This window comes from Streptomyces sp. NPDC007929 (assembly GCF_042959065.1).
In the GTDB taxonomy this organism is placed as follows: Bacteria; Actinomycetota; Actinomycetes; order Streptomycetales; family Streptomycetaceae; genus Streptomyces.
Genome location: NZ_JBIBKD010000003.1, coordinates 111197 through 165807, shown reverse-complemented (window position 1 = coordinate 165807; position 54611 = coordinate 111197). Strand labels below are relative to the sequence as shown.

At 69.5% G+C, this 54611-nt stretch carries 57 protein-coding genes (2 of these 57 running past the window's edge); 20 read left to right on the top strand and 37 right to left on the bottom strand.

The features are described from left to right. The 10 genes from ACFZDE_RS10355 to ACFZDE_RS10310 form a co-directional block, all read right to left on the bottom strand. Window positions 1-34: the 5' portion of a hypothetical protein gene (locus ACFZDE_RS10355; protein WP_390992821.1), read on the bottom strand. The gene continues 197 nt to the left of window position 1, outside the view; the window shows 34 of its 231 coding nt (coding positions 1-34); its start codon is at window positions 32-34; its stop codon lies off the left edge, out of view. Window positions 35-341: 307 nt separating this feature from the next. Next, window positions 342-812, bottom strand: coding sequence for a pilus assembly protein TadG-related protein (locus ACFZDE_RS10350; RefSeq protein ID WP_390992818.1), 471 nt, complete (start codon window positions 810-812; stop codon window positions 342-344). After that, a complete protein-coding gene (locus ACFZDE_RS10345; protein ID WP_391199243.1) occupies window positions 809-1237 on the bottom strand; it encodes a TadE/TadG family type IV pilus assembly protein in 429 nt (142 codons plus the stop codon). The genes ACFZDE_RS10350 and ACFZDE_RS10345 overlap by 4 nt, the downstream gene beginning before the upstream one ends. Then, a complete protein-coding gene (locus tag ACFZDE_RS10340; RefSeq protein WP_391199242.1) occupies window positions 1238-1699 on the bottom strand; it encodes a TadE/TadG family type IV pilus assembly protein in 462 nt (153 codons plus the stop codon). Window positions 1700-1742: 43 nt separating this feature from the next. Beyond that, on the bottom strand, window positions 1743-1994 hold the full coding sequence (locus ACFZDE_RS10335; protein WP_352098929.1) for a hypothetical protein: 252 nt from the start codon (window positions 1992-1994) through the stop codon (window positions 1743-1745). A 67-nt stretch (window positions 1995-2061) separates the two neighbouring features. Continuing rightward, window positions 2062-2985: a type II secretion system F family protein gene (locus tag ACFZDE_RS10330; protein WP_390992809.1), complete on the bottom strand. Its 924-nt coding sequence runs from the start codon at window positions 2983-2985 to the stop codon at window positions 2062-2064. After that, the gene (locus tag ACFZDE_RS10325) at window positions 2985-3935 is read right to left on the bottom strand and encodes a type II secretion system F family protein (protein WP_391199888.1); all 951 of its coding nucleotides are present in this window, start codon (window positions 3933-3935) and stop codon (window positions 2985-2987) included. Before ACFZDE_RS10325 ends, ACFZDE_RS10330 begins: the two co-directional genes overlap by 1 nt. A gap of 46 nt (window positions 3936-3981) precedes the next feature. Continuing rightward, entirely contained in the window at window positions 3982-5289 is a 1308-nt protein-coding gene (locus tag ACFZDE_RS10320) for an ATPase, T2SS/T4P/T4SS family (RefSeq protein ID WP_391199238.1), read from the bottom strand. Continuing rightward, window positions 5286-6176 (bottom strand): hypothetical protein, encoded by an 891-nt coding sequence (locus ACFZDE_RS10315; protein WP_391199236.1) that lies wholly within the window; start codon window positions 6174-6176, stop codon window positions 5286-5288. Before ACFZDE_RS10315 ends, ACFZDE_RS10320 begins: the two co-directional genes overlap by 4 nt. Window positions 6177-6193: 17 nt before the next feature. Then, the gene (locus ACFZDE_RS10310) at window positions 6194-6919 is read right to left on the bottom strand and encodes a hypothetical protein (RefSeq protein ID WP_391199234.1); all 726 of its coding nucleotides are present in this window, start codon (window positions 6917-6919) and stop codon (window positions 6194-6196) included. A 557-nt stretch (window positions 6920-7476) separates the two neighbouring features. On the opposite strand from ACFZDE_RS10310, the gene ACFZDE_RS10305 reads away from it, so the two are divergent. Continuing rightward, on the top strand, window positions 7477-8187 hold the full coding sequence (locus tag ACFZDE_RS10305; RefSeq protein ID WP_391199232.1) for a hypothetical protein: 711 nt from the start codon (window positions 7477-7479) through the stop codon (window positions 8185-8187). 26 nt (window positions 8188-8213) lie between these two features. On the opposite strand, the gene ACFZDE_RS10300 is transcribed toward ACFZDE_RS10305, so the two are convergent. From ACFZDE_RS10300 to ACFZDE_RS10290, 3 genes are all read right to left on the bottom strand, one after another. Beyond that, window positions 8214-8387, bottom strand: a complete 174-nt coding sequence (locus ACFZDE_RS10300) for a hypothetical protein (protein ID WP_391199229.1) — start codon at window positions 8385-8387, stop codon at window positions 8214-8216. Window positions 8388-8519: 132 nt separating this feature from the next. Beyond that, entirely contained in the window at window positions 8520-9275 is a 756-nt protein-coding gene (locus ACFZDE_RS10295) for an LCP family protein (protein WP_391199227.1), read from the bottom strand. 333 nt (window positions 9276-9608) lie between these two features. Further along, on the bottom strand, window positions 9609-11549 hold the full coding sequence (locus tag ACFZDE_RS10290; RefSeq protein ID WP_391199887.1) for a glycosyltransferase: 1941 nt from the start codon (window positions 11547-11549) through the stop codon (window positions 9609-9611). A 610-nt stretch (window positions 11550-12159) separates the two neighbouring features. On the opposite strand from ACFZDE_RS10290, the gene ACFZDE_RS10285 reads away from it, so the two are divergent. The 3 genes from ACFZDE_RS10285 (at window position 12160) to ACFZDE_RS10275 (ending at window position 14702) form a co-directional block, all read left to right on the top strand. After that, a complete protein-coding gene (locus ACFZDE_RS10285) occupies window positions 12160-12831 on the top strand; it encodes a hypothetical protein (protein WP_391199225.1) in 672 nt (223 codons plus the stop codon). A 239-nt stretch (window positions 12832-13070) separates the two neighbouring features. After that, on the top strand, window positions 13071-13340 hold the full coding sequence (locus ACFZDE_RS10280) for a hypothetical protein (RefSeq protein WP_391199222.1): 270 nt from the start codon (window positions 13071-13073) through the stop codon (window positions 13338-13340). Window positions 13341-13742: 402 nt separating this feature from the next. After that, window positions 13743-14702, top strand: a complete 960-nt coding sequence (locus tag ACFZDE_RS10275) for a hypothetical protein (protein WP_391199220.1) — start codon at window positions 13743-13745, stop codon at window positions 14700-14702. 322 nt (window positions 14703-15024) lie between these two features. Here the strand turns inward: ACFZDE_RS10275 and ACFZDE_RS10270 are convergent, their stop codons facing one another. Beyond that, window positions 15025-15156: a hypothetical protein gene (locus tag ACFZDE_RS10270; RefSeq protein WP_391199218.1), complete on the bottom strand. Its 132-nt coding sequence runs from the start codon at window positions 15154-15156 to the stop codon at window positions 15025-15027. Between the two features lie 364 nt (window positions 15157-15520). Between ACFZDE_RS10270 and ACFZDE_RS10265 the strand changes: the two genes are divergently transcribed. Both ACFZDE_RS10265 and ACFZDE_RS10260 read left to right on the top strand, forming a co-directional pair. Continuing rightward, window positions 15521-16192 carry a hypothetical protein gene (locus ACFZDE_RS10265; RefSeq protein WP_391199216.1) on the top strand — a complete coding sequence of 224 codons (672 nt, stop codon included), beginning with the start codon at window positions 15521-15523 and terminating at the stop codon, window positions 16190-16192. Next, window positions 16183-17274, top strand: coding sequence for a hypothetical protein (locus ACFZDE_RS10260; protein WP_391199214.1), 1092 nt, complete (start codon window positions 16183-16185; stop codon window positions 17272-17274). Before ACFZDE_RS10265 ends, ACFZDE_RS10260 begins: the two co-directional genes overlap by 10 nt. Before the next feature lie 70 nt (window positions 17275-17344). Here the strand turns inward: ACFZDE_RS10260 and ACFZDE_RS10255 are convergent, their stop codons facing one another. From ACFZDE_RS10255 to ACFZDE_RS10245, 3 genes are all read right to left on the bottom strand, one after another. Next, window positions 17345-17923 carry a hypothetical protein gene (locus tag ACFZDE_RS10255; protein WP_391199212.1) on the bottom strand — a complete coding sequence of 193 codons (579 nt, stop codon included), beginning with the start codon at window positions 17921-17923 and terminating at the stop codon, window positions 17345-17347. Window positions 17924-17993: 70 nt separating this feature from the next. Then, a complete protein-coding gene (locus ACFZDE_RS10250) occupies window positions 17994-19019 on the bottom strand; it encodes a hypothetical protein (protein ID WP_391199209.1) in 1026 nt (341 codons plus the stop codon). Between the two features lie 41 nt (window positions 19020-19060). Further along, a complete protein-coding gene (locus tag ACFZDE_RS10245) occupies window positions 19061-19723 on the bottom strand; it encodes a hypothetical protein (protein ID WP_391199206.1) in 663 nt (220 codons plus the stop codon). Between the two features lie 615 nt (window positions 19724-20338). Between ACFZDE_RS10245 and ACFZDE_RS10240 the strand changes: the two genes are divergently transcribed. The 7 genes from ACFZDE_RS10240 to ACFZDE_RS10210 all read left to right on the top strand — a co-directional run bounded on the left by ACFZDE_RS10240 (window position 20339) and on the right by ACFZDE_RS10210 (window position 25421). Continuing rightward, complete coding sequence (locus ACFZDE_RS10240) at window positions 20339-20992, top strand: hypothetical protein (RefSeq protein WP_391199203.1); 654 nt, start codon at window positions 20339-20341, stop codon at window positions 20990-20992. 137 nt (window positions 20993-21129) lie between these two features. Continuing rightward, window positions 21130-22011 (top strand): hypothetical protein, encoded by an 882-nt coding sequence (locus ACFZDE_RS10235; RefSeq protein ID WP_391199200.1) that lies wholly within the window; start codon window positions 21130-21132, stop codon window positions 22009-22011. A gap of 40 nt (window positions 22012-22051) precedes the next feature. Further along, on the top strand, window positions 22052-22351 hold the full coding sequence (locus ACFZDE_RS10230; protein WP_391199197.1) for a hypothetical protein: 300 nt from the start codon (window positions 22052-22054) through the stop codon (window positions 22349-22351). After that, complete coding sequence (locus tag ACFZDE_RS10225; protein ID WP_391199195.1) at window positions 22348-23697, top strand: hypothetical protein; 1350 nt, start codon at window positions 22348-22350, stop codon at window positions 23695-23697. Before ACFZDE_RS10230 ends, ACFZDE_RS10225 begins: the two co-directional genes overlap by 4 nt. Window positions 23698-23706: 9 nt before the next feature. After that, window positions 23707-24120 carry a hypothetical protein gene (locus ACFZDE_RS10220; RefSeq protein ID WP_391199194.1) on the top strand — a complete coding sequence of 138 codons (414 nt, stop codon included), beginning with the start codon at window positions 23707-23709 and terminating at the stop codon, window positions 24118-24120. Next, window positions 24107-24736, top strand: a complete 630-nt coding sequence (locus ACFZDE_RS10215; protein WP_391199192.1) for a hypothetical protein — start codon at window positions 24107-24109, stop codon at window positions 24734-24736. The genes ACFZDE_RS10220 and ACFZDE_RS10215 overlap by 14 nt, the downstream gene beginning before the upstream one ends. Window positions 24737-24779: 43 nt before the next feature. Beyond that, window positions 24780-25421 (top strand): hypothetical protein, encoded by a 642-nt coding sequence (locus tag ACFZDE_RS10210; RefSeq protein ID WP_391199190.1) that lies wholly within the window; start codon window positions 24780-24782, stop codon window positions 25419-25421. Between the two features lie 210 nt (window positions 25422-25631). On the opposite strand, the gene ACFZDE_RS10205 is transcribed toward ACFZDE_RS10210, so the two are convergent. Genes ACFZDE_RS10205 through ACFZDE_RS10180 form a run of 6 tightly spaced genes read right to left on the bottom strand, consistent with a single transcriptional unit; the run spans window position 25632 to window position 29614 of the window. Beyond that, complete coding sequence (locus ACFZDE_RS10205) at window positions 25632-26201, bottom strand: hypothetical protein (RefSeq protein WP_391199187.1); 570 nt, start codon at window positions 26199-26201, stop codon at window positions 25632-25634. Window positions 26202-26216: 15 nt separating this feature from the next. Next, window positions 26217-26795: a hypothetical protein gene (locus ACFZDE_RS10200; protein WP_329327363.1), complete on the bottom strand. Its 579-nt coding sequence runs from the start codon at window positions 26793-26795 to the stop codon at window positions 26217-26219. Then, window positions 26792-27460, bottom strand: coding sequence for a hypothetical protein (locus ACFZDE_RS10195; protein WP_391199183.1), 669 nt, complete (start codon window positions 27458-27460; stop codon window positions 26792-26794). The genes ACFZDE_RS10200 and ACFZDE_RS10195 overlap by 4 nt, the downstream gene beginning before the upstream one ends. Next, the gene (locus tag ACFZDE_RS10190; RefSeq protein ID WP_391199180.1) at window positions 27441-28037 is read right to left on the bottom strand and encodes a hypothetical protein; all 597 of its coding nucleotides are present in this window, start codon (window positions 28035-28037) and stop codon (window positions 27441-27443) included. Before ACFZDE_RS10190 ends, ACFZDE_RS10195 begins: the two co-directional genes overlap by 20 nt. 33 nt (window positions 28038-28070) lie before the next feature. Next, window positions 28071-29306, bottom strand: a complete 1236-nt coding sequence (locus ACFZDE_RS10185; RefSeq protein ID WP_329327366.1) for a putative T7SS-secreted protein — start codon at window positions 29304-29306, stop codon at window positions 28071-28073. Next, window positions 29303-29614, bottom strand: a complete 312-nt coding sequence (locus ACFZDE_RS10180; RefSeq protein WP_298561302.1) for a WXG100 family type VII secretion target — start codon at window positions 29612-29614, stop codon at window positions 29303-29305. The genes ACFZDE_RS10185 and ACFZDE_RS10180 overlap by 4 nt, the downstream gene beginning before the upstream one ends. Before the next feature lie 151 nt (window positions 29615-29765). Here ACFZDE_RS10180 and ACFZDE_RS10175 point away from each other — a divergent pair, with 151 nt between their 5' ends. Further along, entirely contained in the window at window positions 29766-30446 is a 681-nt protein-coding gene (locus ACFZDE_RS10175) for a hypothetical protein (RefSeq protein WP_391199177.1), read from the top strand. A gap of 74 nt (window positions 30447-30520) precedes the next feature. Here the strand turns inward: ACFZDE_RS10175 and ACFZDE_RS10170 are convergent, their stop codons facing one another. After that, complete coding sequence (locus tag ACFZDE_RS10170) at window positions 30521-30823, bottom strand: WXG100 family type VII secretion target (RefSeq protein WP_030840100.1); 303 nt, start codon at window positions 30821-30823, stop codon at window positions 30521-30523. Between the two features lie 378 nt (window positions 30824-31201). Here ACFZDE_RS10170 and ACFZDE_RS10165 point away from each other — a divergent pair, with 378 nt between their 5' ends. Next, window positions 31202-35845 (top strand): FtsK/SpoIIIE domain-containing protein, encoded by a 4644-nt coding sequence (locus ACFZDE_RS10165; RefSeq protein WP_391199174.1) that lies wholly within the window; start codon window positions 31202-31204, stop codon window positions 35843-35845. Between the two features lie 47 nt (window positions 35846-35892). Here ACFZDE_RS10165 and ACFZDE_RS10160 read toward each other — a convergent pair whose 3' ends face one another. Beyond that, window positions 35893-37671: a protein kinase gene (locus ACFZDE_RS10160; protein WP_391199171.1), complete on the bottom strand. Its 1779-nt coding sequence runs from the start codon at window positions 37669-37671 to the stop codon at window positions 35893-35895. Between the two features lie 93 nt (window positions 37672-37764). Next, a complete protein-coding gene (locus ACFZDE_RS10155) occupies window positions 37765-38613 on the bottom strand; it encodes a menaquinone biosynthetic enzyme MqnA/MqnD family protein (protein ID WP_190901826.1) in 849 nt (282 codons plus the stop codon). A 321-nt stretch (window positions 38614-38934) separates the two neighbouring features. Between ACFZDE_RS10155 and ACFZDE_RS10150 the strand changes: the two genes are divergently transcribed. The 3 genes from ACFZDE_RS10150 (at window position 38935) to ACFZDE_RS10140 (ending at window position 40449) form a co-directional block, all read left to right on the top strand. Then, window positions 38935-39138, top strand: coding sequence for a cold-shock protein (locus ACFZDE_RS10150; RefSeq protein WP_004984723.1), 204 nt, complete (start codon window positions 38935-38937; stop codon window positions 39136-39138). A 111-nt stretch (window positions 39139-39249) separates the two neighbouring features. Beyond that, window positions 39250-39729 carry a hypothetical protein gene (locus tag ACFZDE_RS10145; protein WP_391199169.1) on the top strand — a complete coding sequence of 160 codons (480 nt, stop codon included), beginning with the start codon at window positions 39250-39252 and terminating at the stop codon, window positions 39727-39729. Window positions 39730-39753: 24 nt separating this feature from the next. Further along, window positions 39754-40449: a methyltransferase domain-containing protein gene (locus ACFZDE_RS10140; protein ID WP_391199168.1), complete on the top strand. Its 696-nt coding sequence runs from the start codon at window positions 39754-39756 to the stop codon at window positions 40447-40449. Window positions 40450-40569: 120 nt separating this feature from the next. Here the strand turns inward: ACFZDE_RS10140 and kstD are convergent, their stop codons facing one another. From kstD to ACFZDE_RS10120, 4 genes are all read right to left on the bottom strand, one after another. Next, window positions 40570-42342, bottom strand: coding sequence for a 3-oxosteroid 1-dehydrogenase (kstD, locus tag ACFZDE_RS10135; RefSeq protein ID WP_391199166.1), 1773 nt, complete (start codon window positions 42340-42342; stop codon window positions 40570-40572). A gap of 202 nt (window positions 42343-42544) precedes the next feature. Further along, the gene (locus ACFZDE_RS10130) at window positions 42545-43666 is read right to left on the bottom strand and encodes a substrate-binding domain-containing protein (protein WP_391199162.1); all 1122 of its coding nucleotides are present in this window, start codon (window positions 43664-43666) and stop codon (window positions 42545-42547) included. Window positions 43667-43831: 165 nt separating this feature from the next. After that, a complete protein-coding gene (locus ACFZDE_RS10125; protein ID WP_391199160.1) occupies window positions 43832-45757 on the bottom strand; it encodes an AMP-binding protein in 1926 nt (641 codons plus the stop codon). A 256-nt stretch (window positions 45758-46013) separates the two neighbouring features. Continuing rightward, window positions 46014-47303, bottom strand: a complete 1290-nt coding sequence (locus ACFZDE_RS10120; RefSeq protein WP_391199157.1) for an acetyl-CoA C-acetyltransferase — start codon at window positions 47301-47303, stop codon at window positions 46014-46016. A 167-nt stretch (window positions 47304-47470) separates the two neighbouring features. On the opposite strand from ACFZDE_RS10120, the gene ACFZDE_RS10115 reads away from it, so the two are divergent. Next, window positions 47471-48811, top strand: coding sequence for a 3-oxoacyl-ACP reductase (locus ACFZDE_RS10115; protein WP_391199155.1), 1341 nt, complete (start codon window positions 47471-47473; stop codon window positions 48809-48811). Continuing rightward, window positions 48811-49665 carry a MaoC/PaaZ C-terminal domain-containing protein gene (locus tag ACFZDE_RS10110; protein WP_391199152.1) on the top strand — a complete coding sequence of 285 codons (855 nt, stop codon included), beginning with the start codon at window positions 48811-48813 and terminating at the stop codon, window positions 49663-49665. Before ACFZDE_RS10115 ends, ACFZDE_RS10110 begins: the two co-directional genes overlap by 1 nt. A gap of 19 nt (window positions 49666-49684) precedes the next feature. Here ACFZDE_RS10110 and ACFZDE_RS10105 read toward each other — a convergent pair whose 3' ends face one another. The 7 genes from ACFZDE_RS10105 to mqnE all read right to left on the bottom strand — a co-directional run. Further along, a complete protein-coding gene (locus ACFZDE_RS10105; RefSeq protein ID WP_391199150.1) occupies window positions 49685-50350 on the bottom strand; it encodes a TetR family transcriptional regulator in 666 nt (221 codons plus the stop codon). A gap of 594 nt (window positions 50351-50944) precedes the next feature. After that, window positions 50945-52258, bottom strand: a complete 1314-nt coding sequence (locus tag ACFZDE_RS10100) for a cation:dicarboxylate symporter family transporter (protein WP_390992685.1) — start codon at window positions 52256-52258, stop codon at window positions 50945-50947. Between the two features lie 66 nt (window positions 52259-52324). Further along, entirely contained in the window at window positions 52325-52426 is a 102-nt protein-coding gene (locus ACFZDE_RS10095; protein WP_311241034.1) for a putative leader peptide, read from the bottom strand. Between the two features lie 141 nt (window positions 52427-52567). Further along, a complete protein-coding gene (locus ACFZDE_RS10090; RefSeq protein ID WP_266455966.1) occupies window positions 52568-52867 on the bottom strand; it encodes a DUF4229 domain-containing protein in 300 nt (99 codons plus the stop codon). Between the two features lie 101 nt (window positions 52868-52968). Beyond that, complete coding sequence (locus ACFZDE_RS10085; RefSeq protein ID WP_390992681.1) at window positions 52969-53493, bottom strand: GNAT family N-acetyltransferase; 525 nt, start codon at window positions 53491-53493, stop codon at window positions 52969-52971. Window positions 53494-53509: 16 nt separating this feature from the next. After that, window positions 53510-54160: a UdgX family uracil-DNA binding protein gene (locus ACFZDE_RS10080; protein ID WP_391199148.1), complete on the bottom strand. Its 651-nt coding sequence runs from the start codon at window positions 54158-54160 to the stop codon at window positions 53510-53512. 94 nt (window positions 54161-54254) lie between these two features. Then, on the bottom strand, window positions 54255-54611 hold the final stretch of the coding sequence (mqnE, locus tag ACFZDE_RS10075; protein WP_390992675.1) for an aminofutalosine synthase MqnE. 807 nt of this gene lie beyond the right edge of the window; the window shows 357 of its 1164 coding nt (coding positions 808-1164); the start codon falls outside the window, past its right edge; the stop codon is at window positions 54255-54257.

Below are 54611 nucleotides of genomic sequence, written 5' to 3'. Positions count from 1 at the left end.
TCTGGGCGGTCTGGATCTGCGGGGTGAAGGCCATGGGGGGCGGTTCCCTTCGTTCAACAATTCGATGTGCTCGAGCGTGACCGATCAAAGCACGCCGGGAGAAGGGGCGGCCAGCCAGTGACCGGTCCGTGGATGGGGATGCGCGTGGATATCCGGGCGCGCATTCATGGGTGTGACCATGCGGGCACCCGATACCCCGCGGTCTTCACACCTTCTGCCACTTCACGGTGCGGAAATGCGTTCCGCAGTGCTGGAAATGAGCGGACTCGCTTTCCGCCCCACTTCTTCCCGACCTCACCGTGAACCGTGTGCAGATTCGCCGAATATTCCGGACGGACGGCTCAGCCGACCTCGTTCTGCGCCACCGCTTCACCGTGGACCACCACGTCGCCGCCGTAGAACATGCCCGTGAAGACCGGCGAGTACGTGAGCTGGACCTCGACCTGTACCTGGTCGGCGTCGGCCGCCACGCAGTGGGTGGCGCCGATGTCCGCGCCCGACATGTCCATCTCGCGGGCGAAGGCCTTCACACGGGCATCGCAGTTCTCGAAGTTGATCGGCGCCGGGCCGCCCTCGTTCTCGTAGAGGGCGTCGCGGTCGATGTCCTGAGCCGCGTAACGAGCCGCCTGTTCGGCGATGTCCGCGGCGCGTTCCCGCTTGGAGATGGACAGGCCGCCGTCGATGACGAACGCCGAGAGGGAGAGGAAGACGATCGTGAAGATGATGACCGCGCCCGCGCCGGAACCCCGGTCGTCCAGACGTACGCGACGGGCCGCCCACCACGAAAGGCCGTAGGACCGCAGGTGTCTCACGCCGACCTCCGGAACGGGTCGAGCGGGGAGCTGAAGCTCGCCGACAGGGTGGTGGGGATGTCGAGGCCGAGCATCGCGAGCCCCCGCACCTGGCAGCTCACCTCGACCGTGAAGATGGTGTCCGGCTCGAAGCCCTGGCTGGTCTGTGTGACGCTCACCGGGCCCGAGCAGACGTCCGCCAGGTTCGCCTCGGCGGCCTTCTTCGCCTCGGCCATGGCCGTCGCGTGGTCCTTCTGGATCGACCCCGCGCGGGCCGCGTCCCGGGCCGCTCCGTCGAGCGCCCCACGGCCGTCCACAAGCTGTCCGAAGGCCACCAGGACCAGGATGAACAGGATCATCACCGGTGCCAGGATCACGACTTCGACGGTGGACAGGCCACTGTCGTCCGTGGCCCGGCGGCCCCGGGCGGGGGAAGGGACGGACATTCAGTTGCCCTCTTCCTGTACGAACCGCTCCACCGGCCCCGCCGACCGCGCGTGCACCGTCAGATCCAGCCCGGGGAACACCGTCGGGACCTTCGCGGCGATCTCCACGCCCACCGTGTTCTGCTCCGGCTGCACCATCGTCACGTCCGGCGACAGGACCAGCTGCGGGCCGAGCTGCTGGATGTAGCTGTCCACCACGTCCCGCGCCTCGCCCCGCCACGCGCCCGGCTGTTCGTCGGCCGTGGCGCGGGCCTTGCGGGCTCCGGCCTGGGCCGCCGCCTGGGCCACGTGGTCCGCGAAGAAGTACAGGGCGAACTGCACCGTCGCGAAGATCATGAAGAACAGGACCGGGGTGAGCAGCACGAACTCGATCGCGGTCATGCCCGAGTCGCCGCGGTTGGCCGCCCGTTCCCGCACGGCCCGTACCCAGCGGCGTACCCGTCTGCTGACGTCTGCCGGCATCCCCGTGAACCCCGTTGCTCCGACGCTCCTCGTGATCCGGCGGTCAGCAGGTCTTGCCCGCGTCCGCACCCTTGATGCAGTCGCCGACCTTGTTGGCGCCCTCGCTGAGCGCGGCGTTGATGATGGCGGCCACGACACCGACGATCGCCACGACGACCGCGGAGATGATGACCCACTCGACCGCGGAGGCACCGCGGTCCAGCTCGCCGGAGCGGGCCCGCTCGGTGCGTGCCTGGAGGAAGGCGACGAGGAAGTCCACGGCGGGGATGCCGGTGTGGAAGTTGCGTCCGTTCATGACGTCTTGTCCTTTCGAAATCGGTTCACGGAGGTTCTGGAGTTGTGAAGGTCGCTGCAAGGCTGGCTCACTGCACCTGGAACACCCGCATCGCCGCCGGAAAGATCAGGAACACCAGGAACCCGGCGCACAGCAGCAGCTGCGCCACGAGCATCGACTGGGACTTCTCGCCCGCGCTGCCCTCGATCTCGGCCAGCTCGCGGTGGCGCATGGTCTCGGCGCGGGAGGCGAGGGACTCACGGACCTTGGCACCGTCGTCCGCGACCAGGGCCAGCGAGGCGGAGAGGTCCTTGAGTTCCTCCACGCCGATCTCCTCGCCGAGCGCGCCGAGCGCCTGCCACTGGCTGACGCCGGTGATGCGGGCGTCGGACAGGGCGTTGCGGATGCGCTGGTTGGCCCAGCCGTCGGACACCTCGGCCGCCGCCATCAGGGCCTCCGGCAGACCGCGTCCGCCGGCGAGGCTCATCGACACCAGGTCGAGGTAGGCGCCGATCACCCGCCGCAGGTCGCGCCGCTTGTCGGCGGCGTCGCGCCGCACTTCGAGGTCGGGCAGGAAGAAGAAGACGACCGCGAAGAGCAGCGCCAGCCAGACCGGGATGATCGGGCTGCGGCCGAAACCCAGCGTGTAAACGATGGCGAACAGCAGCGGGCCGAAGAACAGCCCGGCCACGCCCAGCAGCACCTTCGTCGCCAGGAACTTCTCCCAGCTGCGGTCCAGCACCGCCAGGTCCGCGCGCAGCGAGCGCTGCTCCCAGCCCTGCTGGAGGTAGAACTCCGAGACGCGCAGGCCGACTTCGGCCCGCAACCCGCCCAGGCGGCCCTTCTCCCGCTCGACCCGGGCCGACTCGTAGGCCGAACCGCGGGCGCGCATCGCGTCGATCCGCGCGACCTGTGAGATCGCGCTGCGCTTGCCGGGCATGAGGGCGCGGACGAGGGCGTAGATGCCCAGGCCGATGACGGCGCCGACGACGAGCGGCATCGTGAGGTCCATCAGCGTGCCCCTTCTTCCTGCGGCATCCGCTGCGGGGACTGCGGGTGCGACGGCGTCCTGGGCCGGACGAACTGGACGGAGGCCTCGTCACGGACCAGGAAGCGCTCCGGCGTCTCGATGGTGGACAGCTTGCGCAGCCACCAGAAGCCGAGCGCGAACAGGCCGCAGACACAGGCCAGGACGAGCTGCCCGACGGCCGTTCCGTACGGCTCCACGAAGTCGCGGTTGAAGATCGACAGGCCGAGGACGAAGGCGACGGAGACCGCGACGACGATCTGCACGGACCGGCGGGTCGAGGCGCGCTGGGCCATCACCCGCTGCCGCATGTCGACCTCCTCGCGGGCCGACTTGGCCAGGGCGCCGAGGACCTGGCGCAGACCCGGGCCGCGCAGCCGGGCGTTGAGCATGAGGGCCGCGACGATGATGTCGGCGGAGGCGTCGTCGATCTCGTCGGCGAGCTGCTGGAGCGCCTCGGGCAGCGGGGTGCGGGCGCGCAGCCGGTCGACGAGGGCGTCGAGGTGGGGCCGCAGGACGGGGGCCGCGGCACGGGCGGAGGCCGGGATGGCCTGCTCCAGGCCCACGGCGCCGGCGATGGTGTCGCGCAGGGACTCCGTCCAGGAGGCCAGGGCCTCCACGCGGCGCATGGCGGCCCGTTCCTCACCGGCGCCGCCGAAGAGGCGGTCCCAGAAGAAGACGAGGACACCGGCCGCGATGCCCGCGACCGCCCAGCGGGTGGCGACGAGGACGACCAGGCCGACGATCGCGGCGAGGGAGCCGCGCCGGCCGGCGAAGCGGATCAGTTCGCTCGCCCGCTCGGCGGCCTTCTGCTTCTCGTGGTCGGGCTTGGCGGGCAGCCCGCGTACGGCGATGAGGAGGAGGGCGAGGCCGCCGCCGACGGCGACGCCGCTTCCTATCGAGTACAGGACGGTGGTGGAGAACAGGCCGCCCATGGAGCCGAGCGAGCCGAGTGCCGCGAGGTTCGTGGTCATGCCCGGCTCACCCCCAGGTCCCGGTCGGCCGGTAGCCGTGTGCCATCAGTTCCTCCAGGCAGGCTATGGGGGCGTGCGGCACGATCCGGCCGTCGGGGGCCTCGGCGAACACCTCGCTGGACAGCACGCGTCCGTCGACGCCGTTGACCTCGCGCACGGAGGTGACCATGCGCTGGAGGCGGCCGCCGCTGCCGTAGTTGTTGCGCCGCTGGATGAACACGACGAAGTTGACCGCGCCCGCGATCAGCATCTGGCTGGCCTCGATGGGCAGCCGTTCCGTGGCCTGCAGCGCGTAGGTGGAAATACGGTTGAAGACCTCGTGCGAGCTGTTGGCGTGGATCGTGGACAGCGAGCCGTCGTTGCCCTGCGACATGGCGTTGAGCATGGTGACGATCTCGTCGCCGAGGACCTCACCGACGATGACGCGGGAGGGGTTCATACGCAGCGAGCGCCGCACCAGTTCCGCCATCGAAATGGTGCCCTGACCCTCGGAGTTGGGCAGGCGCTCCTCGAAGGCGACGACGTTGGGGTGCAGGTCGGGGAAGGTGTCGAGGCCGAGCTCCAGGGCCCGTTCGACGGTGATGAGTCGCTCGGCCGGCGGGATCTCGTTGGCGAGGGCGCGCAGCAGCGTGGTCTTACCGGCGTTGGTGGCACCCGCGATCATGATGTTCTTGCGGGCGCGGACCGCGCAGGCCAGGAAATGGGCGACCTCGGGCGACAGCGTGCCGTTGCCGACGAGGTCGGAGATGAACACCTTGCCCATGCGCGCGCGGCGGATGGACAGGGCGGGGCGCCGGGTGACGTCCATGACGGCCGACAGACGCGAGCCGTCGGGCAGCCGCAGGTCGAGCTGCGGGTTGGCCGAGTCGAAGGGACGCGAGGACAGACCGGAGTACGCGCCGAGCACCTGGATGAGCTCGATGAGTTCCTCGTCGGTCTCGGCGACCGGGTCGCCCTGCACCTCACGGCCGTCGGCGTACCCGATGAACACCTGGTCGCAGCCGTTGATGTCGATGTTCTCGACCTCGGGGTTGTCCAGCAGCGGCTGGAGCCGGCCGACGCCGAACAGCGCGGCGTGCACGGCTGCCGCGTACTGCTCCTCGGTCTCGGCGTCCAGCGGCGTACGGCCCGCGTTGATCTCGGCGCGGGCGTACTCCTCCAATATCTGGGCTATGACGGCCCGGGCGTACTGCCGCTCGTCCTCCGTGGACATCGGGGTGACGCCCGCGGCCTGGTCCTGCCGGCGCTGCTCGGCGATGCGGTCGCCGGCGTCCTGGCGGAACCGCTTGACCAACTGGTGGTCGACAGCGGTCATGCGCCGGCCCCCGCGTGGCCCTGCGTCCGGCCCGGGGCGTGCGGGGCGTGGTGGGCCTGGGGCGCCTGGTCGGCCTGCGCGAAGGCGGCCCAGGCGGCGCCGTACTGCTGGTAGATGTCGGCGGCGACCTTGCGTGCCGAACGGATCAGCAGCGACTTGTCGAGGCGGCCGCGCTTGCGGCCGGCCAGCTGGTCGGCGCCGGCCGGGTCGTCGGCGATGGTGCCGACCACGCGTGCGCCGGTCTGGGCGTGCACCAGCATGTCGTTGACCTGGGAGGCGAGCTTGCCGGCCGTGCCGGTGTCGGCGATCAGGACGACGCCGATCATCGGGGTGCCGAGGCTCGCGGCGCCCCGCGAGCCGCCGTGCAGCTTGCCCGCAAGGGCGGCGGCGCGGTCACGGACCCGGGCGATGGCCTCCGGCTCGGTGCGCGAGATCAACAGCACGAGCGCGGCGTGCGGGAACATCTCCACGGCCGGGGTATCGCCGCTGATGCGGCCGCAGTCGGCTATGACGTCGGCGGCGGCGTGCGGGGAGTCGGCGAGGGAGTTGAAGGCGTGCCCGAGGGTGGGCCACAACCCCGCGAGTCCGGCGGCCTGTTCCGCGATCCCGAGCCCGACGAGGACTTCGAGCCCGCCGCTCAGCGGCTGGACGTGGTCCCAGAGCTGGTCGGGGACGAGGCCGCGGCGGGCGGTGGCGGCGATGGAGAGCATGCCGGTGTTGGGGTTGAGCGGTCCGCCGTGCGCGGCGGCGCTGCGGTAGACGAGGTCACCGCCCGCCGGGTCCGCCTCGGCGAGCAGGACACGCCGCGGCCAGACCGCCGCGAGGGCGACGGCCGCGGTGGTGACGCCGGGGGAACCCTTGTCGGCGGCGAGAGCGATGAGCGCCATGGGGTGGGTGCCGCCTTCTAGTTGCCGGGGACGCGCACGATGGCGACCTGGTTCGCCGCCGCGGCCGAGGCGAGCGCTGCCGCGTCGGCCTGGTCGACGAGGACGGTGATCGAGAGGTTGCCCGTGCTCACGGTGGCGTCGTCGTCCGCGTCGACCTTGCTCACGCGCGCGTCGTCGACGAGGGCGCCGCCGGAGGAGGAGGTGCCGCCCGAACCGCCGTTGCTCTCGGAGTCGTTCGAGGAACCGGAGCCGGTGGAGCTGACGCGGTAGACGGAGACGACGTCGCCGGACTTGATGTCCGCGGGGTACGAGCCCTCCTTGAGGGCGAGACCGACGGAGGCCTTGCCCGCGGGCAGGCTGGCCTTCTTGGCGAACATCTGGCCCATCACGACCGTGTCCTTGTAGATCGTGGACTTGGCCTTGAGGGTCTTCAGCGTGGCCAGCTGGTCCCACGTGACGTAGTTGATGCTGTCGTCGGCGGCGACCATCACCGAGGTCACGTTGTCGCCGACGGACTCCCCGGCCTGGATCTCCTTCGTCACCTTGACGACCTCGACCCGGTTGCCGACCTGGAGCACGAGCATGGTGACACCCAGCGCGCCCACCAGGATCAGCAGCACCGCGAGCGCGGCCAGAGCCGGTTTGCGCTCGCGAGGAGGGGTGGGAAGCCGGTCACCGACCGACGGCTGAGCCGGAGCCGCGGAACGGCCTGCGCCCGCCCCCGTACGCTCTTGGATCTTCACGCAACCGCTCCCCGTACACCCAAGAAGATGTCTGTCATGTGCCTTCAAATTTGGACACTTCACCCGCGACGACCCGCACGAAAAGGTACGGGACGGGCCGGACTTACCCGCCCGACCTGGGCGAATAGCCAGCACTGGGGGTGAGTGTCAAGCCATCGCACCGTATCAGCCGCACATAAGCCCCTCAAGGCGCGTCCGGCGCCCTGGGCCGCAGGGCACGGCCCGTTACCCATCTGCAACGTCGACGCCGTTCAACCCGGCCGGGACCAGCACCGGATGACAGCACCACATGTGCGCCGGCGAATCGCCACGCTTTCCAAAGGCCGGTGCGAATCAGCGGGTTCGTCACTTCTCGGCCATCATGCCTGCACGATTCACTCACGAGCGGGGGCAGAACTCCGCATGCTCTCGCCCACGCGGGGCCGAGGGCCGGAAGAGGGGGTCGGACCGGGCCCGTGCGCCGGCCGAGCGACGGCTGGTCAACAGCCCTGCCCGAACGGCCGGTCCGTCCGCCATGCCATGATCTCCGCTCGAATCAGCGACCGAGGAGCCCCCCATTGAAGCGCGCCGCCCTGGCCGTCGTCTCCGTCCTGACCCTGACCTCCGCGCTGACCGCCTGCTCGGGCGGTGCTGACACGCCCTCCGGCGGGACGGCGACGACGACACCGAAGGCCAAGCAGATCACTCCGGAACAGCGGCTGGCGAAGGCCGTCGTGACGAAGGACGACCTGCCCGGATACAACGTGGACGAGCCGGACACCGAGTACGCCTTCGCCACGTCCTCCGACCAGGTCAAGGTCGACAAGCCCGGCTGCGCCCCGCTGGCCCTCGCGATGAATCAACTCCCGCTCGGGAAGCCCCAGGCCGACCTCACGCGCAGTGCCGGCGCGGGACTCGGCAAGGAGAGCACGTACATCACGCTCGCCTCGTACGAGCCCGCGACCGAGGCCGGGTCGTTGCTGGCCGGGCTGGCGAAGGCCGTGTCGGAGTGCGGCGGCGGGTTCACCGCGAAGGCGGGCAGGAACAGCACGGTCTACGACTCGGTCACCGCCGAGAAGGGCACGGCGCCCGGTGCCGTTGCCTTCCGCGCGACGACGCCGTTCCGGGGTATCACCCACACGGTGCGCACCCAGGTCGTCCGCGACGGTGACGTGCTCGCCCTCTACTTCTCGGTGAACGGCTTCGCCATCGCCGACAGCAGGAGGCCCAGCGACGCCAGGATTCCCGCGGAGGTGGTGAAGGCGCAGGAGGCCAAGCTCGCGAAGTGAGCCACCCCTACCCCATCGGCCACCGGTCAGCCGCCCGGGGGCCGGCCCTCGCGCAGGGCGTCGAACAGGGCGCGGGCCCGCCGGTCGTCCCACTTCACCGCGCTGCCCTTGGAGGTGCGCAGATCCGGGTCGGCGACGGGCACGTTGAGCTGTCGGCCCCCGCCGCCCGAGGCCTTCCGCAGGGCCTCGAACAGCCGCATGAGGTCCGGCAGTTCCGTGCCCTCGTCGACGATGAGCGTGTCGAGCCCCGCGTCCAGCGTCGGGAACGACTTCGACGGGTCGGCGAGGGTGGCCGGGGTCGCGGCCTTACGGGCGAGGGCGGCGAGGAACTTCTACTGGTTGCGGGTGCGGCCCAGGTCCCCGCGGGCCTCTTGCTTGCGCTGCCGTACGAAGGCCAGCGCCTCGGCGCCGTCGAGGGTCTGGCATCCGGCGGGCAGGTCGGCCCCGGAGTCCTCGTCCCGGACGGCCTTGTCCAGGCACAGGTCCACCCCGCCGACGGCGTCGACCACCCCCACGAAACCGGCGAAGCCGATCTCCGCGTAGTGGTCGACGCGCACGCCGGTGTTGCGTTCCACGGTCCGCACCAGCAGGTCGGGACCGCCCAGCGAGAACGCGGCGTTGAGCTTGTCCGGCGCGGCCCGGTAGCTGCGGCCGGTGCCGGGATCGAGGTAGGGCGGGAGGGTCACCCAGGAGTCGCGCGGCAGGCTGAGCATCGTGGCGCCCCTCGCGCCGGTGTGCAGCAGGATCACCGAGTCGGTGCGGCGGCCCTCGGCCGAACCGGTGTTGAGGTCCTCGCGGTCCTGCTCCGACAGTCCCTCACGACTGTCGGAGCCGACGACGAGGTAGGTGGTGCCCTCTCCGTCCGGCACCCGGGCGCCGAGCCCGCCGAGATCGACCTGCCGGTTGAGCCGGGTGTCGGCCCAGACGTACGTGCCGGCGCCGCCGAGCAGCAGCAGGGACGACAGGACGGCCGCCGTCCGCAGATACCGGCGGCCCCGGCCGGCCCGGCGCCGCGGCTCCCTGGTGCCACGACCGCCGCGGGGGCCGGGGCCACCGTCGTAGCGCCCGGGCGCGGCGGGCGAGGGCATGCCGGGGAGCGGGGCGGTGCGGGTGGAGGGCGGGGGCACCCGGGGGGACGTACGCGGGACGGGTGAACGGGGGACCGGTGAATGGGGGACCGGTGAACGCGGGACCGGTGGTCTCGGGTCCCGACCCGCCCAGTGGTGCACCCGGTCAGCCGGGTCTCCCTGGTCCACCGGGTCTCCCTGGTCCACCGGGTCTACTGAATCCACCGGGGGCACCGGGTGCACCGGGTCTACGGAATCCACCGGGTCCACCGGGTGCGCCGGGTGCACCGGGTGCACCGGGTGGTCGGTCCAGTCGCTCATGACGCCTCGAAGGTGCTGTGGGGGGCTCTCGGGTCAGCGCATCGGCACACTCCTGTACGGGACGGGCCCACCGATCTGTTCACCGGCCGTCCCGGACCGCTGCATCCGCTGCCACCGCAGCCGGCTGCCGAGCAGCAGCGCGACCAGCGACTGGATGACGACGAGATACATCAACTGCCGGTAGACGACGATCTGGAACGGCATCGACCACAGCGCCCGCACCGGCTCGCCGTCGAGTCTCAGCGCATAGCCGGAGCACACGATCTGCACGCCGAGGAACGCCAGCCAGACCCCGGCCGACTCCCACGGGTCGCGGAACAGCACGCCGTAGAGGGCGTAGACGTCGATGACGGGTGCGAGGAGCGGCAGTACGACCTGGAAGAGCGCCAGATACGTCAGTCCGCGCCGTCCGAACCTCCCGGCCGGGCCCCGGTCGAGAAGGGCTCCCCGGTGCTTCCACATCGCCTGGAGCGTGCCGTAGCACCACCGGTACCGCTGCCGCCACAACTGGCGCAGGGACGTCGGTACTTCGGTCCAGGCGACGGCGGACTCCTCGTACAGCACGCGCCAGCCGGACCGCCACAGGGCCATGGTCAGGTCGGTGTCCTCGGCGAGGGTGTCCTCGGCGAGGGTGTCCTCGCTGACCCCGCCGACGCCGAGCACCGCGTCGCGGCGGAACGCCCCGATGGCGCCCGGCACGGTCGGCATGCACTCCAGCACCTCGAACATGCGCCGGTCGAGGTTGAAGCCGAAGACGTACTCCAGGTGCTGCCAGCGCGCGAGCAGGCTGCGCCGGTTGCCGACCTTGGTGTTGCCGCTGACGGCGCCGACGGCGGGGTGCGCGAGCGGCTGAACGATGCGCTCCATGGCGTCGGGCTCGAAGACGGTGTCGGCGTCGACCATCACGACGATGTCGTGACGGGCGTGCGCGAGGCCGCGGTTGAGAGCGGCGGCCTTACCCGCATTGACCTGCAGTACGACCTCCACCCGCGGGTCTCCCGTGTTCGCGGCGATGTCGGCGGTCCGGTCGGTGGACCCGTCGTCGATGACGACGACCTGGAGTTCCCGGTGGCGGGAGTCGAGCAGCGAACGCAGGGTCGCCCCGATCCCGGCCTCCTCGTTGTACGCGGGGACGAGCACGGTGACCGGCGCGGGCGCCTCCCGCATCCAGGGCGCACCGGTCCTGAACCGCTCCAGCCGCCGCACATGGGCCCGGGCGAAGAGCGCGAGCAGCAGCAGCCGCAGCACGCCGAGGCCACCGGCGACGCCGAGGATCCAGAGCATGGCGGTGGCGAGGACCTGCCCGAGGCCGGTGACCCGGATGAGTCCCTGCCCGAGCCACCGCGCGACCGGGGACGACGGGGCGTCCGGTACGAGGCCGAGCCCCTTGGACACGGTCGTGAACCGTTCGACGGCACGGTTGCTCAGCAGCCTTCGCGCCTCCTGGTACGCGCTCTCCGTCTGGCTGAGCTGCCGGACGACGCCCTGCGCGGGCCTGCGTGACCCCTTGTCGGCGGCGACGAGCACGTACCCGTACCCGGCGGCCCGCCGCGCGGCCTGCCACTCGCGGCCGCACAGGGTGTCCGGGCTGGTGGTGCGGGGCATCCGCAGCAGATGGGTCCGCCTGCCGGTGGCCCCGGCGAGGGCGCTCTGGGTCATCTCCAGCTCGGCGCGGAACCGGGGCGCGGAGGACTCCCCGAGCACGGCTCCGGTGTAGGTGTTGGACCCGATCTCGTGGCCCTCGGCCCGGATCCGCCGGACCAGCTCCGGGTACCGGGCGGCTTGGGCACCGTGCACGAAGAAGGTCGCCCGCGCGTTGTTGCTGCGCAGCAGGTCGAGGATCCGGGGTGTCCAGACGGGGTCGGGCCCGCCGTCGAAGGTGAGCGCGACGGTCCGCGCGGGCATCGACCCGGTCTGTATCCCGCCCCGGTCGATCCCGATCACGGGCCCGCCGCGGGCGACTTCGTCGGGCACGGGCGCCGTACAGGGCGACCGCGTCTTGGCGGCGTCGACCTCGTGCCGGGTCCAGCCCTGGAAGATCAACAGGGCGAAGAGGAGGGTGAGGGTGAGGGCGAGCAGCAGCCAGTGGGCTCGGGGGTCGCGGGACTGTTTGTGACGGGCTCGGGCTTTGGACGCGGCGGGAGTCAGGGAGCGTCACCGCCTCCGGGATCCGGGCAGCACCCGACTCCCCCGACCATCTCCCCGAGCCTTCGTCTCCACACACCTCCGTTGAACATGCGGCTGACCAGGACTGCCGTATTCGCGCTGATGTCGCGGGAGTTACGCATGGGGCGCGAGTGTAGTTTCGGATGTGTAGGCGTTGGGGTGGAACAGGACCTTCACTGGTTGGACACGCTGCGCGCGCACCAGCGAATCGGAGCCCTGAACACCACGCCGCCGCACTCTGGCGACAAGGGATACCGGTCGCCCGTCCCGGGCACGATCAGGCCACAACCGGCTTTCCGAGAGTCCCGTACGCCCCGCATTGCCCGTGTTCTCGCGGAAGTTCGCGCTGGTGAAACCGGAAACCTCATCGGTACCGTCAGAACACCAACTGAACTTCTGTCTCTCACGGGGAGTCACTGTGAAGCGCCGCTCATTGCCTGTTGCCGCCGCGTTGACGGCGACGGCAGCACTGCTCTTGACGGCCTGCGGTAGCGGGGACGACAAGTCCGGCGACAACGACAAAATCGCCGGCGCGGACCAGGAGGCGGAGACGCCGAAGGAGTCGGCCCCCGCCTCGGGAGCCCCGGCAGAGGACAAGCCGGACGGCGTGGACTTGTCCCTCCCGAAGGACATGAACCTCGTCTTCGACTGGGACAAGCCGAAGGACAAGAACGAGGCGGCGGCTATGGATGACGCCGCCAATTTCGTCCGTGCCATCTACCACGGCGTGCACAAACGTACGTCCGATGAAGCGGCCGTGACTGCCTATTCCACGGGCGAGGGGCTGCATTACGCAAAGACCCAGATCGACAGCCGGCTCGACGGCGGCTGGACTGCCACTGGCACGCGGCGCCACTATCAGGCCACCACGCGGTCTGCTCCGAACGGCAAATCGGTGGAAGTCGCGTTCTGTGTCGACTCGACCAAGTTCTACGGAAGGGAAGTCAAGACCAAGAAGATCCTGAAAAGCAAGCCCAGCATCGCTGACTTTGACTACTTCAGGATCGTGATGGTCAAGTTCCCCACTGGTCAGGGCTTGTGGCAAGCGTCCAAGGTCTTCGTTGAGGCCAAGGCGGCGAAGTGCCGGTGAACAGGGCGTGGAGAAACACCCTCCACACGAGCACGGTTGCGCTATCGCTGATCCTCGGCGCGCTCATCCTTACGGTACCGGCCCACGGAGTGAAGCCGACGGGCAACAACCAGGGCGCAAGCACCTAATACTCCAGCCGTAGATCGTTATGTGACGGACGAGTCACCCCACGGACCTGCCACTTCCCGTTCGCAGCGATCGGACCGTCTTCGGGCCCCCGCGAGGAGACACTGCGGACCTTGGCCATGGCGGACGATCCTCAAGCGGTCGAGCCCCCAGTCATCAAACGCTTCAAGGCCAGAAGGCTCGGTGAAGGCCTGACCTCTTTCCGATACGCAAACCAGGACGTCGCTCCCCACCTGCTGGCGTGTGCACGCTATGCGTGGCGGGTTGAGGAGCATGGGGCGGATGTCGTGATGTGGACCGCTACCGAGGACATCGCCCGCATCATGTGCGCCGCACAGGATTTGGAACAGCTGGCGCACCAACTGGCCGTCTACAACCCCTGAGCAGCGGCTCGCTCATTCCACGGACGTACGACTGGCGGACCCCGTCTTCGACGACACCCTCGTGGAGCTGTTCAACGCCGTCATGAGCCGCCCCTTCCGCTGGAGCTACTCCTGAGGACCTCCCCACTGACCACGCCCCGTCCACGGGGTGTCTTCTCCACGCGCCCCCGCAGAACACGCTGGATGCTGCGGGCCGCGCCGTATTCGCGCTGATACGGCGGGAGTTACGCATGGGGCGCGAGTGACGTTTCGAAGGCCCGGGCGTCCGGGCGGAACGGCGAGCTTCACAGACTTTGCCAAACGGAAGGCGCCAATGACGTCGAGTCGGGCAGGGGGCGGGGGCAGTCCGCCCCTCTCGACCGGCCGCCACCACCGGCACTGATCGTCGTATGGTTACGCCACATGTGGCCAGGAGAGCAGCCGCCCGAGAGCGGGCAGGAACCGCAGCAGCAGCCGGGTAGGGAGCCATCGAATCCGTACCTGCAGCCCGCGTACCACCAGCCGAACCCATTCCAGCAGCCGCAGGCGTCGAACGCACCCCCGCGACAGGCCGATATGCCGGTTCCTCGGCCGCCGAGCGACGGCCGGAGCCGCAGCACCATCGTCGCCGTTATCGCGGCGACAGCCGTCGTAGCAGCGGCGACCGCAACCGGCTTCGTGCTACTCGGCAGCGGCGAGGACGACAGGGCGGGCACCGACTCCACCAAGACAACTTCGCCACCGGCGAGTCCGAACAATCCTCGGGGCACGGACACCGAGACCGCCACGATCAAGGGCTGGAAGGTTGTGGTGAACCCGAGCCAGGGAATCGCGTTCGACGTTCCGCCGCAGTGGGCGCTCCAATCCACGAGCTGGGTCACGTATGTCTCCGAGAACGACGACCCGGACGACACACCGATGATCGCGATGCGCGCCCCCGCGTACTTGAAGGAACAGTGGTGCACCTCGGACGAGGACAAAGGCGGCACCGTGGAGGACACGCCCCTGGCCGTCGCAGGTTCCAGGGGCAACAACGGCGCCCGGAGTGCCGAGGAGATAGCCAACTCTGACCCCAGGACCTGGGTGTACGGGCAATTCGCCCAGCCTGACAAGAACAAGGTGAGGCCGGGCCCCGTGGAGCCGTTCACCACGAACTCCGGCATCAAGGGGACCTTGGGAACCGCCTGGTCGGTGGGCGTGAAGAGAACACAGAAGTGCGCAACGAATGGCAAGGCATGGACATTCGCCTTCAAGAACCCCCAAGGGGACCTGGCTTCTTGGTCGTTCTTCGGCGCCAAGGGCGTGTCCGACGAGGTACCGGACGAAACTGTACGGAAGATCGCCGCCACCGTCCGGCTCTACAAGGACCCGTCTGACTCCTGAACATCGAACAGACACCAGGAACAGCCCTGGTGGGCTCCAGCAGGATCTCGCCTCACCTCACGCTTCGCGTGCCGGACTGGGTCAGCGGCGTGTCAAAGGTCACCACCGCACCGGCCAGGTCCGCGGGACCAGCAACGGCCGGAATGCGGTGATCTCATCGCTCTTGTACTCGACCGCCCACCCGGCGACCTTCGGCATCGGCACGGGAATGAAGCGCATCTACGGCGTTCGAGTCCCGACGGCCGCCCGATGATGGGAGCGGTGACCGAAGACCGCGGCAAGGTCGAGATCCTGACCGACGAACACATCACCCCGGCTCCCTTCAGATCGACTTACCGCCGTGCAGTTGCCCGAGGTCCGCGGCCGCCCTTTTCCAGGAGTTCACGATCTCGCCCGGCTCCTTCTCAAGCTCTCGCTTGAGCTTCTGCAGCCGCTCGCGGTCCGGGTTGTCCACCTTTGGCTTGTCGCCGTCGACTCCCGTGCTTCCCCCTCATCCGAGCGCACCGCACACAGCAGACGTTCCATTTCGGCTTCGCCTGCGCGGATGAGCAAACACACCCAGGACCCTCACATACGGCGGCGTACGCTCGCCGTCGGGGCAAATCCTGTGATCGACACGTGTGCGGCCTGTGATGATCCGGCGACCCACCCCCGAGGAGCGAAAACTCTCACCATGAGGGGCGCGCCGGAGGACTGGCCCGCTTCCCATATACCCGAGATTGTCTCGGTTCATAGGCTAGTTCGCGCTGGTGAAACCGGAAACCACACCGGTACCGTCAGAACACCAACTGAACTTCTGTCTCTCACGGGGAGTCACTGTGAAGCGCCGCTCATTGCCCGTTGCCGCCGCGTTGACGGCGACGGCAGCACTGCTCTTGACGGCCTGCGGTAGCGGGGACGACAAGTCCGGCGACAACGACAAGATCGCAGGCGCGGGCCAGGAGGCGGAGACGCCGAAGGAGTCGGCCCCCGCCTCGGGAGCCCCGGCAGAGGACAAGCCGGACGGCGTGGACCTGTCCCTCCCGAAGGACATGAACCTCGTCTTCGACTGGGACAAGCCGAAGGACAAGAACGAGGCAGCGGCTATGGATGACGCCGCGAACTATCTCCGCGCGATCTACCGGGGTGTCGACAAGCGCACGGCGAAGGATGCCGCCGTGACGACCTACTCCACCGGCGATGGGCTGCACTACGCGCAGGTACAGATCAATGAGTGGATCAAGGGGGGCTGGACCGCGGAGGGTACCCGCCGTCACTACGACGCCACCACCCGGTCCGCCCCGAACGGCAAGTCCGTTGAGGTGGCCTTCTGCGCGGACACCAGCAAGTTCTACGGCAAAGAGGTCAAGACAGGAAAGGTCCTCAAGACCAAGCCAAGCCGCAAGGACTTCGGCTACTACGAGATCGTCATGGTCAAGTTCCCGACAGGCAACGGCCTGTGGCAGGCATCCAAGGTGTTCGTCGAGACCGGGGCGGAGAAGTGCCGGTGAGACAGCCACGACGTGGAGCCCTCCGCACCAGCACTGCTGCCATAGCCCTTGCGCTCAGCGGCCTCGTTCTCACGGCGCCCGCCGCCGTGGCGGAACCGGTGGATTACAGCAAGGGCGGTGACAAGAAGGAGACCGGCGGCAGCAGCGAAACCGGCATCTACGCCGCCGCCCGCATCCAGTACTCCGGTTCCGTGGCCAAGGGCGGCGGCAGAGGGAACGTGACGTCCACGGACGTCAACTGGACGCCCCCGCCCTGCTGGTACGCCCCCTACCTCGGCGCCAAGGACTTCAAGAAGGAGATGTCCAAGCACATCGACAGCCAGCTGAACACGCCTGGAATGGGCGGGACCGCGGGCGCGGCGCTCGGCGAGACCAAGCGCCACTACGAGGACGGCTTCGACATCCCCGGGAAACCCGGCTACAAGGACTACAACGTCGAGAACGACGGCAAGGGGATGTTCTGGGCCGGCGTCGAGAACCCCAATGAGCCGGACTACCTCAAGCGGACCTCGTGCACGGACCTCCCGTTCTGGGTCGAGAACGGCGAGGCCCCGCCGCCCCAGTACGAGGAGGCCATCTCCCCGGAGATCCTCGCCGCGCTCGCCTACCAGCACATGGAGCTGCCCGACACCAAGGTCACCCTGGCCCCCGAGGCCACCACCAAGGTGAACCTGCCGACCTGGGCCTGGCTGGACAAGGCCGTCTTCGACGAGATCCAGGCGACGGCGGCCCTCAACGTCCCCGGCTTCAACATCCAGGCCACCACCACCGCCAAGCCGGTGTCCCTGAAGCTGGAGCCGGGCACCGAGGACGCCGTGACCTATCCGGCCTCGGGCGAGTGCGTCCTGAACGCCGACGCCTCCATCGGCGAGCCCTACGCCAAGGGCAAGGCCGACCAGACCCCGCCCTGCGGAATCAGGTACCTCCGCTCCTCCGGCGACGGCACGTACAAGCTCCGGGCCACCATCACGTGGGACATCGACTGGACCGGCACCGGCGGCGCGGGCGGAGACCTCCCGAACGGCACCTTCGGCAACGAACAGGCCGTCACCGTCCAGGAGATCCAGTCCGTCAACAGGTGACCGCGGCCGCTACGGCGAACACCGAGATGGCAGTCGCTCTGCCGATACCGGAAGGGTCATCGACGACTTCTCACTGACCCACGTGCTCCCGGTCCCACCGGCTCTGCCGCACACCACCCCACGTGCCCATCCCTACCGCGAGCACGAACAGGACGACGAAGAGCCCGGCCTCAGAGCCGGTCTCCTCGTCGGTGGTCGGCCTGGCAACGCCCGCGGGGTCATACCGGACCCGCAGCTCGGAGCCCGCCGTCACCCACTTGCCGCAGCCCTCGCCTTCCGAGAGCGCGGGCGAAATCTCGCGCCCGTCGGCTCTGCGCAGATCGCAGAAGTCGGTCTTCCCGCTGTCGTCCTTGCGTACGACCACGGCGTCGCTCCACGTGCCCCGCTCCGCCAGGGCGGCCCGGTCACCGGTTTCGCTGCCCAGCACTCCCAGCGCCACCCCGGCGATAACGGGAAAGATGAGCTGCCAGGCGACCTTCCGCCGCTTGCGCGGAACCCTCCGCAGCACCAGGACCGGCACGAGGATCGCAGCGAGCGGCAGCACAATCCAGGCGACAAGCAGGGCCACCCCGCCCACCGGACTCGGCAACGGCACGACGGGCCCGAGCCAGGCGAGCCCGAACGAACCGCCGGCACATGCGACGCTCAACGCCCCCCATCGCACCAAGTCGAAGCGCCACCAGGCACCTTGACCACCCGGCGCTCCCCTCACCCCAGTCTCAGACATGGTCTCCGCCGGTCGAACGGTTCACTGCCTGAGCTTCCTTGACCGTCACGTCCTGCTCGAATGTGGACAGCCCGTCCGGCAGTCCCGGCTGCCGCGCCGGACCGTCTGGGTCGGCGGAGTCTGTCCAGGTCACCTTCCAGGTGATCGACGCCTTGAAGGGGTAGGTGCCGTTGCCGGACGCCCGGAGATACGTGACGTTGCAGCCAGCACCCTCACTGTCGGCCGTGTAACCGCCCTTACCCTTGACCAGGTCATATGTACAGCTCTGCGGGTCGGCTTCGGCCGTACCCGCTTCGACCTTGAGCGCCACGGGTGTTGCCACGGTGGTGGCGGCGAGCTGGACGCCCTTGTAGTCGAGGCTGGCTGTCGTCCACACGCGGTCGAGGTCACCCTTGAACGCGACCCGCGTGCCGAGGTTCACAAGCAGCCGGTCCGCACGGGGCTGCAACTCCACAGGCGGGCTGGGCAACTTGGTCGCGTTGAACGCGAGCTCGGAGAGGATCTCGGGCGTCACCTTGTTCGGATCCGGCTGCGGATCGGCAGGCGGGACCCAGATCTCCCAGTTGTCCGTGGTTACGGGACAGGCCTTGCTGAAGTTGTCATCGCGGAACTGGACCTGCCACCACAAACCCTTGTCGCCCTTGTGGTACTTCTCCTTGTCCCGCTTCCGCGCGTAACTCGCGGCAGGTTCCCCCGCGCCTGCGTAGGCGTCCTCGATGAACTTCTCGTACTCCTCCGGCGTGTACATGGGCTCGTACCAGCACACGGGCGGTTCCCAGGCGGCGTCCGAGGAGGTGGCGGACGCGGTGGAGCCGCTGGAGGCGGGGGTGCTCTGGTTGATGCGGATGTGGGCACCGATGGAGCCCTTGCCGGACTCGGCGCCGGCATCGGTGCCGGAGCCCGAGTCGGCACCCGGCTGGCCGGTCTCAGTGGTGCCGCTGTCTCCATCGACCTGGCCGTCACCCGCGGACGCCGGGGAACCGAGGCCCACCGTCACAATGAGCCCGGCGGCGGCCACGCGGAGAACCGGACGACGGGTCTGCCGAACCGCCTGTGCCTCTACCCCTGGACACACGACGCGTCCCCCTTCTTCCAGCTCTGCTTCTGCACCTGCCAGTCGCCCCGCGAGCCCTTCGCGGCCTGAAGCGTGTACAGGATGAAGTCCTTGTCGCTCGGCTGGGTACGCAGCACCTTCTTCGTGCTGATTTCCTTGCTGTACCCCTTGCTCTGGTCCTCGCAGTAACGGACAGCCGCGGTCTTGCCGTTCGCCATGTCCGAGACCTCGAAGCCGAAGTATCGGTAGTCACCACTGACGGTGAGCCCGTTCTCCTTGACCGTCGCGATCCGATCGGTCCAGTAGGTAAGGGCCGAGGCCGCAAAGTAGCGGTTCATGTTCGCCGTCTGACCACTGCCCTTGCCGAAAGCCTCCAGGCGCGCCTGAGCCGAGTACGCCACATCTCGCAGGATCGCGTCCTTCGTAGCGTCTCCGGTCTGCCCGTTCTCGACGGCAGCCTTTACATCCGACGGGAAGTCGAACGCCGGCGCGCCCTTCTCCGGCGCGGCGGATGCGGACGGTGACGGCGATTCCTCCCCTCCCCCACCGGCTCCTGCGATCTCGTCGCTGTTCGTTCCGTCGCCCGAATCGCTGCTGCAACCAGCCACAGAGAAGGTGACAACAGCAAGGAGGCAGGCCGCGGCCACCCTCCGGCGCGTGGTCAGCATGGCGCTCGTCCTCAGAGGTAGATGGTCGGCGTGACAACGGATGATCCCATGGGGCAAAGCCGTCCACCGAAACGCCTATCAGGACCGATACGGTCGCGTGACCTTTGCGGAGACCTCTTCACATTGGGGATCACCCGCGTCGGCGAACCTTCACCAGCTTCACATCTCGGCGATGACGCGTCGCCTGTGCACACCCCCAAGTCCACCCGTAAGCGCAGGAATCACCCGAGCTCACCGACAGGCTCTGCCCGGCGGACCGCAGAACCCAGCAGATACCGTCGGCGTACCTGGCACACCGTTCTCGTTCCTCGGGGGAGTCTGACCTGTATCGAACACGCCAAATGAGACGACGTCTACCGCCGTGCAGTTGCCCGAGGTGCAGGGCACCGCACTAGCGAATCAGAACCCCCACTTCCGTGGCCCCGGACGCCGCGAACCGCGACGCCGGGGCTGCCCCCTCTTCGGGGAACGATCAGGACACAACCAGCACCCAGAGGGCCCCATACGCACCGGATTGCCCCTGTTCTTGCAGTAGTTCGCTCTGGTGAAACCAGCAACCCCACCGATAGCGTCAGTGCTCTGGACTGAACTTATGTCTCACGGGGAGTCACTGTGATGCGCCGCCCATTGCCCGTTGCTGCCGCACTGATGGCGACGGCAGCACTGCTGTTGACGGCCTGCGGCAGCGGGGACGACAACTCGAAGAGCAACGACAAGATCGCAGGGGCCGACGCGGGCGACACGGCGACGTCGACCTCGCCAAGTGCCGGCGCATCCGGCCCCGCCGACAGGCCCAAGATCACGTTTCCCAAAGGCGTGGAGAACAAGTTCGAAGGCTGGAGGACAGGTGATCCGGCCGGGAACGCCGTGCTGTCCGACGTGACGCAGACGGTGAACGCGGTTGACGACGCGATCCTCCGCGGCGACACGAACTCGGCGACACTCGCGTACTACCGCCAGGGCAAAGCACTCGTGAGCGCGCAGAAGTGGGTCCGGGCCTGGCTGGACGAGGACCTCACGTGGACGGGCTCCACGCGCTACTTCAACCCGAGAGTCAAGGTCGCGGACAGTGACACGGCCGCGGTTGTCTACTGCGCCGACGAGAGCAAGGCCTACAACAAGAACCGCAAAACCGGAACGGTGGACAAGTCGCCGTCCGACGAGAGCCCGTACGTCACGTACAGCACACAGCTCAAGAAGAACAGCAACGGGGTCTGGCAGACCACGGAGGTGCTGTCGAAGCGAGGGGCCACGACGTGCGCGCCCTGACCCGTGGCATAGCCACGCTAGGCGCTCTCCTAGCGGCCATCGGAATGACCACCGGCACCGCAGCAGCGAAGGGACCTGGCGCGTCCGAGGCCGAGATCGGTGCCAGCGGCAAGCGGTCCGGAAGTGACCTCGTCTCCATGATCAGGTACACAAGCACCACCTCCGGCGGTGGCGGCAAGGGCAACGTCACCCCTGTAGGCAACTGGACCCCGCCTGCGTGTTGGTACGAACCGCGCTCCGCGCAGGAGTTCTCCAAGTACGTCGAGAACATGTACGACGAGACGGTCAACACTCCGGGCCAGCACAGCTACGCCAAGACTTCGGCCGGCATGTTCCGCGACAAGTACAAGGATGGAAAGTACAAGAACTACAACCTCGACCAGAAGGACGAGGGCAACTGGTGGGTCGCCGTCCGCGACGAGGACCGCTGGATGGAGCCCGAAGCCCAGCTCTGCGACAAGCCACCCTTCTGGGTCGAGAACGGTACTGCACCGCCCGTGGAGAACCCGGTCACTCCCCAAGTTCTCGCCGAACTCGCCTACAACCGCATCCAACTACCGGACACCGAAGTAGCCGTCGCCCCTGAGGCGACCACAAAGGTCAACCTCCCCACCTGGGCCTGGTTGGACAGAGCCAAGTTCAAAGGGGTCTCGGTCACCGCCGCGCTCAATGTGGGCGGCCTCGACATCCAAGCCACCACCACCGCAAAGCCGGTCTCTCTCAAACTGGAGCCCGGTACGCCCGACGCCGAGACCTACCCCGCCTCCGGCGAGTGCACGATCAACGAGGACGGTTCGATCGGCGAGCCTTACGCCAAGGGCAAGGCCGACAGGACCCCGCCCTGCGGCATCAGGTACCTCCGCTCCTCCGGCGACGGCACCTTCAAGCTCCAGGCCACCGTCACCTGGGAGATCACCTGGACCGGCACGGGCAACCCCAACCCGACGCAGCTCCCCAACGGCACCTTCGGCAACGACCAGGACGTGACCGTCCAGGAGATTCAGTCCGTCAACCGGTGAACCAACAACAGCGAACACACATACGGGGGGAGGGTCAGCCATGAGCGACTCGGATCTGACGGTCGACTACGACTTCCTCGCGGACTGCGAGCGCAAGCTCGGGCAGCTCAAGAAGACCTTCGAGGACATCGAGAACCGTCGCGATGACATGGACAAGCACTGGGGCTCCGGTGCGGTAGCCGACGTAATGGAGGATTTCGTCGACAACTGGGACGACTACCGCACCCGGCTCGTCGAGTCGCTCGATTCGGTCGGCAAACTCGTGGCCGGAACCAAGAAGGCGTTCGTAAGCCTGGACGAGCAGTTGGCCGAGCAGAACAAGAAGAAGCAGAAGAAGTGACACCGACATCCAAGCGCCGTCCGGTCGACTGGCAGCCGCTTTGTGACTCCGACCCCGTGCCCGGTGACCCGGAAGAGATCCGTGCCGAGGTCAAGCACATGGAGTCGGTCGCCAAGAAACTCCGGGATCAGGCCAAGAACCTCCAAGCGATCAGCGGCGAGGACACTCTCAAAGGCAAGTACGTCAAACGCCTTCGCGAAGAGTCCGGGACGCTGGAGAAGCACATGCGGGAGGTGGCCAGCCGGTACGAGCGTGTGCACGGCCATCTGACCACGTGGTCGAACGAGCTGGAAGACTTCCAGTCGGACGCCGACAAGGTCTTGCATCAGGCGAAGGAGAAGCAGGGTGAGATCGAGGCGGAGAAGAAGAAGGAAGCCGCCTCCGCCGACAAGGACACCCCTCAGCCCTCCGTCAGCGGCACCGACCAGGACCCACTTCAGTCGTACCGCAACCGGCTGAACGACATCACCGGAGACCGGGACACTCGCGCCAAGCACCATGCTGGGAAGATCCGCGCCGAGATCGAAGACGTGATCGAGGACTCGTGGTGGGACGACGTCAAGGGCTGGGTCCATGACAATGCCGACTTGATCAAGGCTTTCATCGATGTTCTCGGCTGGATCGCGACGATTGCAGGCTTTGTGGCACTTGCCATCCCCGGCTTGAACCTGCTCGTGCTCGGCATCGCGGCGCTCACGATCGGGCTCAGACTCCTGCTGGTGGCGTCCGGCGACGCCACCTGGACGGATGTCATCTTCGACGTCGTGGGTGGGCTGCTCGTTGTGGGCGGCCTCGGGGCCGCCGCGAAGCTCGCCAGCGGCGCCAAGGCGACCGTCGGTGCCGCTCAGGCCGCCCGGACCGCCGGCCTGAGCCGGGGACTCAGGGGCGTCAAGGGCATCCTGGATGAAACGGGGCGGATGATGACGAGAATGCCGCAGGGAGCGGGGCGGCAGGCCATCGGCGCGGCCCGTAACGCAATGCGCAAGTCCATCTCCCAGAACGTCGGCCTGGTCGTCAAGAATCCGCTGAGAGTCAGCCCGTTGTCGACGCTGGCACACCTCGGCGACAAGGAGATGGCCGGCATGGCGAAGATGCTGCAGGCGAACAAGACTGCCTTCCCGGAGGCCGCGGGTGCTGCCGCGGACAAGGCCTACAAGGCGTACAAGGCGGGCCTCGGCGTCGCCTGGACCGGCATGGCGATGGACGTCACGGACAAGGCGCTAGGAAAGAGCGACCTGACAAGCTTGACCCACGAAGAGTTCGGAACCGGCGAGAAGCCGTACAACGCGGCGTACTCGGACTGGAAGGACAACACCCTGAAGCCCGCCCCCGATACCCACTGGTGAGGAATGACCATGGACCTGTACTCGGCGCAACGCATTGCGGAGGCCGAAGCCGCCCGCACCGGAATCGGCACCGGACCCAACCGGCGGCTCCGGCTGACGCTGTTTATCGGAATGCCTCTGTTTCTGCCGGTATTGGGCATTATGATCCTTGTGCCGAAGTCCCTGATGAATGCCGTGCTCTACGCCTATGAGGCCGGGATCGTCGGCTGCCTGCTGCATTACGTCTGGGTGTTCGCGAAGTACCCCCGTCATGCGGGCCGTCCGCCCTACCTCACACGAGATCTGGCCATGGGAGGCGGCTTCTTCCTTCCCTCGTTGTTCTTCGGCTTCTGGCCGGGCATGATCGCCGCCCCGTCCTGGGCACTCTTCGTAGGCGTTGCCTACACCGTGGAAGCCATGCGAGGGCGCAATGACCACCGTTGAGCACCGGGCCCCAAATGGCTTCAACCTGGTGCCGCCGCCCGGCTGGGACGTGATCCCTCTGCACACGGGCACTCAGGAGGCGACGGACCGCATCGTCCGCAAGGCCGTCAGACAGCTGCCCGCCGGCTTTCCCAAGGACGACATTCCAAAGGTGCGGTTGAAGCTGACTCAGGAGTTGAAGAAGGTCGTCCGCCGGGCCAGCGCCAAGGGAGGAATGACTCTCTACCTCCCCACCGAACGCCTCCACGGCGTCGCACTGCCCGTCTCGATCGTGGCCTCCGAACCGATCGAGATTCCGCGGGTCAGGCCCAGCAGCGGCCCAGAAGCGGTCCTGGCCGCACTAGCCTCCGAGACCACCGGAGCCGAGCTACGGGAGCTCGACGACACAGCGGCCCTGCGCTCGGAACGAGATGTACCCGCCGACGCGGCCCAGGGCGTCGACGTCGCTCACCGCCAGGTCGAGTACTTGGTGCCGATTCCGGACAGCACGCCTGACCGATACATCACCTTCTCCTTCAGCGCCCTGATCGCGCCCGGCTCGGATCCCGCCTTCTACGACACCCTCGTGGAGCTGTTCGACGCCGTGATGAGGACCTTCCGTTGGAGCTACGCCTGAGGACATCCCGCCACTGCCCACGCCCCAACGAAAGAGACAGCTCATGTCAGACGGCACCCTCTGGAGCGCCGACCTCGGCGCCCCGCTCCACATCGACACGGATACCGACCCATACCTATGGGGCTATCTTCATCTCCAGATCGACAAACGGACCTTCAAGGAATGGCTGGACCAGCACCTGATCGGCTTGGCCGCCATTCACAACATCGAACTCACCCGTAAGCTCCGCCGCTTCCACAAGAACTTCTACGAGCAGACGATCGTCACCCTGCGGGACAAGCTGGAGGCCGACGAGGCGTTCATCTATCACCCTGTGCCGCTCACCTACATGCCCCTGGTGATGCACGCCACCCGCATCCACTGCGAAGCCCCCGACGCGGCCTCCTGTGAGGGGTTCAGCGCGCCGACCGTGCCGCACTCGGACATCCCCGAGTGGCAGCAACGTACCGGCAGTATTGCTTTCGCCTCACCACATCTCGGCGAGGACGGCGTCCGGGTCACCCGTTCCTACCCGGCGGACAACACCATCATGATGACCTCGGTGACCTATCACTGGCACACCCCGCCCGGCACACCCGACGTCTGCCTCCGCGGGCACCACGACGATCCCGAAGTGATGGCTGCGGCAATGGGTGCACTGGACGACTTCGCACGGACGCTCCGACTTCCCGGGACGGCCCGTTGACCGGCGCCGCCTGGGCGGTTCAAGCTGCGAGCATGGTTGTGGCGCCGGAGCACGTAGGGGTGAGCGAAAGAGTTGGCCTCGCTCATCGCAGGGTTGGGGCGCTTGTTCAGGCCGGAACCGCGGGAGGCGTTCGTGGAGTTGTTCGAGGGCCTGCTGTCGGGCCTAACCCGCACGGCTGAGCGATGGCCGAGTGAGCCGCTCTGCGGGCGTTCACCTGCGTACCGCCCGACTCTTCCCTCCGCCCTTCTTCCGAAGCCTCCGCACCCGCATCCGCTCCCTCGCGAGTTGTTCCGCCGCCCTCGCGCTGGTCCAGCGGTGGACGGACCAACCGACCAGCCCGGCAGTGACGACGTAGGCGAGGAACGCCGTGCCTGTCCCGGGAAGGTAGGCGCAACTCATCGAACGGCAATTCCTGGCACGCACGCCAGCGAGCAGGTAGAAGAGCGGCGCGAAAGCCGCAGCGCAGCAGATCGCCGTTCCCGCGGAGCGCAGTCCACGCGTCAGACGGGTCCCGCCCAGGACCCCCGAAGTGCAACGCAATCCTCCGATCACCCCGAGCATGGTGATCACACCGAGGGTCACACCCAGCGCCCAGGAACCTCCTGGCAGTCCCACGAGGGTCGGAATCGTCTCGCGGGCGAACCGCTTCCACAGGCCCGTGAGCAGCAGGATCAGGCCCGTGCCGACCACCAGGCAGAGGATCGCTCCGGCGATTCCCAAACCGTCGCGCATTCCCCAGCGCCGGTCAGTACCCACCGCCCCGTCAGCTTGCCTCTGCATCTGTGTTCCTCCGAGTCACTGCACCCACCGAAGCGACCCCGCGATCGCATCACACAGGCGCTCCATCGGACCACCCATCCCGGTGAGCGGGGACGAGAAGGAGAGCGTCAGATAGCCGACCCCGCCGGGCATCAGGACGTGGACGTTCAGCGTCGTGGCACCGGCAACGCGTACAGCCGGCCCTGCCGTCAGCTCCACCACCGACACCTGCCGCCGTCCTGCGCCTTCGGGCTCTCGCAGTTCGAGCCAGGCCGCGTACTCCTCCGGGTCGGCAGGGGTATCGCCCAGCGGCACCAGGGACACCAGGAGGGAGGCGGGGAGGCCGCCGTCCCGGGAGATCGTCAGGAGGAAGAACTCCATGGCCCCGCGCGCCCGCCCCGCCTCCGCGGTATTGCGCAGGGTGGTCCAGACGTCCCGTGCGAGTTCCGCGGGGACGTTCCGGCCCTCCGACTGGCGGTCGACAAACGTCTTGAGCTGGGAGCGCCAGCGGTCCCGCATGAGGTCGACACGGAACCACTCGCGCGGCACCAGCAGGTCGTAGTCCCTGGGCACCCCCACCGTCGGTGAGGTGCCGCCCAGCGCCGCCCCCTTCACCCCGGCATCACCAGCGGAGCCCCGTCGTTGTCGAAGAAGCGGACGCTCTTCACGATGCCGGCGAACATGGCGGAGAAGACGTCCCACCCTTCGACTGTCGGCGTGCCCATTTCCAGCAAGAGCACGGTCCCGTTGTTCAGAGGTATTTGCAACTGTATGAACGACGTCCAGACCGGCTCGTCCTGGCCCGACTGCGTCAGACTGCCGTCGATGCCGGAAGACCGGTTGCCCACGCATGTCACGGCCGGGCCGCAGGGCAGCTCCACTTCACCGATCTGCCCGAGATCCAGGTGCCGCATTGTGGTGGCGATGAACCCCACCGGATTGGCACCGGCTCGCTCGTCGAGGTCAAGGAGGCTGACGTTCACCGAGGCAGTGCAGCGGACGCCGTCGACCTCCGTGGTGACGAAGCCGGCGTACTGCACGCCCGCCTCGATGAACTCGTCGTAGTGCGCCGCGCACATCGCGGCGTACTGCACCTGCACTTCCTCGTTGGCACCGGGCAGCGCCTGCTTGGCCAACTCGACCAGGTGGTCGGCCAGCTCGTCCAGATCATCCGCCTCGAAGGGCAGTTCGAGGAAACCCTCCGGCATGATCCAGCGGACCTCTATGCCGTCGCTGTCCATGAGGCTGCGCTGGGCTTCGTCAACGGTGGCCGTGGTCATCTGTGCCCTTGCTGTCGGACTGTTCGCGGTCGTCCACTTCGGGGCGGAACGTCGCCGCGAAGGGGTAGGGCCCGTAGTGCGGATAGTGAGCGGGTATGTCCGCCCCTCTCCGTCGAGCGATGTGGGCGATCTTCCGGTACCTGGCCGCCCGGGCCCGCAGGTTCTGCCGGACCGGGTCGACCCAGTGCGACATCGCGCTGCGCACGAAGAAGAAGAACTGAGTCACCACGACCGTGATGGCGACCGCCAGATAGGCGTTGCGAGGAGCGGCGGTCTCCCAGTACTGCGCCACACCGGCCCAATAGAGCACGGCCCCGAGGCCCACGAGCGCCAATGGCACTCCATGCACAAAGCCGGCGTTGAACATGTCCTCTTCGTCGCGATGACGACGGCGCAGCAGTTCGAGCACCGCCCGGTCGTCCAGGAAGTCGAACCGTAGCTCTCGTCGAGCCTCCTCCGCGGCCCGTCTCGCCTCGGGCACGTCGGCGATCACCGAGCCGCCGACCAAGGTGGCCGTGTCGCCACCTCGGCGGCCGATGAATTCCCAGGGCCCGAGATCGTGATCTTCGTCGCTCATGGCGTCTGCGCTCCTTGAACAGGCTGACGGGTTCTATGCAGCCAAGGCCGCGTTGAACGCCGTGGGTGAGACGCTCGGGGCCGGGCGGGGTGAGGGCGAGGGCGTGGGTGCGGGCGTCGCGGCCTTGGGCGGCTCCTGGTAACCGGTCTTCTCACCGTTCTCACCACTGAACATCCTGTGCAACGCGCTCGCCAGGCCCGCCCCCTTGATGACGCCAGTGATCTTCTTGCCGTCGATCAGGTCGGCACGCGCCGTCCTGCCGAGCACCTTGTTCACCACCTTGACGGCGACGCCGTTCAGGAAGTTGTGGCCGACACCGTCGAGCGCCGTCGTATACGTCCTCAGATTTCCGAATGCCTTCACCTTCGAAAGCCCCTTGAGGCCCTTGAGAGCACGGAGCCCCTTCAGCGCCCCCAACCCGGGCAACACTCCCAGCGCATCGGCGCCCAGCTTCATCCAATCGACTTTTCCCCCGCGCACAGTCATGTCGTAGGCATGACCGGCGAGCGCGGCCGCACTGGTCACCACGGCAAGGGTCGCGAATATAGGAACCAGGAACTGGAGCGGTGGGACGAAGGCACAGATCACTGCAAGCACGGACAGGACTGCGGAGATGTTCGCCAGCATGTCTGCCCAGTCCGCGAGGAAGTTCATGAATCCGCCCGGGTCTCGGACCGCATCATGATGCACGACGTTCCTGATATGCCGAGCTGCCTTGTCCCCCGCGTCGTCGTAGATGTCCCTGGCGTCCTTCACCGCTTTGCGAGCGGCACCCATGGCGAGTAGGGCCTCGCCGCGCTTCTTGACCCAGCGCTCGTACTCTTCCTTCTCCGAGGCAGGAATGTTTGCCATCGGGTACTTCTCGGTGAACTTCTTCACCTCGTCGTCAGCCAGGTCGTGGTCGGCCTTGGCCTCACGGTAATCAGCAAGTGCCTTGTCCGCCTTCCGCTGCGCGCGGCGCATTTCGCTGGCGAACTGATCCGAGCTCCCTTCGCGCACGTCCTCCCCGACAGCCTTGGCCGCTTCGTCGTAGCGCTCGAAGGACTTCTTCAGCTTGTCCGCCGTGCCACCGGCAATCTCATGGAATCCCTTTCCGGCCTCACTGTCCCAACCCTCCACCGAGGCGAGCGCCTTGATGACCCGGGACTGCTCCTCGATCATGTCGGCCATCTTGCGCAACTCGCGCCCCAGTTCAGCGACTTCCTCCGGGTCGCCTGGCGTCGGGTCGTCATGCCACAGAGGCGGCCAGTCGGCGTCCGTCCTGCTCACTTCTTCCCCTTGCTCTGCGCCTTGGCATCTCGGATGGCCTTGGCCAGCTCCTGGTCGACACCGTCGTATGCCTTGGCCGCGGTCCGGGTGAACTCAGCCAGCTGCTCAAGTTCCTTCATCAGCTTCTTCCGGGTCTTCTTCCAAGTGTCCCCAAAATCTGAGAAAGCGTCCTTGAGGCCGCCGTGACCTATTGCCTGGCCATACTCGTCCGCAGGGTTGCCATGCCGCTCGAACTCGCCGTGAATTTTGTTCAGATCGCGTGAGCACTGCTTGATGGCGGCGAGATCCGCCTTTATATGGTCCCCCATGAGTGATACCTCTCTACATGTTGATGACTGTTCTCGGCGGAATCCATGGTCGTCGGCACGATCGCCGGACTCTCTCACTCCTCATGACACCCCGTACGAGATACGCTCGCGACATACCGATCCCGTTTCCCGTCGGCAAGGAGAGTCTTCAGTGACACGCAGGGGCAAGCAACGCGTGGTGGGAGACCGCCTCGGCATCCACGCCGAGGCGGGCGAGTGGTGCACGATCGACAAGATCCCCCAACCCCCGGCAGACGTGCTCCAGGCTGCGGGCAATCCTCGGCTCCGCCCCGCCAGGATGCGTCCGCTGGGCATGGCCGGTGCGGCGCTCGGGGCGCCTTTCATCCCTGTCATCATGTTCTTCGAGTTCCTGGCCAAGATTGAGCAAGCGGTCATGCGATCCCTTGACGCGAAGGACGAAAAGGAGCGACTGCGGGCCAAGAAGGAAGACGAGAAACGCCGCCGGGACGCCACCGTCGCCGAACAAGGCCTCGACAAGGTCTTCGACGGAAACTGGCAGGGCAACGCCGGTCAATTCCTGCTGCGTTGGTACAGCCACTCCACCCACCACCAGCGCTTGCTCCTGGCGACTCAGGACGAAATCGTCCTTGTGGCTCCGCCGCAGCGCGTCAGCGTGGGGCGGGAGAAGCGCATGGAAGTCGTCGCCCGCATCCCCGCCTCCCAGGCAACCCTCGTCGACCCGTTCTCCGGCGAGCTCGAGACGAGGATGCTGCTCATACGTTTCCGCGACGGATCCTGGCTGCGTGTCGAGACGGAAGAGCTCCGCAGCGACCTCCACATGCACCTGCTACGGCAGCCTCTCGCCGACTGACGGTCCCCGCCGGCCCGGAGCCGGAGGCCGGGTGCCGGCAGCGTCCGCCGACGGCACCCGGCAAGCCCCTGGACCTACTTGCTCCGAGCCTGCTTCGCCAGCTCGTCGTCGATCTGCTCGAACTTGTCCGCGGCCATGGTCAGGTAGTCACCCATGCCGTCGAGGCCGTCCAGCGTGTCCTTCATGCCGCGCACGAACTCGTCGAAGTTCTCGTCGAACGCCTTCGACGAACTCTTCGTGACGTAGCCGCCCTGCACCAGGTTGTTGATGTACTTCTTGAGGCCCTCGAGCTTCTCCTGGAGCTTTTCCTTCTCCTTCACGACATGCTTGGCTGCATCCCGCATGTCCTGATATGTGACATCAAGGTCCTTGGCCATGAAGCCGCTCCCTCTCGCAACGCCGCAGGGCCAACCCCCGTGGCTTCCCTGTTTGCGGACTCACCGGCCCGGAAGCCGAGTTGCCGGTCGCACGTGCCGACCGGTGTGATCGTCCGCTCTTGCGTCAGCAGCTTACGGGTGTGGCCTGTGGTGCCCCATACCCGCCTTGTGAACGAGCCGTCATGAAAGCGTGTACGCCGTTGCCATCGGGAACGTCACGGCGCCTCCCCATTGCCCCGCCGTCGTACCGAACGGATATCGTCCCTGTACCGCTGTGACCCGCGTGGCCCAGGAGCACGAGAGAGGTCGGCAGCACGGCGGTACCAGCGACAGACACCACGCGGCCGTACCGGCCCAGTGGCACGGGGAGGACAAGTCGTGCGCCTGACTCTGACCGTCGTCGACCCGTACGGCGGCGGCACCGCTGATGTGGTGCTCGATGCCGATCCTGAGTCCACCGTGGGGGACATCGCGCAGGAGCTGGCCAAGCAGGTGGGGCACAGCGGGGCGCAGGTCATCCCGCTCGGGCAGCACCGGCACGCGCCGGCCAACAACGCGCCCCTCGTGTACGTGGACGGATATGCCGTCGATCCCGGCGCCACCGTCGTGGGGTCGCCCCTGCGCGAGGGTGCCGTCGTCAGCCTTCAGGATCCGTCCGGGTGTCTGCCGGGTGAGCCCACCGGGCTGGTCGAGCTGCGCGTGGTCGGCGGGCCCGCCGCCGGGTTCGTGCACCGGCTCGGCGTCGGGCGGTACGACATCGGCAGCGGGGCGGCGTCGTACGTCCGTATCGACGATCCCGAGGTCGATGCCCGGGCCCTCACCCTCTCCGTCGCCACCGACGGCACCTGCCAGGTCGCCGTGCACTCGGACAAGAAGCACGTCACCCTCGACGGCACCTCCCTCGCGCAGGACGAGGACGAGAAGGACGAGCCCGGCGGCAAGAAGCGCGGCAAGAAGAAGGACCAGGAGAAGGCGAAGGAGGAAGGGAAGACCGGGCCCGTCGAGTGGCCCCTCGGCGCTCAGATCGGGCTCGGCAACACCCTTCTCGAACTCACCCGGTACACACCCCCGAACGCCGCTCTCAAGTGGTCCGACGACGGCGTCGGCCTCGACTACAACCGCCCCCCGCGGCTGCGCCCGCCGGAGCGGCAGACCAACTTCCGGCTGCCGTCACGGCCCCGGGACTACGAGGCCAGGCCGCTGCCCTGGCTGATGGCGCTGACGCCGCTGGTGGGTGCCGTCGTATCGGTGATGATCTTCCAGCGCTGGTACTACCTGATCATGGCGGCCCTCAGCCCGATCCTGCTCTTCGCCAACTACTACAACGACAAGAAGCACGGGCGTAAGTCGCACGCCAAGCAGGTCGAGGAGTATCAGGAGCAGAAGGAGCGGATCGAGAAGGACGCCCAGGACGCGCTCGTCGTTGAGCGCAACGACCGGCGGCACGCCATACCCGATCCGGCGACAGTGCTCGCCGTGGGCACCGGGCCCCGGACCCGTCTGTGGGAGCGGCGGCGCACCGACCGCGACCACCTGCTGATCCGTTTCGGGACCGGTCAGCTGCCCTCCGAGGTGGTGCTCGACGACCCCGAGCAGGACGACCACCGCCGCCAGGTGACCTGGAAGATCGAGGACGCCCCGGTCGCGCTGCACCTGCGCACCCTCGGTGTCGTTGGTATGGCCGGGCCCGGTGATTCCGCCCGTGCCCTCGGGCGCTGGGCCGTCGCGCAGACCGCGGCGCTGCACAGCCCGATGGACGTGCAGTTCTACGTACTGAGCGACAACGCCGCTCAGGAGTCCTGGGACTGGGTGCGCTGGCTGCCGCACGCCCGGCCGTCCGGCGGACAGGACGTCAACGCGCTCATCGGGACGGACGCCGAGACGGTCGGTGCCCGCATCGGCGAGCTGACGCAGATCCTCGACGCGCGCAAGAAGGCCGCCGAGGAGAACAAGTCGCAGGGCAATTCGAGCTTCGGCGACCCCGACATCGTGGTGGTATGGGACGGGTCGCGGCGGCTGCGGTCCCTTCCCGGCGTCGTACGGCTGCTGCGTGAGGGTCCCGCCGTGTCGATGTTCGCCATCTGCCTGGACGCCGAGGAACGGTTCCTGCCGGGTGAGTGCCAGGCGTACGTGGTGGCCGAGCCGAAGGCCGTGGAGTACGAGCCGACCCAGCAGGCACAGCAGCAGCCCCAGCAGGCCGCCGGCGGCTTCCCCTCCTTCCAGGCCTGGCACACCAACGACCGGCAGCCCGAACAGGCCGAGCGCACCGAGCAGTTGCGGCTGCGCGTGGAGGAGGCTGGTGCGGAGCGACTGAAGGACGTACGGCCCGACTTCGTCTCCGCGGCCTGGTGCCTCAGGCTCGCCCGGTCGCTGTCGCCACTGCGGGACATCAGCGGCGAGACCGAGGACTCGGCGCTGCCGGGGTCGAGCCGGCTGCTGGACGTGCTCCAGCTGGAGCCGCCGACCAGTGACGCGATCGTGGCGCGCTGGCGGATGGGCGGGCAGTCGACGCTGGCCGTGATCGGCGAGTCGTACGACGGGGCGTTCGGGATCGACATCCGCAAGGACGGCCCGCACGGCCTCATCGCCGGTACAACCGGTTCCGGTAAGTCGGAGCTGCTGCAGACCATCGTGGCGGCACTGGCAGTGGCGAACACGCCCGAGAACATGACGTTCGTGCTGGTCGACTACAAGGGTGGCGCAGCGTTCAAGGACTGTGTGCATCTGCCGCACACGGTCGGCATGGTGACCGACCTCGACGCCCACCTGGTGGAGCGGGCACTGGAGTCGCTGGGTGCGGAGCTGCACCGGCGCGAGCACATCCTTGCCGCCGCCGACGCCAAGGACATCGAGGACTACCAGGACCTGGTGCGCCGGGACCCCTCGCACCGGCCGGTGCCCCGTCTGCTCATCGTCATCGACGAGTTCGCCTCGATGGTGCGCGACCTGCCCGACTTCGTGACGGGGCTGGTGAACATCGCCCAGCGCGGTCGTTCCCTCGGCATCCACCTGCTGCTGGCGACGCAGCGGCCGTCCGGTGTCGTCTCGCCGGAGATCCGCGCCAACACCAACCTCCGGATCGCGCTGCGGGTGACGGACGGCGGCGAGTCGTCGGACGTCATCGACTCGCCCGAGGCCGGGCACATCTCCAAGAACACCCCGGGTCGCGCGTACGCCCGGCTCGGGCACGCCTCGCTGGTGCCCTTCCAGTCCGGGCGGGTCGGAGGCCGTCGGCCCGGTGCGGCGGACCCGGCCGTTCTGATGCCCTGGGTGGGCCCGCTGGCCTGGGAGGACTTGGGCCGGGCCGCGCTGGTCAAGCCGAAGGCCGAGTCCCGTGAGGACGAGGAGATCACCGATCTGAAGGTCCTGGTCGACACCATCCGTGACGCCAACAGCTCCCTGGGCATCCCGCCGCAGCACAGCCCGTGGCTGCCCGCCCTGGACGAGACGCTGCTGCTGGACGACGTGGAGCTGCCCGCGTTCGCCGGTGGCCCCGGCAAGCTGCCGCCTGCGCCGTACGGCATCGAGGACCTGCCCGCGAGCCAGGCCCGCCGCCCGGTCGCCGTGGACTTCTCCTCCTTCGGTCACCTAATGATCGGCGGTGCCCCGCGCAGCGGCCGCTCCCAGGTGCTGCGCACCCTCGCGGGCTCCATCGCCCGCACGCATTCCCTTGCCGACGTGCACCTCTACGGCATCGACTGCGGCAACGGCGCCCTCAACGCCCTGACGCGGCTGCCGCACTGTGGTGCGGTCGTGAGTCGCAACCAGACCGAGCGGGTCGTGCGGCTGGTCAACCGGCTCAAGAACGAGATGGGCCGTCGCCAGGACGTACTGGCGGAGAAGGGCTTCGCGGACATCGGCGAGCAGCGGGCGTCGGTCGCCGAGGACGAGCGACTGCCGCACATCGTGGTCCTGCTGGACCGCTGGGAGGGCTGGGTGCCCACCCTCGGCGAGGTCGACCACGGGTCGCTGACCGACGAGTTGCAGACGATGATGCGCGAGGGCGCCAGCGTCGGCATCCACCTGGTGCTGACGGGTGACCGCACTCTCCTCGTGGGCCGGATCGCGACGCTCACCGAGGACAAGTACGGGCTGCGGCTCGCCGACCGCAGCGACTTCTCAGCGCTGGGCATCCCGGCGCGCAAGGTGCCGGAGGAGATTCCGCCGGGCCGTGCGTTCCGCAACGAGTTCGGTACGGAGACGCAGTTCGCGCTGCTGTCCGCGGACACCACCGGTCAGGGCCAGGCCGCGGCGCTGGCGGCGATCGGCGAGGCGGCCGCGGCCCGCGATGCCGGCGTCCCCCGCTCGCGACGCCCCTTCCGCGTCGACAGCCTGCCCAGCCGCATCTCCTTCCCGGAGGCCTGGGAGCTGCGCGACCCGGACGCGTCCCGCTCGCGGCTGTGGGGTCTGGTCGGTATCGGCGGCGACGAGATCGTCGGCTTCGGCCCCGACCTGGCCGAGGGCGTACCGGCGTTCGTCGTGGCCGGTCCGGCCAAGTCGGGCCGCTCGACGGTCATGATGAACTTCGCCCACTCGTTCCTGTCCCAGGGCACCCGTCTGGTCATCGCGGCCCCGCGGCAGTCCCCACTGCGCGGGCTCGACGGCACGGACGGTGTGCTGAAGGTCTTCACCGGTGACGACATCGACGAGGACGAGTTCGAGGAGCTGATCGACCAGGCGTCCCTGGAGGAGCCGATCGCGGTCCTCGTCGACGACGGCGAGCTCCTGGAGGACTGCGACGCCGAGAGCCAGATGAAGAAGCTGGTCTCCCGCGGCGCGGAACGCGGGCTCGCGCTCGTCATCGCCGGTGACGAGGAGGACGTGTGCAGCGGCTTCTCGGGCTGGCAGGTCGACGCCAAGAAGGCCCGCCGCGGCATCCTGCTGTCCCCGCAGGAGTCCTCCAGCGGGGACCTCGTCGGTGTCCGTATCAACCGCAGCATGGTCGGCGGCCAGGTCTCCCCCGGCAAGGGCATGCTCCACCTCGGCGACGGGGAGCTGCGTACGGTGGTCATCCCGGGGTGAGGAGCCGGGGCAGCCGGTCCGACGCGAGGGACGACTGCCCCGGGCCGCTACCCGATCCTCGACATCCGTGCCTGCGGACGGCCCGACTCCGCGCTCTCCGAGCGGTATTGCAGGTCGTCGCCCACCGGCTTGAGGTGGACCGTCGTTCTCGCGGGGTTGCAGCCGCTGTGGTTGGTCTTCGCGCCGACCGACGTCGCGACGAGCTCCTTCTTCGTGACCTGCTTCAGGGTCAGTACGTCGACGCAGACGCCGCCGATCGGGTCGGTCTGGCGGAGCTTGCCCAACTCTTGGCCGACCGCGGTCTGTTCGATCGTGATGGCGAACGTGCCGAGGGGCAGTCTGCCGTCGAGGGCGATGCCCTGGCCCTGCCAGGTGCCGAGGTACGCGGCGGGCACCGTGCCGGTGGAGGGACTCGCGCTCGCGGTCGCCGCCGGGGGCGAGTCGGAGCCGCTGCCCGAGTCGGCGTCGTCACCGCCGCCGCGTCCGGGCAGCAGGTCGAACACGAACACCGACCCGATCGTCACTGCCGCCATCGCCCCCGCGACCGCCAGCGCCACGGAGCAGCTGAGCCGTCGTACCCGCCCGCCCCCCTCACCCTCCGGCGTGGACGTCGCCGCGACGGAGACGGTGACCTTGCCGGGGCGGCGGCCGGAGGACGGAGCAGCCGCGTCCCGCGCGTGCTCGGCGTGCGCGTCGTCGCCGTGCGCCTGGTCGCCGTCCCGGGGGGCGGGTACGGCTGTGGGTGCTCGCTCCTCCGTGGCAGGCGGCATCACCGGCGACGGCACCACCGACGGCGGCATCACCGGCGGTGGGCCGAACGTCCCCAGCCCCTCGCCCCCGGCCCCGGCCCGGGGCCCGGCCCCCGTCGGCCCCTCCCCCACCGACGGGCTGCTGAACCCCACCGGCCCCGACGGGTCGCCCCCCGCCCCCGTCGCCTCCAGATTCAGCAGCTGCACGGCACTGCGGCTCACCTGCTCCACCAACGGCCCCGGCAGCCAGCCGCCCGACACCAGTCGGGACGCGCCCTCGGGGGCCAGTCGGTGGGCCAGCCGAGCCGGGGCGGGCCGTGCCGCCGGGTCCTTGGCGAGGCACTGCGCCGTGACGTCACGCAACTCACCGTCCAGCAGGCCCAGTTCCGGTTCCTCGTGGACGACCTTGTAGAGCAGGGCGGCGGAGGAGTCGCCGGGGAAGGGCGGGGCGCCGGTCGCCGCGTAGGCGAGGACCGCGCCCAGTGAGAAGACGTCGGCCGCGCCCGTGACGCCCTTGCCGAGGATCTGCTCGGGCGACATGTAGCCGGGCGAGCCGATGGACACGCCGGTGGAGGTGAGGGAGGCCGTGCCGTCGGTGGCCCGGGCGATCCCGAAGTCGATCAGCAGCGGCCCGTCGAGGGTCAGCAGGACGTTCGACGGTTTCACGTCCCGGTGCACCAGGCCCAGCTCGTGCACCGCCGCCAGCGCCTCGGCCAGTCCCGCCCCGAGAGCCCGTACGGTGTGCGCGGGCAGGGGCCCGCCGTCGGTGACCGCGGCCGACAGGGAGGGGCCGGCGGCGTACGCGGTCGCCACCCAGGGCACCCGCGCCCCCGGGTCCGCGTCCAGGACCGGCGCCGTCCAGGCACCGCCCACCCGGCGCGCGGCGTCGACCTCACGCCGGAATCGCGCCCGGAACTCCTCGTCCAGCGCGAAGTGCGGATGCACGATCTTCACGGCGACCGTGCGGCCACCGGCGCTGCGGCCCAGGTAGACCCGGCCCATGCCGCCGGAGCCCAGCCGGCCGAGCAGCCGGTAGGGCCCCACGACGGTGGGCTCGTCGACGTCGAGCGGCCGCATGGGCGTCACCCCTCCCCCGTGGTCAGGCGGGGACGGCTCCGGTCCCGGTACGCCTGCACCACCCAGCAGAGTAGTGCGGGAGCACCGTGCGGCTCACGGCTGGAGCAGGTCCACCTTCACGTCCGCGGGGAAGCCGGTCGTGGGGCCGACGCGGCGGGCGAACTCGGCGACCGCCGCCAGCTGCGGGCCGCCGAAGCGGAAGTCGAGAGTCGTGAAGTAGCGGGCGAGGGTCTCCTCGTCGAAGGCCTCCCAGCGGGCGGCCTGCTCGGCGACCTTGCCGACCTCCTCCAGGGAGAGGTTGCGGGAGTCGAGGAAGGCCTCGTGCACCCGGCGCGTGATGACCGGCTCGCGCTCCAGGTAGTCGCGGCGGGCCGCCCAGACCGCGAAGACGAACGGCAGGCCCGTCCACTCCTTCCACAGCGCGCCCAGGTCGTGCACCTGCAGTCCGAAGCGCGGCCCGTCGAGCATGTTGGCGCGCAGCGCGGCGTCGCCGATGAGGACGGCGGCGTCGGCCTCCTGCATCATCAGGCTCAGGTCGGGCGGGCAGGTGTAGTAGTCCGGCTGGACGCCGTAGCGCTCGGCGAGGAGCAGCTGGGCCAGGCGCACCGAGGTGCGGGAGGTCGACCCGAGGGCGACGCGGGCGCCGTCCAGCCGGTCCAGGGGGACCTGCGAGACGATCACGCAGGACATGACCGGGCCGTCGCAGCCGACGGCGATGTCGGGGAAGGCGACCAGATCGTCGGCGTGCCGGAGGAACTCGACGAGGGTGATCGGACCGATGTCGAGTTCGCCCTGCACCAGCTTCTCGCTGAGCTTCTCGGGGGTGTCCTTGGAGAGCTCGAAGTCGAGGAGCGTGCCCGTTCTCGCGAGCCCCCAGTAGAGGGGCAGGCAGTTCAGGAACTGGATGTGGCCGACGCGCGGCCGGGTGCGAGGATTGTCCACATCGCGAGGCTAGCCCTCACGGCGTACGGACCGGCGCGCGACCCCGCCGTCGGGGTGTGGGGCCGGTGCGGGCGCCCTCTCCGCCAGTCGGCCGGAGGATGTTCAAACATTCGGGTGACGTGATCTTGACCCCTATTGCATTCCGGGGCCTGCGTGCTAGGCTCGTCGCAAGTTGCAGTTTGGTTTCCCTTGCAGTACAGAGCCTGCGGAGCATGTGACCGCGGGCTCTCGTCATTCTCAGACATATGCACTTGTGCGGAATTCATCTTCACACTTGCTGGTTCTGGAGCAGGGCAACCCTTTTGGGCCCAAGGAGGGCTTATGGCTACCGGAACCGTTAAGTGGTTCAACGCCGAAAAGGGCTTTGGTTTCATCGCCCAGGAGGGCGGCGGCCCCGACGTCTTCGTCCACTACTCCGCGATCAACGCGACCGGATTCCGGTCCCTCGAGGAGAACCAGCAGGTGTCTTTCGACGTCACGCAGGGTCCGAAGGGCCCGCAGGCTGAGAACGTCACGCCGGTCTGATCTGTAGTACCCAAGGAGCCCCGCGCCGCCAGGCGACGGGGCTCCTGCCCTTATCCAAGCCGTTCTGTCCGGTGAATTCCTGGCGAATTCCGGCCGTGGGACGATGGGCGGATGCGGAAAGACCAGGAGAACAGTGGGGAGACCGGCGGTACGCCCGCCGACAAGCCCCTGGCCATGGGCCTCTCGGTCGGCATGTCCCTCGGCACGGCCATAGGCCTCGTGCTCGGCATGACCGTCTTCGACAATCTCGCGCTGGGCCTCGCCCTGGGCCTCGGCTTCGGCACGGCGATCGGGGCGGGCGCGGGCATCGGCGCGGGGCGGGCCTCGCTAGTCCAGGAGGACGGGGACGGCGCGGAGCGGGCCTCGCAGATCCAGGAGGACGGGGACGGCGCGGGGCGGGCCTCGGAGGTCCAGGGGGACGGGGACGGCGCGGAGCGGGCCTCGGAGGTCCAGGGGGACGGGGACGGCGCGGAGCGGGCCTCGGAGGTCCAGGAGGACGGGGACGGCGCGGAGCGGGCCTCGGAGGTCCAGGAGGACGGGGAGAGTCCGGGCCATGGGGAGCAGGGCCCGGAACCAGGGGGACGGCCGTAGGACCCCGTACTAGGGTCTCCCGGCATGACCGACGCCGCTGATCACGTCCATGACACCCCAGACCCGCTGAGCGATGCCCCTGACTTCGTGTCCGAGACCCGTCTGTTCTACGACACCGTCGCCGAGGAGTACGCCGTCCGGTTCGGTGACCTGCGACCGGGCACGCCGTTGGACCGGGGCGTGCTGCACGGGTTCGCCGGGCTCGTGGGCGAGGGCGGCGAGGTCGCCGACCTGGGGTGCGGGCCCGGGCGGGTGACGGCGTACCTGGCGTCCCAGGGGCTGTCGGTGTTCGGGCTCGACCTGTCGGAGTCGATGCTCGCGATCGCCCGCCGCGAGAACCCCGGCCTGCGGTTCGAGCAGGGCTCGATGCAGGAGCTAAACCTGCCGGACGGCTCCCTCGACGGTGTCGTGGCCTGGTACTCGATCATCCACACGCCCGAGGAGCACCTGCCCGCGCTCTTCGCCGGTTTCCACCGCGTTCTGCGCCCCGGTGGCCATCTGCTGCTCGGCTTCCAGTGCGGGGACGAGCCCCGCCGCTACGAGGGGGCCTTCGGGTACCCGGTGTCCGTGACCTTCCGCAGGGGCCGGCCGGAGCGCATGGCCGACCTGCTGCGCGGCGCGGGCTTCGCCGTCCGCGTCACGACCGTACGGGAGCCCGACGAGACGCAGGGCGAGCCGGTCGCCCAGGCGAGCCTCGTGGCGCGCAAGCCGGGGGCCTGAACCGCCCGGGGCACCGCCGCGACCCCACGCGCGACACCCCGGGTGGCCCCGTGACCGGCCGCGGATGCCCCCAGGCGCACCACGGCCGGCGCACGCTCAGCCGTCCGGGCACCGTCAGCCCTACAGCATCCCCGCGATGTCCCGGGCCGCGATGTACCCGAACGTCATCGCCGGGCCGATCGTGGAGCCCGCGCCCGCGTAGCTGTGCCCCATCACGGCCGCGCTGGCGTTCCCCGCGGCGTACAGGCCCGGGATCACCGAGCCGTCCTCGCGCAGCACCCGGGCCCGGGCGTCCGTGCGCAGGCCGCCCTTGGTGCCGAGGTCGCCGGGGACGATGCGGAAGGCGTGGTACGGGGGCAGCCAGAGGGGCGCCAGACAGGAGTTGGGGAGGACCGAGGGGTCCGTGTAGTAGTGGTCGTAGGCGCTGTCGCCGCGGTGGAAGTCGGGGTCCTCGCCCCGGCGCGCCTGGGCGTTGAAGCGGTTGACGCTGCTGCGCAGGGCCGCGGCGGGCACGCCGATCGAAGCCGCCAGGGCGTCAAGGGTCCACTCCTTGTGCGCGGCCCCGGAGTCGTACCAGGCGTCGGGGAAGGGCAGGGTCGGCAGGACGTCCTTGAAGAGGTACCGGTTGCGGTAGTTCTGGTCGACGATCAGCCAGGACGGGATGGCCCCCTGCTCGTCGTACATGGTGTGCACGACGTCGCTGTAGGGCGCGGCCTCGTTGACGAAGCGGCGGCCCGCGCCGTTGACCAGCAGCCCGCCGGGCAGGGTGCGTTCGGCGAGGCAGAAGTAGGGCTGTCCGGGGACCGGGATCGCCGGGCCCCACCAGGCGTCGTCCATCAGGTCGAGCGCCGCGCCCAGCCGCTCCCCCGCGCGGATGCCGTCGCCGGTGTTCTCCTTCGCCCCGACGGTCCAGTCCGTGCCGATGGGCTGGCGCTGGAAGCGTTCCCGCATCGCGGCGTTGTGCTCGAAGCCGCCCGAGCCGACGATCACGCCCCGGCGGGCGCGGACCAGACCGGGGGCGCCGTCGCGGGTGACGACGGCTCCGGTCACCGTGCCGTTCTCGACGTACAGGTCGGTCAGGGGCGTGTTCAGCCAGACCGGGACCCCGGCCGAGCGCAGGCCCGCGCGCAGGCCGGCCGCGAGCGCCTGGCCCATCGTCAGGGGCTTCTGGCCGAGCGCCGCCGCCTTCACGCCGCGGGCGAGGCACTGGGCGGCGACGGCGGCGCCCCGGGCGTTCACGGCGGCCAGGGCGACCCACTTGTAGTCGGCGCTGAAGACGACCATGCCGGCGGGGACTTCCATGTACGGCGGGTTCAAGTGAGCCAGTTCGGGGCCCAGGAGGTTGCCGTCGAACTGGTCGGGCTCGATGGAGCGGCCGCCCGGCAGGCCGCCGGGGAGTTCCGGGTAGTAGTCGCTGTAGCCCTCCATCCAGCGGAACCGCAGGGGGCTGTTCGCCAGGACGAGGGAGATCGTGGCGGGGCCGTGGGTGAGGAAGGCGCGCTGCCGGTCGGCGGGGACGTCCGGGCCGACCACGGCGGCGAGGTAGGCGGCGGCCTTCGCGGGGGTGTCGGGGACGCCCGCCGCGAGGAGCACGGAGTTGTTGGGGATCCAGATCCCGGCACCCGAGCGGGCGGCCGAGCCGCCGAAGGTCGGTGCCTTCTCCACGACGACGCAAGCAAGGCCCTGCCGCGCGGCCGTCAGCGCGGCGGTCATACCGGCGGCGCCGGAGCCGATGACGACGACGTCGTACGTGCCGAGCGGGGGTAAGTCGGCGGCCCGGGCGCCCTGTTGGACGCCCGTCGCGACGGCGAGACCGGCACCGGCGGCCCCGGCCAGCAGACGTCTTCGGGTCGGGGCCGTGGCAGTGCCCGCGGTGTCCGTGCGTGTGGTCATGGCCGCTCCAGCCCGCCGAGAACGCGAAAGGGGGTGGGGAATGTCGCGCGGGGGTCTTGCGAAGTCAAGACCCGTGCGGCGACGCCCTTCTCGGCGGCGCGGGGAACCGCGCCCCCGGCCACCGACAGCCGCAGCCGCCGACAGCCCGCGGCCGCCGGCACGGAAGGGAACCCGCCCCCGGACGGCGACCGCCCCCGGGGCGCTAGTCGAGCCCGATGGCCGCGCAGTCCGCCTTGTACTCGGCTGTGCAGATGTCCTTCACGGTGTACACGCCGTCCGTGATCACCGTGTCCTTGATGTTGTCCTTGGTGAGGGCGACCACCGTGACCAGCATCGCCGGGATGTTCTTCTGCGTGGGGCTGTCGACCGTCTGCCGGGTCAGTGCCGCGAACTCGATCGAGCGGCCCTGCACCTTGGCCACCGCGATCTTCGCGGCGTTCGTCGCCTCCAGCAGGAAGGACTTGTACACGGTCATGTACTGCTCGCCGGAGACGACCCGCTGCACCGCGTCGAGGTTGGCGTCCTGGCCGGTCACCGGCGGCATCTTGGTGGCCCCGGCCTCCCGCATGGCCTCGATGACGGCGCCGGCCATGCCGTCGTTGGCCGAGTAGACGGCGGCGATGTTGTTCAGCCCGACGGCCTGGATCGCCTTCTTCATGTTGGCCTTGGCCGCCGAGGGCTTCCACTCCTTGGTGTCGTACTCCTTGACGATGTTCACCTGGCCCTGGAGCTCGCTGAGCGCGCCGTCCTTGAAGCGGGCGGTGTTCGGGTCGCCGGGGTCGCCGTTCATCATGACGACCTTGCTCTTCTCGGCGTTGTCGCCGAGCTCTCCGAGGATGGCGCGGCCCTGGACCTGGCCGACGAGTTCGTTGTCGTGGGAGACGTAGGCGTCGATCGGGCCCTCGGCGAGCCTGTCGTAGGCGATGACCGGGATACCGGCGGCCTTGGCCTTCTGGACGTCCTTGGCGATGGTCTTGGAGTTGAGGGCGTCCACGAGGATGACGTCCACCTTGTCGGCGATCATCTTCTGGAACTGCTCGCTCTGTCTGGTGACGCTGGCCTCGGCGTTGGCGTAGCGGACCGTGCCCTGGTTCTCCGTGAGGTCCGCGACCTCCTGCTTGATCAGCGGGTAGTCGAACTTCTCGAAGCGTGCCGTGTCCCGGTCCGGCAGCAGCAGGCCCACCGTGATGTCGTTGCCCTTCTTAACGGCGGAGTCGTCACTCCCGCCGTCGCCGCACGCGGCGAGGGACAGGGCCGATATCGAGACCGCCAGGGCCACGGAGATGCGCCGCAGGGCGGCCTGACGGGGGTTGCGCGCTATCACTGGTGGTGCCTTCCGATGGGGGGAGCATCGTGACGAGGTGGTCGAAAGCCAACGTGCAGACGCGGTGTGTCGTCAAGAACCACGTGTGAAGACATGGCAAATGTGCCGCACGTCGTATACAGGCCCGCCATGTGTCTCACGCCGTCTGCGGGCCCGCCATGTGCCTCACCTCGTGTACAGCCCCTCCACTTCCGTGGCGAAGGCGCGCAGCACGGCCTCCCGGCGGAGCTTCATCGACGGGGTCAGTTGGCCCGCCTCCTCGGTGAAGTCCACGGGCAGGACGGCGAAGCGGCGGATGGACTCCGGGCGGGAGACCATCTTGTTGGCCTCGTCGACGGCGCGTTGCAGGACGGCGCGCAGTTCCTCGTCGTCGACGAGGAGTGTGGGGGGCACGGGGTGTTTGCCGTTCATCTGGCGCCAGTGGGTGACGCCGTCCGGGTCGAGGGTGATCAGCGCCGAGACGAACGGGCGGCCGTCGCCGAGGACGAGGCACTGGGAGATCAGCGGGTGCGAGCGCAGCCAGTTCTCCAGCGGGGCCGGGGCGACGGACTTGCCGCCCGCGGTGATGATGAGTTCCTTCTTGCGGCCGGTGATCGTCAGATAGCCCTCGTCGTCGAGTTCCCCGAGGTCGCCGGTGGCGAGCCAGCCGTCGGGGGCGGCGGGGACGACGCCCCCGGCCAGCGGGTCCCAGTAGCCGCGCAGCACATGGTCGCCGCCGACCAGGATCTCGCCGTCGGCGGCGATGCGGACGCGGGTGCCGGGCAGCGGCCAGCCGACGGTGCCCAGGCGGGGTTTGAGGGGCGGGGTGACGGTGCTCGCGCCGGTGGTCTCGGTGAGGCCGTAGCCCTCGAAGATCTCGATGCCGGCCCCGGCGTAGAACGCGGCGAGGCGGCGGCCGAGGGGGGAGCCGCCGCAGATGGCGTAGCGGACCCGGCCGCCCATGGCGTTGCGGATGCGGCGGTAGACCAGCGGGTCGTAGAAGGCGCGGGCGGTCTTCAGGGCGCGGGAGGGGCCGGTGCCGGTCTGCCGGGCCTCCAGGGCCTCTCCGTAGCGCTGCGCGACCGACACCGCGCGGTCGAAGGAGGAGACCCGGCCGCCCGACTCGGCCTTGGCGCGGGCGGAGTTGAAGACCTTCTCCAGCATGTACGGGATGGCCAGCAGACAGGTCGGCCGGAAGCCGGCGAGGTCGGGCAGCAGGTCTTCGGCGTTGATGCTGGGCGCGTGGCCCAGCCGGACGCGGGCCCGGACGCAGGCGATGGCCACCATGCGGCCGAAGACGTGGGACATCGGCAGGAACAGCAGGACGGAGGCCTCTTCGCTGGTCTTGACCCGGAAGACGGGGTAGAGCAGCTCGATGGCGTTGTCGACCTCGGCGAAGAAGTTGCCGTGGCTGAGGGCGCAGCCCTTGGGGCGGCCCGTGGTGCCCGAGGTGTAGACGAGGGTGGCGAGGGTGTCGGGGCCGAGCATGGCGCGCCGTATCTCGACCTCCTGGTCGGGCAGGTGCGCCCCGGCCTCGGCGAGCCGGTCCACGTGGCCCTTCTCGACGATCCACAGGTGCTGGAGGTCGGGCAGCCGCTCGCGCTCCGGGCCGAGGGCGGCGGCCTGTGCGGCGGTCTCGGTGACCAGGGCGACCGCGCCGGAGTCCTGGAGGATCCAGCGGGCCTGGAAGACGGAGGAGGTGGGGTAGACGGGGACGGTGACCAGTCCGGCCGCCCAGGCGGCGAAGTCCAGGACGGTCCACTCGTAGATGGTGCGGGCCATCACGGCGATCCGGTCGCCCGGCATCAGGCCCTCGGCGATCAGGCCCTTGGCCACGGCCCGTACCTGGTCGGCGAAGTGCGCAGCCGTGACGTCGCTCCAGCGGCCGTCGGCGTCCTTGCGGCTGAGGGCCGCGGCGCCCGGGTTCGCGCTCGCGTTGTCGAACGGCAGGTCGGCGAGCGACCCGTGGGTCCAGGGCGCGGCCAGCGGCGGTACGGAGACCTCCCGCACCGCCCCGTCCAGCCGCCGTACCTCGGGCTCGACGAGCACCGGTCCGCCGTATGCGCCGTCGTACGCGTCGCCGGAGGCGGAGGAGGGATACGCAGTGGACACAGGCGACTCCTGGGGCGTGCAGCGAGGAAACTGCTTGCTGCATGACGTACGTGCCTCGCACGCCGAGGCGCTCAACCGGCTCGATTCCCCCGGAGAGGTCCTGAAGGGGTTACTGACGGTAGGAAACGGGATCGTACGGCGCGTGCGTGGCGGGTCTGTGCGGGTCCGGGGATGATCCGGAGCCGGGCCTGTGCAATCTCGGGGGTTACGTGAGCATCCTTCAGGTTCCGCACCTGCGCTGCTCGGTCCGTCGCTCTCAGGCGCGCTCCAGGATCGCCGTCACCCCCTGTCCGCCCGCCGCGCAGACGGAGATCAGGCCCCGGGCGGGCGCGTCCCGCTCGGCGAGGAGCGCCGCCAGGGTGGCGACGATCCGGGCGCCGGTGGCGGCGAAGGGGTGGCCGGTGGCGAGGGAGGATCCGGCAACGTTCAGCCGGGCGCGGTTCACGGTGCCCAGGCCCCGCTTCTCCCAGGCCGCGAGTGTCGCCAGCACCTGGGAGGCGAACGCCTCGTGGATCTCGACGAGGTCGAAGTCGTCCAGGCCGAGCCCGGCGCGCTCCAGCATGCGCGGGACGGCGTACGCGGGTGCCATGAGCAGCCCGTCCTCGCCATCGGCCACGTCACCGTCCACGAAGTCGACGGCCGCCGTCTCGTACGCGGTGAGGTAGGCCAAGGGTTCCAGGCCGCGTTCGCGGGCCCAGTCCTCGCTCGCCAGCAGGACGGTCGCGGCGCCGTCGGTCAGCGGGGTGGAGTTCCCGGCGGTCATGGTCGGTTCGGGGTGGCCGAGCCCGAACACCGGCTTGAGGGTGGCGAGTTTCTCCACCGTCGAGCCGGGGCGCAGGTTCTGGTCGCGGGCCAGGCCGCGGAAGGGCACCACCAGGTCCTGGAAGAAGCCGCGTTCGTACGCCGCCGCCAGCCGCCGGTGACTCGTCGCGGCGAGTTCGTCCTGCGCCTCGCGCGGGATGCCCCAGGCGCGTGCGGTGACGGCCGCGTGCTCGCCCATGGACAGGCCGGTGCGCGGCTCGGCGTTGCGCGGGATGTCGGGGACGAGATGGCCCGGGCGTACCTTCGCGAGGGCCTTGAGGCGGGCGCCCGCGGAGGTCGCCCGGCGGGCTTCGAGGAGGATGCGGCGCAGGGAGTCGTTGACTCCGAGGGGTGCGTCGCTGGCGGTGTCGGCGCCGCCCGCGACGGCCGATTCGGTCTGGCCGAGGGCGATCTTGTTGGCGGCGGCGATGACGGCCTGGAGGCCGGTGCCGCAGGCCTGCTGGATGTCGTAGGCGGGGGTGCGCGGGTGGAGTGCGGAGCCGAGGACGGTTTCGCGGGCGAGGTTGAAGTCGCGGCTGTGCTTGAGCACGGCCCCGGCGACGAACTCGCCTACCGCGCCCGGCTCCTGGAGCCCGTACCGCTCGACGAGGCCGTCCAGGGCGGCGGTGAGCATCTGCTGGTTGGAGGCGGTGGCGTAGGGGCCGTCGGAGCGGGCGAAGGGGATGCGCGCTCCGCCGACGACCGCCACGCGCCGCACCGCTTGCGACAGCTGCCGGGGACTCATCCCGACCAGCTCCTCTCGATCTGCTCGTTCCGCCGTCCGCTTGCGAACCGCCGGCTCATCTCGACCCGCTCCTCGTCCGTGACGTAGCCTTACCTCCGGTAACCTTACTCCAGAGTAAGCAGGAGTGAGGCGTCGGTGAAACCGTCCTCGGGAACTGGGAGTCGTCCATGGCCGACCGCTATCTGCGCTTGACCGGCACCGCGCCCGGCCGCTTCCTCACCCGCCGGCTGGGGCTGCCGCAGCCCGCTCCGCTGGCCCGCTGGTCCGCCGAGCGGCCCGCCCTGGACGGCGGCCTGCTGCACCTCACCGCCGGGCGGTCCGCCCTCGACCTGGCTCCGGTGCTGGCCCGCACGGGGCTCGGCCAGGACCGCTCCGGCCGTACGGCCGCCGTCGTCCTGGACGCCACCGGGGTGCGGGACGTCGAGGCCCTGGCCGAGGTGCACGCCGCCCTGCATCCCGTCGTACGGCCGGTCGCCGCGAGCGGACGGGTCGTGGTGCTCGGCTCGCCGCTCGACCCCGCCGACCACCATCAGGCCGCGGCCCAGCAGGCCCTGGAGGGCTTCACCCGCTCCCTCGGCAAGGAGATCGGCCGGGGCAGGACGGTGAACCTGGTCCGGCTCACGGACGCCGCCGCCGCGGAGTCCACCCTGCGCTTCCTGCTGTCGCCCAAGTCGGCGTACGTCAGCGGGCAGGTGATCGAGGTGGGAGCCGACCAGGAGACGGCCGACCGGGAGCTGACCGTCGCCGACGGGCAGCCGGCCCCCGCCGACCCCGACCGCCCCCTGTTCGGCCGCACCGCCCTCGTCACCGGGGCCGCCCGGGGCATCGGTGAGGCGGTCGCCGAGACCCTCGCGCGGGACGGGGCCCGGGTCGTCGTGCTCGACGTGCCACAGGCCGAGCAGGACGCCCGGCGGGTCGCCGAACGGCTCGGGGGCAGCGCGCTGCTGCTCGACATGACGTCCGCCGCCGCGGGCGCCCGGATCGCCGAGGCACTGCCCGACGGCCTGGACCTGCTGATCCACAACGCGGGCATCACCCGCGACCGGCGCCTGGTGAACATGCCCGCCGAACGCTGGATCTCGGTCCTGGAGGTGAACCTGGCGAGTGTGCTGCGCACCACGGACGCCCTGCTGAAGGACGGCACGCTGAAGCGCGGCGGGCGGATCGTCGCCACCGCCTCGATCGCGGGGATCGCCGGCAACGCCGGTCAGACCAACTACGGGGCGAGCAAGGCGGGCGTCGTCGGACTGGTCCGCTCCCTCGCGCCGCGCGCGCTCGCGGAGCACGGCGTGACGGTCAACGCGGTCGCGCCCGGCTTCATCGAGACGAAGATGACGGCCGCCGTCCCGCTGTTCATCCGGGAGGCGGGCCGCCGCATGAACTCCCTCGCCCAGGGCGGCCTCCCGGCCGACGTCGCCGAGACCACCGCCTGGCTGGCCCACCCGGCCTCGGGCGCGGTCAACGGCCAGGTCGTCCGCGTCTGCGGCCAGAGCCTGCTGGGGGCGTGATGGCCGACCCCGCCACCGCTCTCGTCCTCACCGAGTCCCCCTCCCTCGCCCCGCTCCTCGCCCGCGGCGCGCTGCTCTCCCCCTTCAAACGCCCCGGCCCCGACGCGGAGTTCCCGCGCACCCGACTCGTCCTGCCCGGCCTGCGCGTCGACCTCGCCCGGCTCGCGGCGTACGAGCGGGTCTGCGGGTTCCCGACCGGGGAGGACGCGCTGCCGGTGACCTATCCGCATGTGCTCGGATTCCCCCTGGCCATGCGGCTGATGAGCGGCCGGGGCTTCCCACTGCCGCTGCTCGGCCTCGTCCACACCTCGATCACCGTCACCCGGCACGCGCGGATGCCCGCGAGCGGCTCGTACGAACTCTCCGTGCACGTCGAGGGACTGGCCCCCCACCGGCGCGGCACACAGGCCACCGTCGTCACCGAGGTGCGCGACGGCGGGGACCTGGTGTGGGAGTCCAGCAGCACCTACCTGGCCCGGCACCGCACCCACCACCCGGTGGCCGCTCCCCGGGAGGCGGAGGCCCGCAAGCCGCTGCCCGAGGCCGCGCGCTGGCGGCTGGCCGGGGATGTCGGACGCCGCTACGGGGCCGCCTCCGGGGACCGCAACCCGATCCATCTGCACCCGCTCACGGCCCGGCTGTTCGGCTTCCCCCGGGCCATCGCCCACGGCATGTGGACCGTGGCCCGCTGCCTCGCCGCGCACGGCGTGCCGGAGCGCTGCCATCTGCGCGCGGAGTTCAGGGCGCCGGTGCTGCTGCCCGGCGAGGTGACGTACACACAGCGGGACGGCCGGTTCGAGCTGCGCGGCGGGCGGGACCGGGTCCATGTGACGGGGGACGTCTATCCGGTGTGACGTCCGCGTGGTGCGGCGTCTACCCGGCGTGCGGGCCCGGCTGCTCGCCCGAGGGCGTCCAGGGCCGTCCCGCCATGAGGTCGCCGAGCCCGGCCCAGGCGAAGTTCATCAGCGTGGCCGCGGCCTGGCGGGCGGTGACACCCGGGGTGGCGTTCGCCCAGGCGGCGAGCGACTCGGCGGCCCCGACCAGGGCCTCGGCGAGACCCGCGACCTCCCGCTCGGGCAGGTCCGGGTCGCGGTGCGCCTCACGGGCCCCGGCCAGTATCAGCTGCGTCACGAAGGCGACGATCTCCTCGCGCATCGCGGTGACCTCGGCGGCGAACGGCTCTCCGTGAGTGCGCGCCTGGAGGTGCAGGACCGACCAGGCGTCCGGGTTCTCGCCGGTGTGCGTGAAGAACGCGGCGAGGCCTTCCCACAGTTGCCGGTCGGCGGGCAGGTCGCGGCGGACCCCGGCCCGTACCGCCTCGACCAGGGCCCCGGCCTCCCGGCGGATGCAGGCGGTGAAGAGGTCTTCCTTGGAGTTGAGGTAGAGGTAGACCAACGGCTTGGACACACCGGCGAGTTCGGCTATCTCGTCCATCGACGCGGCCATGTAGCCCCGTTGACCGAAGATCTGCACGGCGGCGTCCAGCATCTGCTGCTCACGGACCGCGCGCGGCATCCGCTTCGTCTTCACGGCACCCATGACGCTTAGCGTACGGGCCCCCTGGGCGGCCCTCGCCCGTGAAACCGGGGAAGGACCACCGAGGGGGCCCATGGCTGACCGGAACCGACCGGTACGTCAGGCGCGGCCGAGGGGGCCGACGGTCAGTCACGGCCCGAGGAACCGGCCCGTCGCGCGCAGTCGTGGGGACCAGCTTGCCCAGGCGGTACCCGGGGGCCCGTCAGGTGGAGCCGCGGAAACCCCACCGTCGGACACTGCCACTAGGACCAGCCGTCAGGCACGGCCCCGCGAACCCAGCCGTCAGACGCGGCCCCGCAGACCAGCCGTCGGGCGCCGCCGGGCGGACCGGCTTGCCCAGGCGGCACCCGGGGGCCCGTCAGGTGGAGTCGCGGGAACCCCACCGTCGGGCACTGCCGCTAGGACCAGCCGTCAGACGCGGCCCGGCGGACCCAGCCGTCAGGCGCGGCCCCGCGGACCCAGCCGTCAGGCGCGGCCCCGCGGACCAGCCGTCAGGCGCCGCCGCTGCGGCCGACCGTCAGGGCCGGTCCAGCGGAACGGCCGGCGGGCGCCGCCGGGCGGACCGGCTTGTCCAGGCGGTACCCGGAGGGACCGCCGTCACGCGGTCGCGGGGACCGGCTCCGGCTTGTCGTGGGGCTCCTGGTCGAACGGGTCCTCCAGGGAGGAGCCGTCGGCCGTGGCGTAGGCGTCGCGGTCGAGGAGGTTCTCGCGGGCGGAGACCAGGACCGGGATCAGCGCCTGCCCGGCGACGTTGGTCGCGGTGCGGATCATGTCCAGGATCGGGTCGATCGCGAGGAGCAGGCCCACGCCCTCCATCGGCAGGCCGAGGGTGGAGAGGGTCAGGGTCAGCATGACCGTCGCGCCGGTCAGTCCGGCCGTGGCGGCGGAGCCGACCACCGAGACGAACGCGATCAGCAGGTAGTCGCCGATGCCCAGCTGGATGTCGAAGATCTGGGCGACGAAGATCGCGGCGATGGCCGGGTAGATCGCGGCGCAGCCGTCCATCTTGGTCGTCGCGCCGAACGGCACCGCGAAGGACGCGTACTCCTTCGGCACGCCGAGCCGCTCGGTGACCTTCTGCGTCAGCGGCATGGTGCCGACCGAGGAGCGGGAGACGAAGGCCAGCTGGATCGCGGGCCAGGCGCCCTTGAAGAACTGGATCGGGTTGACCTTGGCGACCGTCGCGAGCAGCGTCGGGTAGACGCCGAACAGCACGATGAGGCAGCCGACGTAGATGTCGGCGGTGAACGTCGCGTACTTGCCGATCAGGTCCCAGCCGTAGGTGGCGATGGCGTAGCCGATGAGGCCGATCGTGCCGATCGGGGCGAGCCGGATGACCCACCACAGTGCCTTCTGGAGCAGGCTGAGGACCGACTCGCTGAGGGTGAGGATCGGCTGCGCCTTCTCACCGAGCTGGAGCGCGGCGATACCGGCGACGGCGGCCATGAAGACGATCTGCAGCACGTTCAGCTCGGTGAACGGCGTGATGACGTCGGTCGGGATGATGCCGGTCAGGAAGTCGATCCAGGAGCCGGTGCTCTCGGGCTTCGCGCCGTCCTTGGGCGTGAGGCCGGTGCCGGCGCCCGGGTTGGTGACCAGGCCGATGATCAGGCCGATGCTGACCGCGATCAGCGACGTGATCATGAACCAGAGGAGGGTGCGCGAGGCCAGCCGGGCCGCGTTGTTGACCTTCCGCAGGTTGGTGATCGAGACCAGGATCGCGAAGAAGACGAGCGGGGCGACGGCGAGCTTCAGCAGCCCGATGAAGGTGTCGCCGACCTTCTCCAGTGTCGTGACCAGCCAGGACACGTCCTGGTTGCGGGCGACCCAGCCGAGCAGGACACCCAGGACGAGACCGGCAAGTATCTGGGCCCAGAAGGGCACCTTGAAGGACTTCGTGTATGAGGACACGGACTGACTCCGTTGGGGGACGCGAGGGGGGAACTGACGTGGGAGACGACGGGGTGTTGCGTTACGTCAGGGACGACAGAAAGCGGACGCGCACCGACAGAGATCCACGTGCAGCCGCGCCACGAGCGGAGCGCTCAGCGGCGAATGGGGCACGACTGCTGACTTCATACAGCGACCTTAACACCTGAACTTTGAGCACCTCAAAGCCTGGCTTTGACAGGTGACGACGCACACACACCCATACAACGCAAAGCGCCCCGTTTCCGAGCATGTACGGAAACGGGGCGCTGGGAACGCGTGCGGGAGGTCTTACGAGGTCTGCCCCTGTGCCCTGGCGCTGTCGTCGGCCACGTCCTCCTGGCTGCGGTTGGCGTCCAGGTTGGCCTTCATCCGGTCGACGCGCTGAGCGACCTGGACGGACGCCCGGTCCCGCTCCTTGCGCAGTACCACGAAGCTGATCGGCGCGGAGATCAGCAGGGCGAGCAGCACGACCCACAGGCCGTTGCTGTTGCCGAGGCCGCGCGGGGCGATGCCGGAGTAGACGGCGCCCCAGACGACCACGAGGCAGCCCACGAAGACTCCGAGGCGCATCAGCGTGTAGCGGAGCATCTCAATCCACTCTTCCGGTTCGAACGGTCGGAACGCACCCAAAGGGGCACCGTCCAGTGAAGCACGCCGAGCGGCCGATCTTGCACGGGGGTCGGGACGGGTCAGGCCAGCGGCAGCAGCATGATCACGTCGTCGCGGTCGTCCCCCGGCGCCACCCGGATCGCCCCGGGGATGCGCCCGACCTCCTTGTAGCCGCAGGACGCGTAGAACCGCTCCAGGCCCAGACCGCCCCGGCAGGTCAGCCGGATCGCCTCGATCCCGTCCATGCCCCGGACCGCGTCGGCGGCGGCACCGAGCAGGTCACGGCCGTAGCCCTTGCCCTGGTGGCGCGGGTGCACCATCACCGTGTACAGCCACAGCCAGTGCGTCATCAGATGGTGTGTGTTGTACGTCAGGAACGCGGTCGCCGCGACCCGCTCCTCCTCGTCATGCCCGACGAGCAGCTTGACCCGCCCCTCCGCCATCGAAGCGAAGTGCTGCACCAACGCGGGCCGAATCTCCTCCCGCGTCACCGGCGGCACGTACCCGACGGCTCCACCGGCATTGGAGACATCGGTCCACAGATCGAGCAGACCGTCACGCAGCTCGGGCGTGACGGCGGGTTCGAGCGTGAAGGTAAGGGGCATGCATGAATTCTAGCTATTACGACAGTGCGTCCGCCGCCACTTTCAGGTCCGACACCAGCCCCCGGTACGCGGCCTCCCGGTCGTCGGACCGCAGCACCGACGAGGGATGCACGGTCGGCACCAGCCGCTCGGACCTCCCATGGATCTCCTCCTCCAACACGGTCCCGCGCACCTGCGTGACCCGGAACGAGGACCCGAGCAGCGCCTTCCCGGCGGTGGCCCCCAGCACCACGATCAGCTCCGGCTCCACGACGGCGAGCTCCGCGGCCAGCCAGGGCCCGCACGCCGCCGCCTCCCGCAGGGTCGGCGCCTTGTGGATCCGCCGCTTCCGAGACTCGGCCCGCGTGAACTTGAAGTGCTTCACGGCGTTGGTGACATAGGCCTCGGACGGATCGATCCCGGCCTCCGCCATGGCCCGGTCCAGCAGCTTCCCGGCGGGCCCGACGAACGGCTTCCCCTCCCGGTCCTCCTGATCCCCGGGCTGCTCCCCCACGAGCATGACCCGGGCATCCGCACTCCCGGCCCCGAACACGGTCTGCGTGGCGTCGAGGTGCAGGGGACAGCCCTGGCATCCGGCGGCGGCCCGCCGCAGGGCGACGAGCCCACCCCGCTCAGGAAGAAAGGGCTCAGCGGTATAGGCATCCTCAGACGCCGAGGTCCCGACCATGCCGGCCGGGTACCCCACCCAGGGGCGCGGGACTCTGCCGATATGCGGCTCCGCCGCGGGGGCGCGACCAGCCCCCACGCACCCGAGGCCGCAATCAAACCCGCATAGGCTGCGGCGACTCGCGACGCTGAGGGTCGGCCCCCTCATACTCCCGAATGATCTCGTACCGGGTGTTCCGCTCCACAGGCCGGAACCCGGCATCACGAATGAGGTCCAGCAGATCCTCACGCGTCAACTTGTTCGGCGTGCCGTAGTTGTCCGCGTCATGAGTGATCTTGTACTCGACGACAGACCCGTCCATGTCGTCCGCACCATGCTGAAGGGCAAGCTGGGCGGTCTGCACCCCGTGCATCACCCAGAACACCTTCACATGCGGCACGTTGTCGAACAGCAGCCGCGACACCGCGAAGGTCTTCAGCGCCTCCGCCCCCGTCGCCATCTGCGTCCGCGC

What these genes read in the sequence shown, in the direction of transcription:
- ACFZDE_RS10345 (WP_391199243.1), bottom strand. Translation starts at nt 1,237, where the DNA reads ATGTCCGTCCCTTCCCCCGCCCGGGGCCGCCGGGCCACGGACGACAGT.
- ACFZDE_RS10340 (WP_391199242.1), bottom strand. Translation starts at nt 1,699, where the DNA reads ATGCCGGCAGACGTCAGCAGACGGGTACGCCGCTGGGTACGGGCCGTG.
- ACFZDE_RS10335 (WP_352098929.1), bottom strand. Translation starts at nt 1,994, where the DNA reads ATGAACGGACGCAACTTCCACACCGGCATCCCCGCCGTGGACTTCCTC.
- ACFZDE_RS10330 (WP_390992809.1), bottom strand. Translation starts at nt 2,985, where the DNA reads ATGGACCTCACGATGCCGCTCGTCGTCGGCGCCGTCATCGGCCTGGGC.
- ACFZDE_RS10325 (WP_391199888.1), bottom strand. Translation starts at nt 3,935, where the DNA reads ATGGGCGGCCTGTTCTCCACCACCGTCCTGTACTCGATAGGAAGCGGC.
- ACFZDE_RS10320 (WP_391199238.1), bottom strand. Translation starts at nt 5,289, where the DNA reads ATGACCGCTGTCGACCACCAGTTGGTCAAGCGGTTCCGCCAGGACGCC.
- ACFZDE_RS10315 (WP_391199236.1), bottom strand. Translation starts at nt 6,176, where the DNA reads ATGGCGCTCATCGCTCTCGCCGCCGACAAGGGTTCCCCCGGCGTCACC.
- ACFZDE_RS10300 (WP_391199229.1), bottom strand. Translation starts at nt 8,387, where the DNA reads ATGCGGCTGTTCGAGGCCCTGCGGAAGGCCTCGGGCGGCGGGGGCCGA.
- ACFZDE_RS10295 (WP_391199227.1), bottom strand. Translation starts at nt 9,275, where the DNA reads ATGCCCTCGCCCGCCGCGCCCGGGCGCTACGACGGTGGCCCCGGCCCC.
- ACFZDE_RS10275 (WP_391199220.1), top strand. Translation starts at nt 13,743, where the DNA reads ATGTGGCCAGGAGAGCAGCCGCCCGAGAGCGGGCAGGAACCGCAGCAG.
- ACFZDE_RS10245 (WP_391199206.1), bottom strand. Translation starts at nt 19,723, where the DNA reads ATGCTGACCACGCGCCGGAGGGTGGCCGCGGCCTGCCTCCTTGCTGTT.
- ACFZDE_RS10240 (WP_391199203.1), top strand. Translation starts at nt 20,339, where the DNA reads ATGCGCCGCCCATTGCCCGTTGCTGCCGCACTGATGGCGACGGCAGCA.
- ACFZDE_RS10235 (WP_391199200.1), top strand. Translation starts at nt 21,130, where the DNA reads ATGATCAGGTACACAAGCACCACCTCCGGCGGTGGCGGCAAGGGCAAC.
- ACFZDE_RS10230 (WP_391199197.1), top strand. Translation starts at nt 22,052, where the DNA reads ATGAGCGACTCGGATCTGACGGTCGACTACGACTTCCTCGCGGACTGC.
- ACFZDE_RS10220 (WP_391199194.1), top strand. Translation starts at nt 23,707, where the DNA reads ATGGACCTGTACTCGGCGCAACGCATTGCGGAGGCCGAAGCCGCCCGC.
- ACFZDE_RS10215 (WP_391199192.1), top strand. Translation starts at nt 24,107, where the DNA reads ATGACCACCGTTGAGCACCGGGCCCCAAATGGCTTCAACCTGGTGCCG.
- ACFZDE_RS10210 (WP_391199190.1), top strand. Translation starts at nt 24,780, where the DNA reads ATGTCAGACGGCACCCTCTGGAGCGCCGACCTCGGCGCCCCGCTCCAC.
- ACFZDE_RS10205 (WP_391199187.1), bottom strand. Translation starts at nt 26,201, where the DNA reads ATGCAGAGGCAAGCTGACGGGGCGGTGGGTACTGACCGGCGCTGGGGA.
- ACFZDE_RS10195 (WP_391199183.1), bottom strand. Translation starts at nt 27,460, where the DNA reads ATGACCACGGCCACCGTTGACGAAGCCCAGCGCAGCCTCATGGACAGC.
- ACFZDE_RS10190 (WP_391199180.1), bottom strand. Translation starts at nt 28,037, where the DNA reads ATGAGCGACGAAGATCACGATCTCGGGCCCTGGGAATTCATCGGCCGC.
- ACFZDE_RS10180 (WP_298561302.1), bottom strand. Translation starts at nt 29,614, where the DNA reads ATGGGGGACCATATAAAGGCGGATCTCGCCGCCATCAAGCAGTGCTCA.
- ACFZDE_RS10170 (WP_030840100.1), bottom strand. Translation starts at nt 30,823, where the DNA reads ATGGCCAAGGACCTTGATGTCACATATCAGGACATGCGGGATGCAGCC.
- ACFZDE_RS10160 (WP_391199171.1), bottom strand. Translation starts at nt 37,671, where the DNA reads ATGCGGCCGCTCGACGTCGACGAGCCCACCGTCGTGGGGCCCTACCGG.
- ACFZDE_RS10150 (WP_004984723.1), top strand. Translation starts at nt 38,935, where the DNA reads ATGGCTACCGGAACCGTTAAGTGGTTCAACGCCGAAAAGGGCTTTGGT.
- ACFZDE_RS10145 (WP_391199169.1), top strand. Translation starts at nt 39,250, where the DNA reads ATGCGGAAAGACCAGGAGAACAGTGGGGAGACCGGCGGTACGCCCGCC.
- ACFZDE_RS10140 (WP_391199168.1), top strand. Translation starts at nt 39,754, where the DNA reads ATGACCGACGCCGCTGATCACGTCCATGACACCCCAGACCCGCTGAGC.
- kstD (WP_391199166.1), bottom strand. Translation starts at nt 42,342, where the DNA reads ATGACCACACGCACGGACACCGCGGGCACTGCCACGGCCCCGACCCGA.
- ACFZDE_RS10120 (WP_391199157.1), bottom strand. Translation starts at nt 47,303, where the DNA reads ATGAGTCCCCGGCAGCTGTCGCAAGCGGTGCGGCGCGTGGCGGTCGTC.
- ACFZDE_RS10115 (WP_391199155.1), top strand. Translation starts at nt 47,471, where the DNA reads ATGGCCGACCGCTATCTGCGCTTGACCGGCACCGCGCCCGGCCGCTTC.
- ACFZDE_RS10110 (WP_391199152.1), top strand. Translation starts at nt 48,811, where the DNA reads ATGGCCGACCCCGCCACCGCTCTCGTCCTCACCGAGTCCCCCTCCCTC.
- ACFZDE_RS10105 (WP_391199150.1), bottom strand. Translation starts at nt 50,350, where the DNA reads ATGGGTGCCGTGAAGACGAAGCGGATGCCGCGCGCGGTCCGTGAGCAG.
- ACFZDE_RS10095 (WP_311241034.1), bottom strand. Translation starts at nt 52,426, where the DNA reads ATGAAGTCAGCAGTCGTGCCCCATTCGCCGCTGAGCGCTCCGCTCGTG.
- ACFZDE_RS10090 (WP_266455966.1), bottom strand. Translation starts at nt 52,867, where the DNA reads ATGCTCCGCTACACGCTGATGCGCCTCGGAGTCTTCGTGGGCTGCCTC.
- ACFZDE_RS10085 (WP_390992681.1), bottom strand. Translation starts at nt 53,493, where the DNA reads ATGCCCCTTACCTTCACGCTCGAACCCGCCGTCACGCCCGAGCTGCGT.
- ACFZDE_RS10080 (WP_391199148.1), bottom strand. Translation starts at nt 54,160, where the DNA reads ATGGTCGGGACCTCGGCGTCTGAGGATGCCTATACCGCTGAGCCCTTT.